Consider the following 56,950-nt stretch of genomic DNA (forward strand, 5'->3'; position numbering starts at 1 on the left):
CCTGTTTGTCTGAAGTAGTGGTGAAGCTTAGAACACCTTCGGCACGTGGACGTGGCCGAGACCCAGGTGGAACTGCGCGTTTGCCATGTCGATGAGCTTGTTGAGGCCAGTCGGGTCGGACAGGACGATAAGGCCGGTGGTCAGGACCGCAGCGAGGATGCCTGCGAAAGCGCCGAGGGCGTGTCCCTTAGAGCTGCCGGACGTCTTCGTGTTGTTGTTGGTGCCAGGATTCGTGTTGTTGTCGCCTGGTTTCTCGGTCTCGCCTGACTTTTCGGTCTCGCCTGGCTTCTCCTCGTCCTTCTTGTCGGACTCCTTGCCGGTGTCAGGGGTTTCCTGGGTGTTCTGATCCTTGGTGTCACCAGGGGTCTGCTCGGCGGTTGGAGCCGTGGTGTCCTTCGCTGGGGCGTTCTCCTCTGCGAACGCAGGGGCGACGGTCAACGAGATTGCGGTTGCGGCGGCAACGGCAACGGTGGAAATGCGCTTCATGAAATCTCCTGAAGTTGTTTGAAAGGATAGGAATTCGAGGCGAAACCACAGCAATGTCAATGAAATGCTACGGTCTCCACGAATTGTTGCTAGAAAATCTAGCAGATAATTGACGCTTTTAATAGTTAGAACGCCTGGACTGGCTACGGCAAAGTATCACCTAGACGTGGTGCAGCGGTATACACTTTGCTGTTATGAGTGAACAGGAACAGCCAGCTTTCCACGCGGTACACGCCGCGGACGTTCAAGCAGCGCAGTCGAAGATTTCTGCGGTGATTGAGCCGACCCCATTGCAGTACTGCCCCCGCTTGTCGCAGCAGTACGGTGCAGAGATTTTCCTCAAGCGGGAAGATTTGCAAGACGTTCGTTCCTACAAGATTCGCGGTGCGTATTACAGCATCTCACGGCTCAGTGACGAGGCGCGTGCAGCCGGCGTCGTTGCGGCGTCAGCGGGCAACCACGCTCAGGGTGTGGCCTACGCATGTCGGGCGTTGGGGATCCAGGGCAAGATTTTTGTGCCGAAGCCAACGCCGAAGCAGAAGCGAGACCGAATCCTGGTGCACGGTGGCGAAAACATCGAGTTGGTCGTCGTGGGGGATACGTTTGACGCCGCTGCGGAGGCCGCCCGCAAGGACGCTGCTGAGCGCGGTGCAACCATGGTTGAGCCTTTTGACGCCCGTGATACCGTCATCGGGCAGGGGACAGTTGCGGCGGAGATCGTGTCGCAGTTGTCAGTTATGGGCCGCGAGCTGGACACCATCTTCGTGCCAGTCGGCGGGGGAGGCTTGCTGGCTGGCGTGCTTTCCTACGTGTCCGACATGGTGCCTGGCACTGCGGTCGTAGGCGTTGAGCCCGAGGGTGCACCGTCGCTTGAGGCCGCCCTGGAGGCTGGTCACCCTGTGACGCTCAACGAAATTGAGTCCTTCGTGGATGGCGCGGCTGTGAAGCGCACCGGCGATTTCCCGTTCGCTGTTATTGAGGAAAACCTTGCTCGCACGCACCTGCTGCGTTGCAAAGAAGGCGCGGTGTGCACGTCGATGCTGGAGCTGTACCAAAACGAGGGCATCATCGCTGAGCCTGCGGGCGCGCTGTCTGTGGCGGCACTATCGCAGATGAAGCTGCAGCCGGGCAGCACGGTGGTGTGCATCATCTCTGGTGGCAACAACGACGTGTTGCGCTACGCAGAGGTCATGGAGCGTTCGCTTGTGCACCGCGGACTGAAGCACTACTTTTTGGTGAACTTCCCTCAGGAGCCAGGGCAGCTGCGCACGTTCCTTACCGACATCCTTGGGCCTAACGACGATATCGCCTTGTTCGAGTACCTGAAGAAGAACAACAAAGAAACCGGTGCCGCACTGGTTGGCCTGGAGCTTTCTTGCGCTAGCGACCTCGAGCCGTTGCTTGAGCGGATGGAGGCGTCGGTCATTGATTGTCGACGCCTCCTGCCAGGCACACCAGAGTATGACTTTATTGTGTCGGCATAACCAGGGCGAATGCCCACGGTTCTAAGCGGGTTTCGTCGGCGGAGACCTCGGCGCCACCGAAGGTGTACAGCAGTGTTCCGCCCACTGGGGCGACGGTGCCCTCCGACCCAAAGTTTGCCACCAGCACTGCCTGGTCACCCATGGTTAGCCACGCGTCGTCTGCGCCCTGAGCTGGGCCGTGATCTACGGTCAGCTGGCGAAGGTCGTCGCGTGCCATCGGGTATTGTCGGCGCAGCTCGATGAGTTTCTTGTACGCCGCGAGGATCTCGCGTTGCTCCTCGTCGAAGTTCCAGTCGAGCTTCGCGGAGGTAAACGTTTCCTCCGCGGCAGGATCCGGGACGGCTGAGGAGTCCCATCCCATGCGGGCGAACTCGTTCATGCGCCCCTGGCGGGTCATTTCCAGGAGCTGTGGATCGCTGTGCGAGACAAAGAATGGGAACGGCGTGCGTGCACCGAACTCTTCGCCCATGAAAAGCATCGGGCTGAATGGAGATAGGAGTACGACGGCCGCCTTGAGGACCTGCTTGCGCGCACTGAGATACTGCGACGGGCGGTCACCCTTCGCGCGGTTTCCGGTCTGGTCGTGGTCGGTGGTGTAGGTGACCATCTGCCACGGTGCGACGCGGTCAAGGTCGAGCGCCTTGCCGTGGGTACGCTGGCGGTACACGGAGTAGTCCTCGCGGAAGCGGTAACCGTTGCGCAGTGTATCCGCCAGGATTTCGAGCGTGCCATAGTCGGCGTAGTACCCGGCACGCTCGCCGGTGACCAGCGTGTGGATCCCGTGGTGGACGTCGTCAAGCCAGTGTGCGTCGAGCCCGTAGCCGCCGCGCTCCGGGGACTCGAGGAGCCGTGGGTTGTTTTGCTCCGATTCGGCGATGATGGTGCGGGGGATGCCGGTGGAAGCTTCAACTTCGTTGGCGACGTTCTTGATCTCCTCCATGATGGAGAAGGCCAGGCGATCGTCGTAGGTCTGCACCGCGTCGAGTCGCAGGCCGTCGACGTGGAACTCGTCGAGCCATTGGAGCACGGCGTCGAGTACATATGCGCGGACCTCATCCGAGTGGGCACCGGACAGGTTGATCACGTCACCCCAGTCGGTGTGCCCTGCGGTTGTGTACGGACCGAAGTTGCCGTTGTAGTTACCTTCGGGGCCGAAGTGGTTGTACACCACGTCGAGGATGACGGCGATACCGCGGGCGTGAGCAGCGTCGATAAGGGTCTTGAGGCCCTCGGGGCCGCCGTACGATTCCTGCACGGCGAACCAGTCCACGCCGTCGTAGCCCCAGTTGCGGGCACCCGCGAAGGGCTGCACCGGCAGCAACTCGATGGAGTTGACGCCAAGTTCGGCAAGGTAATCAAGCTTTTCGACGGCCCCCTCGAACGTCCCCTGTGGCGTGAAGGTGCCCACGTGGAGCTCGTAGAGGACTTGGTCGCGAAGTGCGATGCCTTCCCACGAATCATCCGTCCAATCGAACGTGCTGCTGGTCACCTCTGATGGGCCGTGGACGCCCTCGGGCTGGAAGCGCGAACGAGGGTCGGGTAGTGGCTGTGACCACTCGCCGTCACGAAGCAAGGAGAAGCTGTAGCGCGCACCAATTTCGGGTTGGGCGACTTCGCGCGGAACCACCCACCAGTCCCGGCGGGTCTCGTCACGCTGCATCTCGAGCGTGCGGGGCCCTTCGCTGTCGTGGAGGTGCAGGCGCGCGCCGTGCGCGTTCGGAGCCCACACCCCAAATTGTTGGGGCATCGGAGTGTGCTTGCTAGACATACCACCAACTGTATGGAAGTACCATAACCGTCGCAATGGATTTAGAGTGGAAGCACTATGCGCACATCGTACGAACTGCCCGCCGCCGGTGACATCACCACTCACGAGATCGAGATCAAACGATCCCGATTCATCACTTGGATTGGCCGCACCCAGTCTGAAGCCGAGGCGCGGGCCCTGATCCAGCAGGCCCGTGAGACCTACCCCGATGCACGTCACCATTGTTCCGCATATATTCTGAACGTCGACGACGCCCTGCCCGTCGAACGCTCATCCGACGATGGGGAGCCCTCCGGCACCGCAGGCAAACCGATGCTCGATATGCTGCACGGCTCCGAAATGCTTGACCTCACCGCTGTCGTGATCCGATATTTCGGTGGTATCAAGCTGGGTGCAGGAGGGCTGGTTCACGCCTACTCTGACTCGGTTGGGCAGACGCTTCCACTGGTACCGCGGGTGCTGCGTAGTACAAAGGAACTCGTGCGCGTCGATCTGCCGCACGCGGAGGCAGGTCGCATCGAGGCCGAGCTGCGCAACGCAGGCTTTGACATTGTCAACGTCGAGTACGGTGCCGCCGCCACGTACACGCTGGCGCACGACCCCGGACAACGCGAAGCACTCGACGCGCAACTCGCAGCGAGCACCCAGGGCCGCGCGGAGGCAGAAGAAGCAGGTCGCCAATGGATTGAATCTGCACGCTAAACTGTGTGCCATGACTATGCAGCCTCGTCCATCGAATCCGATTGAATCCCGCAAGCAGGCGGTACGCCGTTACTCCAAGAACGCAGTCGTGTGGGCCGGCGGTGGCCTCGGCGCTGGTGTAGCGCTCGGCCTGATTGCCGGTTCGTGGCAACTGTTTATCGTGTGCCTTGTCATTGGCGTGGTTGGCGGCTATATCAACTGGAGCAAGGTGCAAAAGATCGTAAACCATCACGACAACTACTAAACAAGCACGATGACTAGCCCAAATACCACCGCGACGAGGATCGACGTCTGGCTCTGGGCTGTCCGCATCTTTAAGACGCGCTCGTTGTCCGCAGAGGCGGTTCGCGCCGGACATGCCAAGCTCAATGGCAAAGCAGTCAAGCCCTCAGCACAGGTCGTGCCAGGGGATCGGCTCAAGGTGTGGAAGGACCATCGCTACCTTGACCTGGAAGTCACCCAGACGCTGCAGAAGCGCGCCGGAGCGAAAATCGCCACGACCTGCTATGTAGACCACTCCCCACCTCCTGTGACATCGGAGGTGTTTGGTGCGCTGCCCGTACGGGATCGTGGGGCAGGTCGGCCGACGAAGAAAGAGCGCAGGCAGCTCGACCGCCTGCGGGGGCGCAACAGCTTCTAGGCGTTCTCGCCCGAGTTTGTTTGCGGGGCGCCGCCCTCACGGAGTTGGGTGAGCCTGCGTGTAAGTTTGCGTTTGCGTAGTAATGGCCGGTTTCCGCTTTCCCACGTGCGGTTGATGTGCTCCTGCCCGTACTTGTTCAGCAGGAGGTCGTCGACAAGCCTGACTTGGCCTGGGGTGAACCGCGTCTGCAGCGTGTTCTGCACGGCTTCGATGTCTGCCGGGTTCGCTAACTCCGCGAGAGCAGAGACTGTTTCGATGCCGTCGGCGCTGAGTAGCTCGTGCAAGAATCTGTAATCGTCAACGCGGGACAGGGGAAACGACGCCCCAAGGATCACGGTGAGCACGCCGGGGAGCGTCTCTGGTGCCAATGCCGCTGCGGTATCGGGAGCACTCGGGCTCTGTTTTTGCGGGTTGGACAGCTCTGCGATTTGGTCGAACTGCTGATCCGCAAGTTCGATAAGCCCGGCTGCGAGCGTGAACGCGCGATCAATTTGTGGGTCCAGCTCGCCGTGAGAGCGCTTGTAGCGCACATCGTGCTCGAACTCCGCCCACGCGTGCTGCAGCACCGTCCGTACTTGCACCTCGAAGACTTGCCCGCGGTAGTGTTCGAGCTCCTCGTTATGCTCACCTACCTGGAGTACCAGGTGGTGCGAGCCGTATCCGAACGTGCCCGACACCCTCGTCTCCTGCGCCTTGTCCACGCTACGAAGCACGTCGAACTGATCCGCAAGCAAGCGAAGCACCGCTGGTATTTCGGTTGAATGCATCACGGTGATACGGGCCCCGATGAGGTCACGGATGTCGTTCCACGGGTCCGGGTACACAATCTTTCCACCACGACGCTTCTTAGCTTTTTCTTTCAGCGAAGGCCAGCTTTTGATACGCACATCGACGCGGTCAAAGTTGATACCGGCGTCGATCATGAGCTCGTGGAGCGCATGACGAAACTCCTCGGCAACCCCTTCGTGTTGCCGCAGCCACGCGAAGTAGGTGTTGCCGAGTTGCGCGATTGTGTCATTGTGCTTCGTGTTCATCGGCACAACAGTGTACCCACCGTTGCTATTCGACGGCCTCTCGACGCTCCAACAGCGCAGTAGGAAGGTACTCGAGCAGGACACCGACCGGGACAGTGCCGTGAAACTCTCTACCGGTGAACCGCTCGAACCAGGACCCCTGCGGCAACGTCAGTGTGGTGTCCTCCCAGCCACCCCGGCGCGCAAGTTCAAGGGGCTTTCGGGTTGCAACCGCAATCACACCAATCTCGGCCGTATCCCGGTGCTCACGAGCGAATCCGACAAAGTGCTGCTGGGATGGGCCGACCGCAAACACCGCGCGGTGCTTCCCCTCGGTAAACAAGGTCGGCGTGGACTTTCGTGCCGTAAGGCATTCACGGATAACCAGCTGCTTGGCGGCGTCGACAGACTCGGACAGGCCCGGCCAGGACCGGCCCGGCGAACCGTCTTGCTCGCAGCCCAAGAAGTCACCCAGATTGAACTGCGGTTGCTGCCGTGCATCGAGATACCGGTGCAGCGTTTGCGTGCGTGCGGTGTAGTCGATGAAGCTGCGGTTGTCCGGGTCTACGAGTGTGGGTTCGAAAAACTCCATGCCCTGATAGGTATCGGGGACACCTGCGCCAGCCAATTGGAGCACCTTGCGTCCCAGTGATACCGCGACGGCCCCCTCGTGGAGAGTCGCCACGAAGTCCGAAATCAGCGAAGTCGCAGGGCCTGCCAATACCGCATTCACCCAATCCAGTACCTGCTGCTCGTACCCTTCATCGGGGTCGAACCAGCTGGTATGAAGAGCGGCCTCGCGGATCGCCTTCAGCGCATAGTCACGCAACCGTTGCGAAAGCGTCTCTGTCACAACCCCATCCGCGGGCCAAATCCCCACGATGTTCTGCAGTAAGAAATGCGCCGTGGCGTGGTCTGGCGGAGGCAACAGCGCTGTCGTCGTGTTCACTAACTCCGCAAACGCGTTTGGTACTTCGGCGATCTCCAGCATCCGCGCGCGGGTATCTTCGGAGCGCTTCGTATCGTGGGTGCTCAGCGTCGTCATTGTTTGTGGCCACAGCTCAGCACGCTCTTGCTGCAACAAGTGGAACTCTGCCGCACCAACCCCGAAACGGCCAGGAGCGCCGCCTACTTCCTGCAGCGCCACCAACCGGTTCGCCCTATAGAACAACGTGTCCTCGACGCCCTTTGCCATGACTGCGCCACACACCTGCGCAAAGCGGGTGCTTGCCTCACCTTCAGCGAGCAGGGCAGCCGCGATGAGGTCGAGGGCGTCGCGCCGGGAAGGGAAGCGCTGCGCCATATCGGCAACGACCGTCGCGGTAATCCTGGACAGTGATCGGTAATCGGCGCGGTAGACGGGGATGGCTGCGACTAATGCAATAACGGTGTCAACGAGGGTTTCGTCAGAGACGGCAACGCCGGCCGTCGAAAAGTTATCGCGACGAATCGCGCGGGTAAGACGGCGAACCTCCGCCTGAAGCTCGTGTGTTGCCACCTCACGCTTGAGCTGTAGCGCCGCGGCATCAAGCGCCGCCTGATCCCACGTGGAGCCCGATTGGCGCAGTGCGAGCATACTGAGTGTGTCCTCGGCGGCTTGGTTGACGAAGATGCCGTCGAGTTCGCGAAGCGCGTCGTAGCCGGTGGTTCCGTTGACGCGGAGGCGCGGATCGAGTGGCTCATCGACCTCTAAGATCTTCTCGACGACCAGCCAGCGATCGGGACCAACAACATCACGAAGCCGTGACAAGTACCCGAAAGGATCCGTGAGTCCATCCGGGTGGTCGACGCGGACGCCGTCAATCAGATCCTCAGCCACAAGCTGGCGGATGATCGCATGCGTGTGTTCAAAGACCGCGGGGTCCTCTTGTCGGATGCCCGCAAGCCCGTTGACAGAGAAGAATCGGCGATAAGAAATGATGCCGTCGCGCCAAAACATCAGCTTGTAGGACTGACGCTCGTAGACCTCCTTCGGATCGTCGTCGAGGGAAGAGCAGGTGCCTGGCTTGAGTGGGAATACGTTGTCGTAGTAGGCCAGCACGATGCCGCTTTCGGGGTTGTCCTGATCTAAATAGCGCAGCGTGAGAGCATCTTCGTCGTGTTCCTTCCCGAAGATCGGCAGGCCGAGCTTCCCGCCCGCCCCGTTGTCAGCGTGCCAATCGATATCGAAGTAGCGCTCGTACTCAGAGTCGCGACCATGCTTGAGAACGTCCCACCACCAGCTATTGAGCTGCGGGGAAGCGACACCCAGGTGGTTCGGCACGATATCGATTATCACGCCAAGGTTGAGTTTTTTGGCTGCCTCCACGAAGCGCCGGAAGCCTGCTAGTCCACCCAGTTCCGGGTTGACCACAGTCGGGTCAGTGACGTCATAGTTGTGATTCGATGTCGGCAGTGCCTGCAAGATAGGAGAGAGGTACATATGGGAAATACCGAGTGACTCCAAATAGGGCAGACACTGCGCGGCCTGGTCGAAGCCGAACGCGCGACTCGACGGATCGGCTTGTGGGCCGCGCAGCTGGAGACGGTAGGTTGATGTAATTGGGGTTTGCAATACGTCCTCCTTGAAGTTACCAGCCACCCTAGTAGCTCAAGACGCACTTAGCTGCGGACGCGAGAATCACAAGAGAGGGGGAAGCCAACCGAATAGCGCATGACGTGCTCCGGATTGGCGAACGCCAGAACTTCCTCCAAGGTGGCGTCGAAGACGAAGAGTTCTTGCTGATCGCGGGAATAAAACAGCAGTTCGTTGTACGGCATGAGTACGCGATCAACGTGAGCATAGAGCGTCGAGAAGAGTTGTGGGTGAGCGAGCCAAGACGCCGCATACCCAGCAGAGCTTTGCACCTGAACTCCCTTCGGTGCTCCGAACCCTAGCGAATTTTCCGCTGGCAGGTAGTCCAAGATTACTCGGCCCTCGAGAAGATCGGTGCTCAGCATGCGCGCAGCTGAGTTCCACGCCTGGTGGACCGTCAAGCCCATCGCGCCAATGGACTGGTGCGTCAGGCCCTCCACCGAATCTGAGTCAAAGACGCACACCAACCCGGGCGCCAAACTGATGTAAGCGGTCGAAGCCCCGAAACCTGGCGTGAGCCACGCACGCGAAGAACTCGACGTGACTTCACAACGTCGGGCCAGACGGGGGAAAATGGGTACAAGCATTGAAGGGGCGCACGGAGCGGGCATATGAGTAGTCATATGTACTTAGACCGTTCAAACCCGCCGATGGTTCCCAAAAAGTTTTAAAACGGTGGCTGCTCGTTCAACCCCAAGGCGTCCAACAACTTGTCGGCCTTCCAGAGTGCTATGTCTTGGCCCTGCTCAATAAGCTGCCGAGCGCGTTTTTCCTTCGAGGTCATTGACCCCCATTCGCCAACAACGAGGATGGTGGTCTTCTTCGTCACGTTCTTGCCCACCTGGCCACCCTGAGCAGCAATGCCTTGCCACAGCGCACCCTTATCAAATGGAGAAAACTCACCGGTCAGCGTGACGTGCTGCCCAAACAATGGCGAGGAAGCATCAGCATCGAGCGCCGGTTCTGGCACCGTGTCCGGGGTTGCCACCGCTTGCCACGGAGCTGGCTTGCGACCCTTGCTCTGCTTCGGCGTGCTCTTTCTAGAGGGGCCCGCTTGGTTGCTTCCAGCAGGTGCAGGAACTGCAGCGGCAGCTGCCTGCATGCCTCCCTTGGCGATGCTTTCTGCTTGCAGTGCACGCCCCGCGCCGGATCGGTCCCTGAGCACTGGAGTCACCCGATGAGAATCGATCGAGCCCAAAGTGAAGCCAGCGTCATGGACAAACCCAACAAGTGAACCCTGGTAGTGCGCCCGACGGGCCAGGCCAACCATGATGCCCGCACAGGCTGCAGCATCCGCGCAGGCGTCGTGGTGCTGCTCCAGCGGCACGCCGAAGTGAGACGCCAAGGTGGGCAACTTGTGGTTCTCAACATCAAGGTCGCACGAGCGCGCCTGCGCCAACGAGCATGCGAAGAGCAACTGTGGCGCATCAATCCCGACTGCACCAGCAGCTTGAAACAGTGCAGTGCTATCAAAATGCGCATTGTGAGCCACAAGGGGGAGGGAACCAGCGAACTCGACAAGTTGCGCAATACAGTCAGCCACACTTGGTGCGTCTGCCACGTCCTCCCGACGAATCCCATGAATAGCGACGTTGTGGGGGTCAAACTCGGACCACTGCTCCGGAGGCATACACAACCAAGAAACGCGGTCAGTTTCTACACCATCAATGACTTTCACCGCACCGATCTGACAGATAGAACCCCACCTCTGGTTGGCGGTTTCCACATCAAACGCAACGAAATCAAAGCCAGGCAAACCGCTTGAACCGCCTCGCTGCGCGTCCTGCGTCGGGGCGTCGCCACGCTGCGCAGCAGAAATAGCATCCTCGAGCTCGCGCATCGCAGCGCCCGCGCCAGGCGCAAAAACAACGTTTACAACGATGTCGCTACACGTGATACTGACGGTGCCCGTGCTCCAGTCATCGCCTTCGGTCAAGTCAACCTTTGTGATTGCCTCTATCGGAATGCGCGTGGGCTCGCTGGAGCCAGCCAGCGCCGCCTCCAAGGGTGTTGGGGTGACGACCAGCTCCGTATTCGAAACACTCAACGTCGCACGGCTAGCAGTAATCACAGCGTATGGCTCCAATCAAAAATCCGGTAGGCGGGTAGCACACATACTACTCACCCACCGGACATGAAACTGACGGCGGTCAAGCCCCTGGAGTTAGGCGTCCTCGCGAACCGGGGCACCTACCTGCTTCAGCACAACTGTAGAGCGCGCCGGGACGACGGTGGTCTCCGAGGCGCCGATTGTCAGCGTACTCGCCGGGTAGCCAAGTTTCTCAGTTGTATCGATGAGCACCTCCCAGCTTGATCCGAACTCCTGTGGAGGAAGCGTGAATTCGATGTCTTCGTAGTGGGCGTTGAACATCAGAATGAATGAATCGTCTCGCACACGCTGACCGCGAGCATCCGGTTCTGCGATGGCGTCGCCATTGAAGTAAACCATCAGTGCCTTGCCAAACGCGAAGTCCCAGTCGGATTGCGTCATCAGCTCGCCGGACGGCACCAACCAGGCGATTTCGCGGTCGACAGCATCCGTGCCCAGCGCGCCGCCTTCCAAGAACCGGCACCTGCGGAAGACCGGGTGGGCCTTGCGGATAGCGATCAGACGCTTTGTGAATTCGTGCAGCTGTTCGCTGTCGTCGAGCTGTGTCCAATCCATCCACGCAATCTCGTTGTCCTGGCAATAGACGTTGTTGTTGCCACCCTGGGTACGGGCCAGCTCGTCTCCATGAGAGATCATGGGCGTGCCTTGGGAGAGCAGGAGCGTCGTCAAGAAGTTGCGACGCTGCTGGGCGCGCAACTGATTCACCTCGGGGTCATCCGTCGGGCCCTCGACGCCACAGTTCCAGGAGCGGTTGTGGCTTTCGCCGTCGCGGTTGTCCTCACCGTTGGCCTCGTTGTGCTTGTGGTTGTAGGAAACCAAGTCATTCAACGTGAAACCGTCGTGGGCCGTAATGAAGTTAATCGAGGCAGTAGGGCGACGTCCGTTGTGTTGGTACAAGTCAGAGGAGCCGGTCAGACGGGATGCGAACTCACCAAGCGTAGCGGGTTCACCGCGCCAGAAGTCGCGCATCGTGTCGCGGTACTTACCATTCCATTCGCTCCACAGCGCAGGGAAGTTGCCAACTTGGTAGCCTCCCTCACCGACATCCCATGGCTCGGCGATCAACTTGACCTGCGAGACTACCGGGTCCTGTTGGACCAGGTCGAAGAACGTTGCCAGACGATCGACGTCAGAGAACTCGCGTGCAAGGGTCGAAGCTAGATCGAAACGGAAACCATCGACGTGCATCTCAGTGACCCAGTAACGCAAAGAGTCCATGATGAGCTGCAGTGAGTGAGGGTCGCGCACATTGAATGAGTTTCCGGTGCCTGTGTAGTCCATGTAGTGAAACTTATCGTTGTTCACGAGTCGGTAATAGGCCTCATTGTCGATGCCGCGGAAAGCAATGGTGGGGCCGAGGTGGTTGCCTTCAGCAGTGTGGTTGTACACGACGTCAAGGATGACCTCCATGCCTGCTTCGTGGTACGCCCGCACCATGCCCTTGAACTCGGCGACGGCGTCGCTCGGCTGCGCAGCAGCTGCGTAGTTGTTCTCGGGGGCAAAGAAGCCAAAGGTGTTGTAACCCCAGTAGTTACGCAGACCAAGGTCGCGCAGACGCCCATCCTGCAAGAACTGGTGGACAGGCAGGAGCTCGACAGACGTCACACCCAGATCCTTGAGGTAATTGACCACTGCTGGGTGTGCCATGCCTGCGTAGGTGCCGCGGAGGTTTTCGGGTACGTCAGGGTGCGTCTGGGTCATGCCTTTGACGTGGCATTCGTAGATGACGGTTTCCTCATCCGGGATGCGTGGTGCGCGGTCATCGCCCCAGTCGAAGAACGGGTTGATGACGACAGAGAGCATCGTATGGCCCAGCGAGTCTTCTTCGTTGCGGCCCGTTCCGGGAGCGTCTGCGTTGATGTCATAGGAAAACAGCGAAGAATGCTGTGAGAACTCGCCGTCGAAAGCGCGCGCGTAGGGGTCGACGAGCAACTTGTTCGCGTCGCAGCGCTTGCCGTTCGCTGGATCCCACGGACCATGGACGCGGTAGCCGTAGCGCTGTCCAGGTGTAATTCCTGGAAGGTAGGCGTGCCACACGTGGTTGTCTACCTCTTCAAGTTCGATGCGAGTTTCGGCGCCTTCGTCGTCGATAAGGCAAAGTTCAACCTTCTCCGCAACTCCTGAAAAGAGCGTGAAGTTTGTTCCGGCACCGTCATAGGTAGAACCTAGCGGGTATGGGGAACCAGGCCACACGACGATATCGTTCGCGGGCTTTGGGGAAGTAGAGCTTTGAATCATAAGGAATCACCATAGTGCACCCCCGGGGGTTCCCGCATTGCGAAACCCTCACCAGCCTGGCAATCAGCGGCCCGCTTGCAGCCCGCGAATGATGAGATCGACGGAAAATGCGAACGAGTCGTCCCTCTCAATGGTCTGTGATTGTGGCAACGTTTCGCTTGCATTCGTAGCCGCTACCAGCTGGGATTCAGTTTGCTGGACGAGGGCACTGCCAAGGATTAGGTGTAGGAGAGCATCGGCGGTTGCGCTGAGCTGAGGTGTCGACGCCCCTTCGACTTCCATAGCCAATGATGTGATGAAAAAGCGCTGGAGTTGGGAGTGTATCGGAGACTCCGGATTGCCTACCGCTGTGACCGTCACCTCAGCACCATCTCGAATGCTGAGCAGGCAGTTACGGAGCATTCTGGCTGCTTCACTCGTGGATGTGGCTGGTGAGGAGGAGGTTGTGAGGGGCGCAACGATGTGCTCTGCCAGGCGAGCCACAAGGTCCTGTTTGCTTGCCACATGCCAATACAGCGCTGACGGTGCGACGTCGAGCTCCTTGGCGATCCTGCGCATTGACACATCGGCTAAGCCATATGACCTGAGTAAATCCATCGCAGTGATCGTGATCTGATCCACGGACAGGTGCATGTGTGCCTATGTTACCTGTCTCACGGTGGAGAGGGGGTGGGCGTTTACAACGAGTTCACAGAGAGTGTTCAGATACTTTGTACCGGAGCGTAATTGGGCCAGCAGAAACGAGTGGTTAAAATTGGCATCAACGATTTTTAACGTAACAGGCCGGGTACAACCGTTGTGCTGGTCGCTGTAAGGAGAGATACGTCGTGAGGATTTCCACCACTGGTTCCAAGGTTGCTGCAGCTGCCGTTGTTGCATTGGCAATGTCATTGACTGCGTGTGGCTCTGATGACGAGACCGCGGGCGGCGGACTGTCCACCGCTGCCAGCGCTCCGAATTCGGCGGCTTCCGAGAAAGGTAAGGTCGAGAATTCGGCGAAGGAAGAGCCGAAGAAGGACGAAAAGGGCGAGAAGAAGTCCGACGACAAAAAGCAGACGGAGGCACAAGGGGAGCCCGGCGCGATCCCAACGATTGCGAATCCGTTTGAGGACGGAGAGTTCGCTGTTCCAACCTTCGAGCCAATCGAGGGCGGTAAAGAAGGCACTGAAGAGCAGCGCAAGGAAATGGAGGAAGTGGTTCGCAAGGTGACGAACCCGGAGTCCTTCGAAAAGTGGACGCGCGTCATCTTGGATAACTCCTGTAAGAAGATCACCGAACCCGCACTGGAAGAGATGGAGCGCCAAGGCGTTTCCCTCGAGGTGATTGAGCAGGCTGCCCGTATGCAGGAAGAGGCCGGTCAGGCGATTGAGATCCCGAAGACCGAAATTTCCCTGAGCGACGTCCGCGTTGATGGCAACCATGCTTCGGCGACAGTGAAGTCGAATAACTCCGAGGGCGAAAAGACCCAGACCCAGCTCTTCACGCACGAAGACGGTCGCTGGAAGCTGTGCAACTAGCACAGCAGCTCGACTCCAGGCCGCGCGCCACGATCCACGCTGGCGCCGGCCTGCTTTTCGTTGGGCTTGTCAGCGGTGTAATCGGTGGGGCAGCGTGGGCGTGGTTGCGTCCCCCGATAGTGACCGTTGTGTCGGATGGATCGTTCATGATCGATGAAACGGAAACGATCCAGAATGCGCAGTTTGCTGGGCTGGGCTGGCTAGCGGTGGTGTTGTTGGTAGTCGGGTTGGTTGTCGGTGCTGCGGGTCGAGCGCGTCGAGGCGGGGGCCAGCTCGCATGGTTTGTCTGGCAGCTCATCGTTGCCGCGCTCGCCGGATACGTTGTATTGGCGGTTGGCGGAATGGTCTCGGGCTGGCTCACAGCTTTGCCTGAGCATGCAGACGGCTTCCAGGACGGTCAACGCTTAAGCGTGTTTCCGATAGTTGCCCCGGGAGTGGCGTTGTGCCTCGCTCCATTCGCCACAGGACTCGTCGCGTGGTCGAGGATGGTGATCCGCGCAGTCGACACCCCCGAAATAGTGTGAACTACCTTATTCCCTTGGTGAAAGCTCTGGGGTGACGCCTTTTTTGGCCTGAACAGCTTTTTCGCGCCTGTCGGAGAATACAATGGCTGCGGTACGTATTGTGCTCATTTGTTGAATCTGGGAGACACGAAAATGCTGAGAGTTACCGACCTCCGGGGGACAACCCCAACGACCGCCGAACTTCGCAGGGCACTGCCACGTGGTGGCGTTGATGTCCATGCCGTGCTTCCCGCAGTTACGCCGATCGTTGAAGAGGTTCGCGTAGGCGGTGCCGAAAAGGCACTCGAATACGGAGAGAAGTTCGACGGGATCCGTCCAGCATCCGTGCGGGTGCCGTCGGAGGTGATCAAAGAGGCCGTCGACAAGCTTGATCCTGCGCTGCGCTCCGCGCTTGAAGTCGCGATCGAGCGGATTCGCAAGGTACATGCTGAGCAGAAGCCGCAGCCACACACTACGACGCTTGCGAATGGCGCAACTGTCACCGAGACATTTATTCCTGTTTCGCGCGTGGGACTTTATGTTCCAGGTGGAAAGGCAGTGTACCCCTCGAGCGTGCTCATGAACGTGATTCCTGCGCAGGAGGCGGGGACGGACAGCATGGTGGTCTGCACTCCTCCTCAGGAGGAGTTCGGCGGCTGGCCGCACCCAACGACGCTCGCCGCGTGCGCGCTGCTCGGCGTCGATGAAGTGTGGGCAGTCGGTGGTGCCCAGGCGATTGCATTGCTGGCGTACGGCGATGATGCCCACGGCCTGGAACCAGTTGATATGGTGACCGGACCGGGGAACATCTACGTTGCTGCCGCGAAGCGCGTAGTCAACGGCACGGTGGGCATTGACGCGGAGGCCGGCCCAAGCGAGATCGCGGTTATCGCCGATGATAGCGCGAATGCGGAATACGTGGCGCTCGATCTGATTTCGCAGGCAGAGCACGACGAGCAAGCAGCTAGTGTGCTTATCACCGACTCAGAGGCCCTGGCGCAGGAAGTCGGCCAACTCGTTGAGCAGCGCTCGAAGGAAACGCTCAACGCTGAGCGCGCCTCTACTGCGCTGGGCGGTAAGCAGTCCGGCATCATCCTGGTCGATGATATTGAGAAGGCTGTCGCAGTCGCAGACGTTTACGCAGCAGAGCACCTGGAGGTGCACACGCGCGATGCTCGCGCGGTTGCGGAGCGAGTTCGAAACGCGGGCGCAATTTTCGTCGGGCCATACTCACCGGTCCCACTCGGTGACTATGCGGCTGGCTCGAACCACGTCTTGCCGACATCCGGGACGGCGCGCTTCAACCCCGGCCTGTCCACCCTGACGTTCCTGAAGCCTGTCAATCTCATCGAGTACGACAAGGCAGCGTTGGCGGATATCGCTGAGGACATCATGGTGCTGGCTGCGGAAGAGCAGCTTCCTGCACACGGTGAATCCATTAAGGCACGAGGAAACGGAGCTAAGTAAGTATGTTTACTGATCCTTCGACGATCGCGAAGGGCGTCACGCTCGAATCGCTACCACTTCGCGACGAGCTGCAAGGAAAGAACCCATACGGCGCCCCACAGTTGAAAGTGCCTGTCGCGCTGAACACCAACGAGAATCCGTACCCGCCCTCTGAGGCGTTGATTCAGGACCTGGTTGCCGAGGTTGAAGCAGCGGCACGGTCGCTCAACCGCTACCCAGAGCGCGACGCCGTGTTGCTTCGGGAAGACCTGGCCGCATACGTGTCGAAGCAGACGGGCGTCCAGGTCAGCAAAGACAACATTTGGGCCGCAAACGGTTCGAACGAGATTTTGCAGCAGCTGTTGCAAGCTTTCGGTGGCCCCGGACGCAGTGCCATGGGGTTCGTGCCTAGCTACTCGATGCACCCAATCCTTGCGGCGGGCACGCAAACCGAGTTTATCCCGATTGATCGCAACGAATCTTTCGATATCGATGTGCAGCAGGCCGTGCAGGCCGTCGAAAAGCACGCGCCGGACGTCATCTTTATCACTACGCCGAACAATCCAACTGGCGGTGAGACTGCACTCGAAGACATCGAAAAGATTGTTCAGGCTGCACCTGGCATCGTGATTATTGACGAGGCGTACGCTGAGTTTTCGGATTCCCCGTCCGCAACGACGCTGCTAGCAACGTATCCAGAGAAGCTCGTTGTGTCGCGCACGATGTCGAAGGCGTTCGATTTCGCAGGCGCGCGCCTAGGGTACTTCGTTGCAGCACCGGCGTTTATCGACGCCGTCATGCTGGTTCGCTTGCCGTACCACCTCTCGGTGCTCTCCCAGGTCGCTGCACGCGTGGCGCTGAAGCACGCCGGGGACACGCTCGCGACGGTTGACAAGTTGGCGCAGGAGCGCGTGCGCGTGCAAGCAGCGCTGGAAGAGATGGGCTACAAGGTTGTGCCGAGCTCGTCGAATTTCATCTTCTTCGGCCCGTTTGGCGACGCCACTTCGACCCATGCAGCGTGGCAGCAGTTCCTCGACTGTGGCGTACTCATTCGTGACGTTGGCGTCGCAGGTCACCTGCGAGTGACGGTTGGACTTGATAGCGAAAACGATGCCTTCCTAGAGGCAGCAAGAAAGGTACTTCATGGCGAATAGGGTAGGGACCGCACACAGGAAGACGTCTGAATCCGACATCGCTGTGTCCATCAATCTCGACGGCACAGGCGTGACTGACATTGACACCGGATTGCCGTTTTTCGATCACATGCTCACCGCATTCGGGGCGCACGGTGCTTTCGATCTCACGGTGAAGGCGAAAGGCGACACGGAGATCGATGCCCACCACACGGTGGAAGACACCGCCATCACGCTCGGGTGGGCCCTGCTGGATGCGATCGGGGACAAGCGTGGCATCCGCCGCTTTGGCTCGATGCTGTTGCCGATGGACGAAACGCTCGTTGAGGCAGTTGTAGACCTGTCTGGGCGTCCGTACTTTGTGATGAACGGTGAGCCGGAGCATATGGATTGGCAGGTCATCGGCGGGCACTACGCCACGGTGATAAATCGCCATTTCTTTGAGACGCTTGCGTATAACTCCCGAATGACCTTGCACGTGAATGTGCGCTATGGTCGCGATCCGCACCACATTACGGAAGCCGAATTCAAGGCTGTGGCCCGCAGTTTGCGAGCTGCAGTGGATGCAGACCCAAAGATTACGGGTGTGCCGTCGACAAAGGGTGCGTTATAGGTGGGAGGCATTCCAGCAAGTATGGGAGTGCTTGGCCTCTTCGTGTTGGCGGGTGTGCTCGCAGGCGGAGTGTGGTCAACGTACCAGCGTGGATTGAGGGTGCCGACTGCAGTGTTAGCCTTGGCTACTGCGCTGGCGCTCGCATTCGCGATCATGGCAATGATGGAGGTTATGTAGTTTGAAGTTCTTCCCACCAACACCGCTTACTGTTGAGGAAATCAACTCGGTCTCGAGCGTTTGGAAGGCACGCGGCATGAAGCCCGTTCTGCTCGCGGTGATGGCAGCGTTCGCCGCATGGGCGGTGCTGCTGCCGGTGATTCCTACGGCGGTGCTCGATGCAGGAGGAACCGAAACGCTGGCCGGGCTTACCACCGGTGTGTTCATGCTCGCTACAGTGCTTACACAGATGGCGACACCTGCGCTGCTGCGCAAGTTCGGGTTTGGCCTGATTATGGGGCTGTCTTCTTTGCTCTTGGGTGTTCCGGCGTTCGCCTACGCGTTGGGAATGGAAGCCGGAACAGTGCTGACTGTGAGCGCGATCCGCGGTGTTGGGTTTGGCGCGCTGACGGTAGCGGAGGCAGCCGTCGTCGCTGAGTTGGTACCGCGTCGCTTGCTGGGGCGGGCGACCGGCACGCTGGGCATCATGGTGGGCTTGTCTCAGATGGTCGGCTTGCCGACGGGCCTCGCCCTGGTCAACGTCATTGGGTATAACGCGGTGTATTACATTGCAGCGGGCGTAGGCCTCATTTCGTTGGTGGCATGCATGTTCATCCCAGCTGTGCCACAAGCGGACCGCGATGAGTTGAGCGTGGCGCACGTGCACGTACCGATGTGGCGGCTTGTGTTTGTTCCGGGCATGGCCTTGATGTTCGTCACCTCAGCGTATGGTGCAATTACTAATTTCCTTCCCGCGGCGATGCGCGATCTCGATCCGGCCAAGGGAGCGGCGCTTGGCGGTGTGATGCTGGGCGTGATGAACTTCGCTTCTATGTTGTCGCGGTACGCAGCGGGTCAGGTCATGGACCGCAAGGGATACCCAGGCAGCATTCTCATTCCGTGCCAGTTCATCGCTGCAGGTGGTGTCTTTCTCATCGCGCTCATTCTGCTTCTTGATCTGCCGGTGTGGTGGATGGCGTTGGCAGCGTTGATCTACGGTGTTGGATTCGGCGCGGTACAGAACGAGGCGCTCACCTTGATGTTCTATCGCTTGCCCCGTTCGAAGAGCTCTGAGGCCTCTGCGATTTGGAATATCGCATTCGACGGAGGAACAGGTCTGGGGTCGACGATGTACGGCATGTTGCTGACAATGATGATGTTTACTCCGATGTTTGGTCTTGCGGCGGCCGTGATCCTTATTGGCGTAGTTATTACGTTGCTGGATAGGCAGCTGGGCAAGCACCGTGTCGTCGAAGTTAATAACTTGTCCGTGCGGCTGAAAAATGTTCAGCCCCCGCGCCTTTATCGGCGGAACGGGCGCTAGAATTAGTCTTCATGACTGCTAACGACATGCCACAACCCCATGTTGCGCTGCTCGACTACGGGGCAGGAAATATCCGATCCGCTCAGCGTGCGCTAGAACAAGTTGGTGCGCGCGTCAGCGTTACTGCCGATCCGGCGATCGCGGTGGAGGCTGACGGCCTGTTAGTGCCGGGGGTTGGCGCGTTTGATGCATGCATGCGTGGGTTGCAGGCGATGCAAGGGGGGCGCATCATCGGACAGCGCCTTGCAGGTGGTCGTCCTGTGCTGGGTATCTGCGTTGGTATGCAAATCCTTTTTGAGCATGGAGTCGAGCATGGCATTGATACTGCTGGATTAGCAGAGTGGCCGGGGACCGTTGAAAAGCTCCAGGCTCCTGTGCTTCCACACATGGGGTGGAACACCGTCGACATAGTTGGCGGCTCGCGCATGTTCGATGGCATTAATGTAGACGAGCGCTTCTACTTCGTGCATTCGTACGGCGTTCGCGAATGGACGCTGAAAGCGGATGAGTTCATTGCGCCGCCACTTGTGCACTGGTCGGAGCACGGTGGAGATAAGTTTGTGGCTGCCGTCGAAAATGGTCCGCTCTGGGCGACGCAGTTCCACCCTGAGAAGTCTGGTGACGCAGGACTTCATCTCCTGGAAAACTGGGTGAAGACTCTGTAGCGAGCGCCGAACCTGGCTGAGTTAGATTGGATAAGATGAGCACCATGACTTTTACCTTGTTGCCTGCTGTTGATGTTGTTGAAGGTCAGGCCGTGCGGCTGGACCAGGGGGAAGCCGGGACGGAGAAGAGCTACGGGGATCCCCTGGAGGCTGCTCGCCGTTGGGAAGAGCAGGGGGCGCAGTGGCTGCACTTCGTGGATTTGGACGCTGCGTTTGGGCGTGGCTCGAACCATGAGTTGATGGCGGATATCACTGCGAAGCTGGGTATCGCTGTCGAGCTCACGGGTGGTATTCGTGACGACGCCACGTTGGAGCGAGCCCTTGCCACCGGAGCGAAGCGCGTCAATATTGGTACCGCGGCGCTACAGGATCCGGAGTGGACCTGTAAGGCAATTGAGCGCTACGGCGACAAGATCGCGATTGATATCGCGGTGCGTGAAACTGATGGTGAGTGGCGCACGAAGGGGAACGGCTGGACGTCCGACGGCGGTGATCTGTGGGAGGTTCTGGAGCGGTTCGATGCCGCTGGTTGCAGCCGTTTCGTGGTGACCGACGTGAGCAAGGACGGCACGCTAGCGGGGCCGAATGTTGCACTGTTGCGGGAGGTCGCCGCAGCGACGGACGCTCAGATTACTGCCTCGGGCGGAATCGCGACTCTCGACGACGTTGTAGAAGTGGCCCGGTATACCGATGAAGGGATCGACTCCGTCATTATCGGCAAGGCTCTCTACGAGAAGCGCTTCACGCTGAGTGAGGCGCTGGAGGCCGTCGCAAAGGTATCGAAGGGCGAGTAAACAGCGTGCGGGATCTGCAGGCATACCGAGCTATTGCGTTAGAGGCGGTCGATGAAGCCGCCGAGCTGTTTCGAACACATATCGGTGCAGCTCCAGCGCTCTTTAAGGGCGAAGGTGACTTTGCCACGGAAGCGGATCTCGCCATTGAAACGTTGCTGAGGAAACGCTTGACGGAAGCGACCGGTATCCCCGTGTTCGGGGAGGAACACGGCGGGGACCTCAACGCTGAGGCGTGCTGGGTGCTCGATCCTGTCGACGGCACCTCGAACTACTCGTGTGGCAACCCGATGTGCGCGATCTTGGTAGCGCTCCTTATCGACGGCCAACCGGTCGTCGCGGTGACCGACATGCCTTTGCTGGGGCACCGCATGCATGCGATCTCGGGTGAGCCCGTTGTGCTTGACGGCGACCCATTGCCTGCGCTCCCACAGGGCGTTGATCCTTCGACGACGGCCGCTCAGGTAGGCGTTGCAACCGTTGGTTCGGATGATCGCGCTGCGTTTCCAGCGGAAGGCCGCTTGGCCTTCGTCGGTGAATTGGCTGCCACCTCACTGCGACCACGCATGACTGGCTCAGTGGGCGTGGACTTGGCGTTTGTGGCGTCGGGTGTGTTCCAGGCCAGCGTGAGTTTCTCCCCGCACGTGTGGGATAACGCGGCCGGTGTCTTGTTCGGTCGCTGCGCGGGCGCGACGGTGACTGACGTGTACGGGCAGCCATGGGAGATGTCGTCGATGGGGGCTGTCATTGGTACGAATGCTGCCCATGCGACTGCGCTCGCGACGGTCCAACGGTGCTTTGAAAGCCCTGATAGGCAGAGTGCTTCGCGGTAGTATGTAGTTTCCGGAACGTATTTGCGGGCTGGAGTAGCGTGGCACAAAACATGTATGGAGGGTAATTACCTTGTCTGTTGCAATCCGTGTGATTCCTTGCCTCGACGTGGACGACGGGCGGGTGGTAAAAGGCGTAAATTTTGAAAACCTGCGGGACGCTGGTGATCCCGTAGAACTTGCTCAGCGGTATGGACTGGAAGGCGCTGATGAGCTTACGTTTTTGGACGTAACTGCGTCGCGTGAGGGCCGTGGAACGATGCTTGAGGTCGTCCGTAAGACCGCAGAGCAGGTATTTATCCCGCTGACCGTTGGCGGAGGCGTTCGAAGCGTCGAAGACGTCTCTGAGTTGCTGCGTGCTGGCGCGGACAAAGTCAGTGTGAATACAGCGGCGATTCACCGGCCAGAGCTACTGCGTGAGCTCAGCGAGAAGTTTGGAGCGCAGTGCATTGTCTTGTCTGTCGACGCGCGTCGCGTGCCGAATGGTGGGCTTCCGCAGCCGTCTGGGTTTGAAGTGACCACGCACGGTGGTACGCGTTCAGCTGGTCTCGACGCGGTGGAGTGGGCTCGCACTGGACAAGACCTGGGTGTGGGGGAAATCTTGCTGAACTCGATGGACGGAGATGGGACCAAGGAAGGGTTCGATCTCGAGCTGTTGGAGAAGGTTCGAGCAGCGGTAAGCATCCCGGTGATTGCTTCCGGTGGCGCTGGCAATGCTGCAGACTTCCCGCCAGCAGTAAAAGCGGGCGCAGACGCCGTACTTGCGGCGTCGATCTTCCACTTCGGCGAAGTGAGCATCGCGGAAGTAAAGGATGCGCTTCGGAATGAGGGCTTTGAGGTTCGCTGATGACTGAACTACGACCAGAAGATGCCGTATTGGATCCTGCAATTGCTGCTCGGCTGAAGAAGAACGACCGCGGCCTGGTTCCCGCCGTGGTGCAGGCTGCTGACACCGGTGAGGTCCTCATGATGGCTTGGATGGATGAGCGAGCGCTGGCGTACACGCTGGAAACGCGACGAGGGACGTACTTCTCTCGCTCCCGTAACGAATACTGGGTAAAAGGGCTCACCAGTGGCGCTGTGCAAGAGGTCCGCGAGGTGCGCCTCGACTGCGACGGCGACACCTTGCTGGTGAAGGTGATCCAGACGGATGGTGCCTGTCATACGGGGGACCGTACGTGCTTCGATGCAGATCTGCTGTTGGAGGATATCTAGGTGAATACGGCGAACCGCGTCGGCGCACTGCTGGTGGGCGTCGGTGGCGCGCTGGCGTGGGTGGGGTCCAGGATGGACTGGTTTACTGTCGAAGTTTTCGACGACCGCGCTGGAGCCAGTACCACTACCGTCGATGGTTCAATGTGGTCTACGGAGATCGCGGCAGTGGCGCTCATTCTGATCGTTGCAATGATTGCGATATTCGCGCTGCGGCGAGTTGGGCGTCGAATAGTAGGTGTGGTGGCCGCACTAGGCGCCGTGGGCGCCGGCGTATCGGGCTTGCGAACCTTATTAGCCGAGCCTGACTTGGAGCGTTTGCACACACTGCTGAGTGCCGGAAGCGGGGAGCAGGGAGGAGCAGCCAGTGACGGGGCGATTGCCGCGTGGGCGGAGATCACACAGGTGCAGCAGCATAGCGCTGGCATTTACCTGGTCATCTTGGGGGCGCTCCTGGGGCTTATTGGAGCGCTCACGGTTGTAATGCGGCCCGGTGTAGATTCCGCGAAGCTCAACAAGTATGAGACAGAGGCTGTGCGCCGTGAAAAGCTAGGTGAAGATCTCGAAGCTCGACCGGACTCTGGGCGCGTGATGTGGGACGCCTTGGACTCCGGAATTGACCCTACGGATGATGAGGCACGCCGATAAATATTCGGTATACCCCCGTGAAATTTCATGAACTAAATACGCGCGGGCTACGCTGGCAACTGCAACAATAGGCTTTCACCTCGGAGTCACGCGGGAGGCGAGTATGTGTGCCACGGATGTACACAGCGATCTCTTCGCTGCAGTGCAGCGGCAGGTCGCACGCCGTGAGTCCTTGGTGTCGTTTCAAGAGGTGAAGGATCGCTCGCGGGCGGCTGCATCTGCGCGCGACGCATACGCGGCCGTTGACTCAGACGGATGCGCAATTATTGCCCAGGTACAGTACAACCAGCACGGCGTCCGGACTACGCAGCAACGGATTCACCGAGCGGCACTTGCCGCAGTGGAGCTTGAGATGCAGGGGGCGCAGCTGCTCGCGTGTTCGGGTGCGCTGTTTGGCCGTGAGGTCGCGAACATTGAGATGGACGCAGCGAGGGCAGCAGTGCATATACCGGTGGTGAGCTTGGATACGATTGTTGATCCGTACCAAGTGCACGAGGCTCGCTGCTATGGAGCCGATGCGCTTGTGCTTCGTGCAGATATTCTTGAGCAGCCGCGACTGGAGGCGTTGCTAGATAGAGCGGAGACGCTTGGCATGTCGGCCTTCGTACAAGTCGGAGACGCTGAGGAGGCGGCACGTGCGCTTCGGGCGGGCGCATCCGTGCTGGCTGTTGTGCCACCGAAACGTCCATCGGGGGAGACTGATCACTTCGCACTGGGTGAGCTTGTTGCAGGCCTTCCGAGCAAGATCCGCGTGGTGATGATGGCGGATGTGTTGACTCCGCGTGATCTGTTTAACGTCGCTGCCGCAGGAGCAGACGCCATTTTGGCGAATGCCGAAGCGGCTATTCCTTCACTTGCTACCGCCGGGCGACACCCCGCGTGCGCTTCCCGCCGATAATCAGGCACACTAGGGGGCGTGCAAACTACGATTCTGGCAAACATTCCCTCGCCACCACAGGGTGTGTGGCACATTGGCTGGCTCCCGGTGAGGGCGTACGCGCTGTGCATCATCACCGGCATTCTGCTTGCAATGTGGGTGGGCACGCGACGCTATCGTGCGCGTGGTGGTGATCCCGACGTGATTTGGGACGCGGCAATTGTCGCTATCCCCATGGGCATCATTGGCGGTCGGCTCTACCACGTGCTGACGGATCATGATAAATACTTCGGCCCCGGCAAAGATCCACTGCAGGCGCTGAACATTACTGCGGGTGGTTTGGGCATCTGGGGCGCAGTCGCACTGGGCGCGGCGAGCGTGTGGTTGCTGCTGCGGTGGAAGAAGATTGCTGTTGGGCCTGTTGCCGATGCGCTGGCGCCAGGCATCGTGTTGGCCCAGGCCGTGGGACGCCTTGGGAACTGGTTCAATCAGGAACTCTATGGTGCTGAAACGACGGTACCGTGGGCGTTGGATATCTACTACCGCGTTGACGAGCAAGGGGCGTTCGCTCCGCTGACAGGGCGTTCTACCGGTGAGGTCATCGCGAGCGTTCACCCGACGTTCCTCTACGAGTTGGTGTGGAATCTGCTTGTGTTTGCTTTCCTGCTTTGGGCAGATAAGCACTTCAGGCTCGGACACGGCAGGGTATTTTGGCTATACGTTGCTGGCTACACGATGGGCCGATTTGCAATCGAGTTGATGCGTACTGACGTCGCAACACTAATTTTGGGGTTGCGTGTGAACACGTGGGTTTCAGGCCTGCTTTTTGTTGTTTCACTTGGGATTTTCTTCCTATTGCCACGTGGGAGAGAAGCCGAGAAAGAACTCGTTCACAACGATAATGATGATACGAATCGTGATTCGGGGTAGGGTGGTATCCGAAGTGGAAGATAGGCCACACGATACGGCAGTGGAGAATTCACACACTATCTGGCCTTGAAACCACCGGTAATTGTTGAATCGCTACTAGGTTGGATCTCGTGGATAGAAGAACAAAGATCGTATGTACGCTTGGCCCTGCTGTGGCCAGCAAAGAAGCAATCCTCGGACTTGTGCGCGACGGCATGGATGTCGCCCGCCTCAACTTCTCCCACGGCGACTATCCGGACCACGAGCAGAACTACCGCTGGGTCCGCGAAGCCACCGATGAAACGGGACACGCAGTTGGCATCCTCGCCGACCTTCAGGGTCCGAAAATCCGTCTTGGGCGCTTTGAAGAAGGCGCCACCGTCTGGGAGACGGGCGAAACGGTCCGCATCACAGTCGATGACGTGCCAGGCACGCACGATCGAGTCTCGACGACTTACAAGAACCTCGCCAAGGACGCGAAGCCGGGCGACCGCCTGCTCGTCGACGACGGCAAGGTCGGTCTGGTCTGTGTCGAAGTCGACGGCAACGACGTTGTCTGCCGCGTGACCGAAGGTGGCCCTGTTTCCAACAACAAGGGTGTTTCCCTGCCGGGGATGGACATCTCCGTCCCGGCGTTGTCCGAGAAGGACAAGGCGGACCTGCGGTTCGCACTCAAGATGGGTGTCGACGTCGTCGCGCTGTCCTTCGTGCGTTCTCCGGCAGATGTTGACCTGGTTCATGAGATCATGGACGAAGTTGGCCGTCGTGTCCCAGTCATCGCGAAGCTGGAGAAGCCAGAAGCAGTCGACGCCCTGGAGTCAATCATCCTGGCATTCGACGCCGTGATGGTTGCCCGTGGCGACCTCGGCGTTGAGATTCCGCTTGAGCTTGTTCCAGGTGTGCAGAAGCGCGTCATCCAGATCGCTCGTGAAAACGCGAAGCCGGTCATCGTCGCTACGCAGATGCTGGATTCGATGATTGATAACTCGCGTCCGACGCGTGCAGAGGCTTCCGACGTTGCGAACGCCGTGCTCGATGGTGCAGACGCCGTCATGCTCTCCGGTGAGACTTCCGTTGGCGTTGACCCGCACAACGTGGTCCGCACGATGAGCCGCATTGTCCGCTCCGCTGAGGCTATGGACAAGGTGCCGCCTCTGAACCACATCCCGCGTACCCGCCGTGGTGTGATCTCCTACTCGGCGAACGATGTGGCAAACCGTCTGCACGCACGCGCAATCGTGGCGTTCACCGCGACTGGCGACACCGCTCGACGCGTCGCGCGCCTGCGCCCAGACCTGCCGCTGCTCGTGTTTACTCCGAAGCAGGAGGTTCGCTCGCAGCTCGCACTGACCTGGGGCGTGGAGACCTTCCTGTGCCCGCCGGTGCACAGCACGGATGACATGATCGCCACCGTTGACAAGTACCTGCTGGCGATGGATGAGTACCAGGAGAATGACACCATGGTGATGGTTGCAGGTACCCCTCCAGGAGTTGCAGGCTCGACCAACACGGTCCACGTCCACCAGCTGGGCGAGGAGGCTTACTGGTCGAAGAAGAAGGAAGAGGAACAAGACTAAGTTCCAAATCGGAGAACACCCCGGGCAGCTGCTCCGGGGTGTTTTTCATCTCGGCTTGTAGCTCGCTACATACAAGGGGACATGCAAAAGGCCTGCCGCGAAGCAACAGCGGCAGGCCTTTTGTAGTAGGAGCTACAGGCTAGTTAATCGGCGTCGGCTCGATCTTCCAGACCTCGTTCGCGTAATCGCGGATCGTGCGGTCAGAGGAGAAGCGACCGGATTCGCAGATGTTGATCCAGCACTTGCGTGCCCATGCATCTGGGTCCTCGTAGTACTCCTTGGCCATGCGGTCGCGGGTTGCGCGGTAGTCCGCGAAGTCACCCAGCACGTAGTAGACGTCAGCTTCGTCGAAGCCGAAGCCCTCGAGCAGGGAAGCACGGATGTTGTGGAACGCGCCGGTGCCGCAGTCGTCCAGGGTGCCGTCGACCAGTGCGTTGAGCACACGGTGCAGGCCTGAGGTCTGCTCGGCGGTAGCCTTCGGGTCATAGGAGCGCTGCAGCTCAGGCAGATCCTCCTCGAGAGCGCCGAAGATGTAGGCGTTCTCTTCACCGACAGCGTCAACGATTTCCACGTTTGCGCCGTCCATCGTGCCCAAGGTCAGCGCACCGTTCATCATGAACTTCATGTTCGAGGTGCCCGACGCCTCCTTGCCGGCCGTCGAGATCTGCTCGGAAACATCCGTTGCCGGGATGATGTGCTCAGCAGGGGAGACGTTGTAGTTCTCCACGAAGACCACATGCAGGTACTTCGAAACGACTGGGTCGTTGTTCACCAGCTCGCCGATGGCGTTGATGAGCTTGATGATCCCCTTTGCCATCGTGTAACCAGGTGCAGCCTTCGCGCCGAAGATAAAGGTGCGCTTCGGTACGTCGGTCTCGCCGTCTTCCTTGATACGGAAGTACAAGTCGATGATGTACAGCGCGTTCATCAGCTGACGCTTGTACTCGTGCAGACGCTTGATCTGCGTATCGTAGACGGAGTCCGGGTCGATGACAGAACCCTGACGCTGCTCGATCCAACGAGCGAAGTCTTGCTTGTTAGCAGCCTTGATCTCCCGCAGTTCCTTGAGCACTGCAGGATCATCAGCGTACTTGCGCAGCTCCTTCAGCTTGGACAGGTCCGTGGTCCACTCATCAGAACCAGACAGGCGGTCGAGCAGGGATGCGAGACGCGGGTTGCACATACGCAGCCAGCGACGTGGGGTGACACCGTTGGTCTTGTTGTTGAAGCGCTCTGGATACATGGAGTACCAGTAGTTGAGTGTGTCGCGCTTCAGGATCTCGGTGTGCAGCGCAGCCACGCCGTTCACGGAGTACGAAGCGTAGCAGGCGATCCACGCCATGTGCACCTTGCCGTCGTGGACTGGGGAGTAGTGGTGTGCGTCCTCCGGGCCAATGCCACGGGACTCCATGTCGAGGCGGTAGCGGCGGTCAATCTCCAGGACAATTTCCCAGATACGCCAGAACAGCTGCTTGAAGATGGACTCGTCCCAAGTCTCCAGAGCCTCCTGGAGCACGGTGTGGTTCGTGTACGCGAAGGTCTGGGTGGTGACGTTCCACGCCTCATCCCAGCCCAGACCGTGCTCATCCATGAGCAGGCGCATGAGTTCCGGAACCGCCAGCACCGGGTGGGTGTCGTTGAGCTGCACTGAGTTGTACTCGTGGAACTTGCTCAGATCCTCGCCGTGGTGCTCGATGTAGTTGTCGATCATCTCCTGCAGCGAAGCAGAGACGAAGAAGTACTGCTGGCGGACGCGGAGCACCTTGCCAGCGTACGTGGTGTCGTTCGGGTAGAGCACGCGGGTGATGTCGTGGACAGCCTCGCGCTCCAGGATGGCGTCGGAGAAACGCTGCGAGTTGAACGCATCGTAGTCGAACTCGTGGATTGGGGATGCGTCCCACAGACGAAGGGTACCAACGTTATCGGTGCCGTAGCCGGTAATCGGCATGTCGAACGGTACTGCTCGAACCGTCATGTCGTCGAACTTCACGATGCGCTCCTGGGATGTGCGCTCAACAACGAATGGGTAGAACGACTCCTTCCAGGAATCCGGGTGCTCCTTCTGGAAGCCATCGACGAACTCCTGACGGAACAGGCCGTAGCGGTAGAGCAGACCGTAGCCGGTGACCGGGTAGTCCTGCGTCACTGCGGAGTCAAGGAAGCATGCAGCCAGACGGCCAAGGCCACCGTTGCCCAGCGCGGCGTCGTGCTCTGCCTCAAGAACATCGGTCAGGTTATGGCCGAGTTCAGCAGCAGCTGCCTCAGCTTCTTTCACCATGCCCAGGTTCGTAAGGTTGTTCAGCAGTGCGCGGCCCTGAAGGAACTCAGCGGAGAAGTACGCTTGCTGGCGTGTTGCCGAGTATGCCTTTTGGGTTGCATCCCATTTGTCAGCAATTTGCTCAACAACAGCGGCCGAGAGCCCGGTCCAGAACTTGTTGTTGGTGGATGCCTGCGGGTTGCGTCCAGAGAAACCACGAACATGGCCGACGACAGTGTCCTGCAGTGCCGGTACCGATGTTCCTACAGTGTTCTTCATAAAAACCTCAGATCTCTTGATGTATCGAATTGGAATGCGTCAAGCTCAATCGTAACGGCGTTACGGCTGAGCAAGATACGTCAGAACCGCCGTGAGTCCGGCGTTGGTAGCTGCCTTCACCGTTGGGGCGTAGTCCGGTAAGAAGGTCGGCATGTGGTTGACGGGGATATCTTCCGCAACCCTGTTTGCCGCGACGCCCTTCTCCCACTGCGCTTTCGGAGTACATCCGATCAGCCAGTAGAAGTACGGCACGTCGAACGCCAAAGGAATAACTGGAAAGTCCTCCGAAACTGTTTTCCGAGTGGCGTCAGCAGATGAATCCTTGAAGACGGCGTCGAAAGACTGGCGGACCTTGGCGTACACCTCGGCGTCATTGCTCATGAGCTCACCGTGAGCGAAATACTCGAACGTTGGCGCCTCAGTGGCTCCCGATGCTTGCACCTCTGCGCGAACTACCCGCTCGATGGAGGCATACATCTGCGCTTTCGTCTTATTTTGATAAAAGCGGCAGTTGAGTACGAGCTCCGCAGCGTCCGGAATAATGTTGTTCGTTGTTCCAGCGTGCAGGCTAGCAACGGTGACAACTGCAAAGTCAGAAGGATCAACTTCCCGGCCAACGAGCCCTTGCAAACGGGCGATGATCATCGCGGCCGTAAACGTTGGGTCGATGGCGTTGTGCGGCATCGAGCCGTGCGCACTGCGCCCCGGGATCGTAATCCTGATGGAGTCACATGCCGCGAACTGGGGACCCGCCTTTGACATCACGGTTCCCGCAGGTCCGGGCATTACATGTTGGCCAAAGCAGACATCCGGGCGCGGAATGCGCTCAAGAAGTCCGTCGTTGACCATCGCTTCTGCCCCTACCCCCAGCTCTTCTCCTGGCTGGAACAGCGCGATGAACGTTCCGCGCCATGTATGGCGGGTGTTGTCTATAAAGCTGCACATGCTGAGAAGCGCGGTGGTGTGCATGTCGTGGCCGCAAGCATGCATGGTGCCGACGCTAGTGCCGTCTTTAAGACGCACTTTCTTTTTTGAAGCGTATGGAACTTCGGTGGCTTCCGTAACTGGGAGTCCATCGAAGTCGGCACGGAACAGTACGGAAGGCCCGTCACCGTTGCGAAAGATCGCGCAGATTCCGTAGCCTCCGAGGGGTGCAACGACTTCGCAGTCGAACTGTGCGAGCTCGGCGAGGAGTCGCTCGTGCGTTTCCTCTTCTTGCATCGACAGCTCGGGCGTAGTGTGCATGAATTCGTAGAATGCACGCTGCCACGATTCGTCAACGACGTAACTGTTGAGAATATCGTTGATGTTGCTCATGTGCGTCCCTCTGTGCGTCACTGCGCACGTGCTTGCTTAACTACCATCACCATTAAGTAATACCAGTCTTTTGTGAGGAAGGTATAAACAACTTTTGATTAAAGGACTGGGTTATAGAGTAACGAGTTGCGTGACGGAGCACATTCAGTGGCGATACGCAGTGACTTTGTCACAGTTCCCGTGTCGCGTAGCCGGTAGAGTTTATTTACCATTTTGTCGCGAATATCAAACGGAGAAAGCGTATTGACGTAGATTTTGGTGCCGCCTTCGAAGCCAGCAAGCGTCGAAATGCGCCACTTAATGTTCACTCGCCAAGGCATAGGTAGATCCAGATCCACAGGCCTGTAGTGCCACTCCTCGTTACACGCAACGTCAGGTCCCATCGCTGCATGGATAGCGTGCACGAGGTCGGACATTCCGCGTACCTCCGCCTCCGACTGTTCCCAGGGGGCACAGGTCGCGGACTTGGAGTAGATAGACACGGTGGGGTAGCGGTGCCCAATGCCTGCAATAGCGATGGCGTAATCGTTCTCCGCGATGACGAGGTTGTGATAGAACGCGTAATTCAGGCCCCATTCGTTGTACATGTTGATGTTCTGTCGTAGCTTGGCGATTTCCATATCTGCTTGCACGCCACGCGCGTCGACAGTGACGAGCTGTTTGTGCAGGTGGTCAAAGGAGGCACCAGCCGGTGCAAGCCAGTTTTGAAAAACCACGACATACGGAGAGTAGGGATTCTTGACGACGAGGTCGTGGAGGGAATCGACGGTGAACCTGAAGAAGGCATCGTGTTCGTCTTCGGTCAGGGTGCCTGAGCTTGCCAGTTGGGTATCGTCGGTGGCGCCGTCGACGAAGTGGTGTCGAGAAATAATGACGTCGTGGCCACCACCGAAGTACGCGGGCGCGATCTCGAGAAGCGATGCTTCGTCGCGGTCGGGGTTCTCCCCGGAGGCTTTGAGGCGGGTGCGCACGATGTCCAGTACGTGTGCTTTGCCAGCAGGGTTTGCCAGGTAGCGGTCCATGTGTTCCTGCTGCGACTTCGACATGGTGTAGCCGTAGTTTTTTGCCCAGTAGTCGTAGGAGACGATTTCGAAGAGGTTAGGGACGCGCCGGAACTCGGCAGTGGTGGTGTCGAGCTCTTCGGGCATGGAATTGCGCCGGATTTCCCAGCCGTCAGGAGTTCGCACCATGCGCGATTTCTCGGGCGGGGTGCGCAGCTGGTGGGCGTCGCAGAAGTTGCAGTGCTCGTGGAAGTCTGACTCGCTCAATGGGTGCGGGGTGCCGGTCGGGCGGGAAAGGGGCCGGTTTCCGCGGCCTGGGACTGTCCAGACTTCGGTACCAGAAAATGGGTTGACCTGCTTGATCGTTCCGTCGGCCATGGTGGTCAGGGCGTCGCGATACGAATGCACTGGAAAAGTCATACCTGCTAGGGTACTCCCCGGTGTATTAGCCTGTTCGTCATGGCGATCATTCAGTTCCACGTGCTTGCCCCAGACGCGTCGGCAACGCAGTTGGCGGAGGCATACCAGCGGGCGCTTGATATTTTGGTGCGGCGCGAAAAGCTCACAACGGGAAGCGTCGTGCACACCCCGCACGTGGCGTTGCCAGGGGACGTCGTTTCGGAACTGGAGTCAACCTACCTGCAGGATAGGCAGGTGTCCGCCGAGGAGGACGGTGCTGCGATCCAGCGTTACGACATTGAAGTTGAGGGCGCGAGGAGCCTCAACAGTCTGGCGATGGGCCTGTCGCGGATCCTGGCTCCCCGGGTGCAGCTTCCGGCAGACCCCGTGGCGCTCGAGCAGCAAGACCAGTTTGAGTCGCCGGCGCTTTATCCCTGGGCTGTCGAGGTATTCAGGTAGCGAATAGCGGCTTCGCGTCCCGCGCGGCGGAGCTGTTCGCTGGTGTCCGCGATATTTTCTAGGGGCACCGCGATGGTTCCTCCCGCGGGCTCAGCGTCGAAGCTGCCCGCGACGATGGCGCAGACGGCACCTGCATCAGCGGCAAGGTCGCTTACCGTGCTGGCAACCTTGCCAGCGGCGGTTTGGGCGTCATAGCGTCCCTCGCCGGTGATGACGAGTCCGGACTGTGCGATAAGATCTGCGAGCCCGCTGGCGTTCGCGATGACGGGCGCACCGGGGGAGATGGAGACGTGGCTGGCATCGCCGTGCAGGAGCGTTGATAACCAGGTGATGCCGATCGCGATTCCGCCCGCAGCCCCGAAGGCCGGGGTAGTGGGGTCGAGACCTGCTACTTCGCACAGCCTGGCCAGCCCGCGGTCGAGCTTGGCCACGTCTTCTTCGGAAGCGCCCTTCTGAGGTCCAAATACAGCGGCGGAGCCTTCCGGTCCCGTGGCGGGCGAATCCACATCGGTGAGTAGTACCCAGTCGAGCGCGCCTGCGGGAATGTTGACCTTTGCGGTATCGAGGTTCGCGAGGCGCTCGAGGTCGCCGCCGCCAGGCTTGAGTTGATAGCCCTCAGCGTCGACGGGGTTCGCGCCAAGGGCTACGAGAATGCCGGTGCCGCCATCGGTGGTTGCCGAGCCGCCCAAGCCGAGCACGATCCGTGTTGCGCCACGGGTTTGTGCGTCGGCGATGAGCACTCCGGTGCCGTAGGTATCGCCGGTCAACGGAACTGGTGAATCTGCGACGGCGGGTAGCCCAGAGGCGGCAGCGACGTCGATAAACGCTGTGGTTGAAGCGGCATCATAGGTGTAGGTAGCCTCCGTGAGGCGCCCCGCGGCGTCCGTGGTGGGCAGGGTGATGCGCTCGCCCTTGAACAGTTCGGAGGTGCCTTCGCCGCCGTCGGCCATTGGGGCGAGTTTGATGGTTGCGTCCTTTAATATCTCGCGGACGCCTTCTCCGATCCACGTTGCGGCCTGCTCAGCCGACGCCGTGCCTTTGAATGCGTCTGGGGCGATGGTGACTGTGGTTGGGGTACGCAATGCTTCATCCATGAGGGCAAAGTGTAGTGCATACCTTCCGTTGTGTTGCACACTCAGCGCAGTGGTTCTCGGGTACGATGACCGACATGTATCGCGTTTTTGAAGCACTTGATGAACTCGTCCAAATCGTCGAGCAGGCCTACGGCGTGCCAATATCAAGCTCTTGCCTCGTGCCGCGCAACGAAGTGCTTGCGCTGTTAGACGATATTCGTGACGCAATCCCGAATGAGATGGACGACGCTCAAGATGTCCTCGACCGGCAGGACGCTATCTTGCATGGTGCACAGGAACGCGCGGACGATTTGGTGGCTCAAGCCAATGCAGACGCGAAGCACATTATGGATGAGGCAAACGAGCAGTCTCAAGAAATGATTGACGACGCCCAGTCCCACGCGACCATGCTGGTGACCAACGCTGAAGAGGACTCCCGCGATATGGTCAGCCGCGCACGCGAAGACGCGGAAGCCACCGTGGCGCGAGCACAGGAAGAAGCTCAGCGCCTGGTTGAAAACGGTCAGAAAGAATACCAGCGCTCAATTGATGAGGGCTTGGCGCAGCAGGAACACCTTGTTTCCGAGGCAGAGGTCATGCGTCGCGCAGACGAGGAGGCGCACCGCCTGGTCGAGCAGGCACACGCGGAGTCCTCGCGTCTGCGCGGGGAGTGCGACGAGTTTGTGGATTCCAAGCTTGCGGAGTTTGAGGAGTCACTTTCCGCAGTGCTTCGCACAGTATCTAAGGACCGTTCTGCGCTCCGGCGTGGCGCCGGCGTCTCAGGCGGCAGCCAACGCGCGGAGCGTTACGACTACGGCGAGCATTAGGAACGCACAAGAGAAAACCAGGTAGCACTTCCGGAAGAAAACCGATGTAGAGTTTGGGTTGCTATGGCTAAAAATCCTTTCATTATTCAAGTAGCTGACGCTCTGCACGGCGACGGCATGCCGGTAGTTGTCCACAACGTGGGCCCAGCTCCTTCCCGCATCGGGCCGGAGATGATCGCAATTCCGGAAGGCCAGGAGGTGGCCGTCGACGCTACCGTGACCCCGCTCGGTTCTGGCGTGATGGTCGACGCCACCGTGACCGCGGTACTGGAAGGGCAGTGCGTACGCTGCCTGCGCACCCTGCAGCCGACGGAAACGCTGCGTGTCTCCCAGGTGTTTTCTAACGGCGACGACTTCATCCAGGGTGATGAAGAAGTAGAGGAAGACGCAGGATCCGGGGATGAGATCATGCGCATCGTGGAAGAAACGGTTGATCTCGAGCAGGCCTTCGTCGACGAAGCTGGCCTCACACTGCCGTTTAACCCGACCTGCCAGCCTGCATGCCCCGAAGACAGCGACGTTCCGGCACCAGACGGCATCAGCGGCGAAGCAACCGACGCGGTGGATCCGCGCTGGGCTGGATTGGAGAAGTTCCTATGAGCCGGCGTTCAAAGAAGAATCGCGTCAGCGGCGAAGAAGCGTGGAACAGCGCGTTCTCCGAAGTAGACCATGCGCCTCTGCTCGAGTGGCTGGGTGTGGATCTGGACGACGAACTGTTGCGACTCGCCTTGACACATCGCTCCTTTGCCAACGAGCACGACTACCTGCCAAATAACGAGCGGCTTGAGTTTCTCGGAGACGCAGTGCTCGGTCTGACCGTAGCCACGAAGCTCTTCGAGATCTACCCTTCGAGCTCCGAGTCGGTGCTCTCCCCGATGCGGGCCTCAATTGTGTCACGCTACGGGTTGGCGGATGTCGCCCGTGGCATCGAGCTTGGTAAGTACGTGCTGCTTGGAAAAGGCGAGTTGCATACCGGTGGCAGGGACAAAGAGTCCATCCTCGCCGACACGACGGAGGCGCTCTTTGGCGCGATCTATCGGCAGCACGGATTCGAAGCAGCCCGCGACGTAATTCTTAAGCTCTTCCACGAGAAGCTCCACAACGCGACGGCACACGGCCACAGGCAAGACTGGAAGACTGTGCTGCAGGAACGCCTCGCGGAACGTGGCATCCCAATGGTCGAGTACGAAACGACGTCTGAAGGCCCCGAGCACGACCTCGAATTTACGTCGTACGCGATCATTCTTGGTGAAAACCGCGGACGTGGAGTGGCGCACAACAAAAAGCTCGCCGAGCAAGAAGCAGCCAGGGAAGCAGTGGCGTTCCTTCAGAAGCACCCGGAAGCGCTCGTTCTTGAGCAGCAGACCCACGACAAGGCGTAGCTGATGCCCGAACTGCCGGAAGTTGAGGTCGTGCGTCGTGGCCTGAACGAGCACATTGTTGGCAGGACATTCGACAGCATCGAGGTCGCGCACCCCAGGGCGGTCAGGGATAACACCGTCGATTTGGCAACAACTCTTCCCGGGCTCCGCGTCACGGGCACCGGTCGCCGTGGCAAGTACCTCTGGCTGACGCTGTCCGACGGAGCCTGCCTCCTGGTGCACCTTAGAATGAGCGGACAGATGCTGGTCGGCGCGCCGGGCAGCGTAGATAGCCCGCATGCGCGAATTCGCGCCAGAATGGGCGACGTTGAGCTGGTATTCGTTGACCAGCGGACATTCGGTTCGTGGCAGTACTGCGAGCTTGTCGATGGCATCCCAGAACGTGCAAGCCACATCGCGATGGATCCCTTCGAGGCGGGTTTCGATGTTGACGAAACTGCGGCGTTGATGCGTAAAAAGCGATCGGCCGTCAAAACGGTGCTGCTCAATCAAGCCGTGGTGAGCGGTATTGGCTCCATCTACGCTGACGAGGCAATGTGGGCCGCGCGAGTCGCGCCGTGGCAACGGGCAGATACACTCGCTCAGGAGAGTGCGGTCGAGCTTCTCGACGCATCACGTGACGTCATGGAGCGTGCACTCGCCCAAGGCGGAACGAGCTTCGACTCCTTGTACGTGAACGTCAATGGTGCCTCGGGGTATTTTGCCCGCTCGCTGAATGCCTACGGGCGCGCGGGTGAACCTTGCGCCCGCTGCGGGGACGCCATTGTGAAGACGGTCGTGAACCAGCGGTCGAGTTATTACTGCCCAACATGCCAGGATCCTGAGCAAAATCGCGAATAATCCTGTCATTGCGACTAGGATTCTCCGCATGGAAAAAGCAACCGAGTTCATTGACGGAACTCTCAACGGCATCATCTGGGACATTGTCCCGTGGCTCCTGCTTGCTGCGGGTGTCTACTTCGGGCTACGTACCTTGTTCGTACAGGTCCGACTGCTTCCGGAAATGTTCAAGGCGGTCACTGAGACCCCGAAGGGCAAAGACCGCGACGGGCGCGATTTGGACGAAGAATACGGCGGTATTTCTGCGTTCAAGGCGTTTACCATTTCCGCTGCTTCCCGCGTGGGCACGGGCAACATCGCTGGTGTCGCTCTCGCGATCTCGGTTGGCGGGCCTGGCGCAGTGTTCTGGATGTGGATGATCGCCATTGTGGGTGGCGCTACCGCGTTCGTTGAGTCCACGCTCGCACAGCTGTGGAAGACGAAAGACGAAAGCGGCAACTACCACGGTGGTCCCGCCTACTACATGACGCGCGGACTCGGGTGGCGCCCGCTCGCCGTGATCTTCGCTGTCGCGCTCTCGTTCACCTATGGCTTTGTGTACAACGCAATTCAGACGAACTCCATCGTTGAGGCCGTCGGCGGTTCTGTTGGCTCCGACTCGATGACGCTGAAGCTGATTGTGGCAGTGATCCTTGCTGCCCTGACTTCTGCCATCATCTTCGGCGGTGTGACCCGTATCGCGAACTTCACGCAGGTCGTCGTTCCTTTCATGGCGGTCGCCTACATCCTGGTTGGCCTGCTGGTAGTCATTCTGAACATTCAGGAAGTTCCAGGGATGATCGCGCTGATCGTCGGCCACGCCCTGGGGCTGAAGCAGGTTGGTGGTGCGACGCTGGGTATGGCGTTTGTCTGGGGTATGCGCCGTGGTCTGTTCTCGAACGAGGCCGGCCAGGGGTCCGCTCCGAACGCAGCGGCTACTGCGACGGTATCGCACCCGGTGAAGCAGGGACTGGTGCAGACGCTCGGCGTGTACTTCGACACCCTCGTTGTGTGCTCGATTACGGCGTTCGTCGTGCTGCTCGGCCCTGAGATCAACTACGGCTTGGATGATGTACAGGGTGCATCGTTGACGCAGTCCGCCTTGGCGGCAACGGTGGGTGCGTGGGGCACGCACTTCATCACGTTCATTCTCTTCTTCCTGGCGTTCTCGTCAGTGATCGGTAACTACTACCTTGCGCAGGCGAATATTGAGTACCTCTCGGACTCGAAGACGGTGCTGAACGTTTTCCGCTGCGGTGTCATCGTCTTTGTGTTCTTCGGAGCGTTCGGCTCGATTCCGCTGGTGTGGTCGCTTGGCGACACGATGGCGGGCACGATGGCCATCATCAACATCATCGCGATCGTCCCGCTTGCGGGTGTCGCCATCAAGCTGCTCAAGAACTACAACGAGCAGCGCGTCCAGGGCATCGACCCGGTGTTCCACCGCGACATGATGCCTGAGGTCAAGAACGTAGAGTTCTGGGACGGCTCCGACCCGGTCACGCGCCGCAGCCTGGAGGACCGCATCACGGCTTCCGAGGCCCGCGCCGTAGGTGAAGACAACGAGCAGGGCGGTTTGAAGTAGCCGATGGCCACCATTCGTATGACCGCGTTTGTGCACGGGCACGTTCAAGGCGTCGGGTTCCGCTGGTGGACCCGCTGCCGGGCCTTGGAGCTCGGCCTACAGGGGTATGCGAAGAATCTTGTCGACGGCCGCGTTGAAGTAGTCGCGGAAGGCGACGAAGGGGACGTCGATACGCTGAAGCGACTACTGGAAGAACAGCCTTCCTCAACGCAACGACCGGGCCACGTGGACATAGTAGTCGCGCAGTACGGTGAGCCTCGTGGGGCGGAAGGCTTCCACGAACGGTAAACTCACCACAATGCATTTGAAATCGTTGACGCTGAAGGGCTTTAAGTCTTTCGCTTCTTCGACGACGATGAAGTTCGAGCCCGGCATCTGCGCTGTTGTCGGACCGAACGGCTCAGGTAAATCGAACGTCGTCGACGCGCTTGCCTGGGTGATGGGGGAGCAGGGTGCGAAGAATCTACGCGGTGGGAAGATGCAGGATGTCATCTTCGCGGGAGCGGGGGATCGCAAGCCACTGGGGCGCGCAGAGGTAACACTCACCTTCGACAACAGCGATAAGCACCTTCCAGTGGACTTCACGGAGGTTGCGATCACGCGACGTATGTTCCGTGATGGAGCCTCCGAGTACGAAATTAACGGCTCGAAAGCCCGGCTGATGGACATTCAGGAGCTGTTGTCGGACTCCGGTATTGGCCGCGAGATGCACATCATCGTCGGGCAGGGCAAGCTGTCTGAGATTTTGGAATCGCGCCCAGAAGAGCGCCGTGCGTTCATCGAGGAAGCCGCCGGCGTGCTGAAGCACCGACGTCGTAAAGAGAAGGCACAGCGCAAGCTGCAGTCGATGCAAGGCAACGTCGACAGGTTGCAGGATCTGACAGATGAGCTTGGCAAGCAGCTCAAGCCGCTGGAGCGCCAGGCCGAAGCCGCGAAGCGCGCCGCGACTGTGCAAGCCACGCTTCGCGACGCCCGGCTCCGCCTCGCCGGCCACCAGATGGTCACGCTGCAAGCAGCGCATGCGCAAAGTGACGAGAGTGCGAAGCTGCTCGAAGAACAGGTCGAGACCGTGACCGCGTCGCTCGAGAGCGCTGAGGAACAGTACGCGCAGCTCGAGGAAGAACAACGGGAGGTACAGCCGCGTGCCCAGGAGTCACAGGAAACTTGGTTTGCACTGTCATCTCTCGAGGAACGGGCGAACGCGACGTTGCGCATCGCACAGGAACGCGCGCACAACCTGAACACGCAGACTGAGTACCACGGGCAAGACCCAGAGGAGCTGCTCGCTCGGGCGGCAGCAGCGGACGAAGAATATGAGGTGGCCATTGAGGCTGCCGAGGAAGCCGCGGAGCGACTTGAGGTTGTTCGGGAAGACGTTGCCGAATACCAGGCTGCGTTCGATGAAGCTGAACGCGAACACGTGGCGCAGATTCAGGCGGTAGCGGATCGCCGTGAGGGCGTTGTGCGGCTGGTGGCGCAAGAGGAGGCGCACCAGCAGGCCGTGCTCGGAGGTGAGCAAGAGGCAACCCGGCTTGAAGAGCAGCTTTCACTCAGCAGCGAGCGGGCCCACAGTGCCCGCGGCGAAGCCGAGGAGGTAGCTGAGAAGATCGCTGAGCTCGAAGCCCGGCGAGGGCCACTCGTCCATGAGTACGAGCAAGCAAGCTCAGAGCTCACTGCCGCCGAGCAGCGCTTTCAGGAGCTACAGACGCAGCAGCGCGAGCATGAGCGGGCGGTGTTTACGCTGCAGTCGAAGATAGAGACGCTGCAGCACCAAATGCCAACACGTACCGCGGAGGAGATGCTCGGGGGCTATCCCGCGCTTGCATCACTGGTGAAGGCTCCTGCTGACCTGGCAGGAGCGCTGGCTGCCGCGCTTGGTGGCTTCAGTGAGGCATTGGTGGGCGAGCGCGACTTGGACGTTGTGGAGCAGCTGCAATCCGCAGATCGTGCCAGCATCGTTGAGGCAGTCGGCGGCGCGCTGTGGCGTGTTGAAACCGACGGGTGCTATGACTGGCTCCTCGACCACCTCGACGTCGACGTTTCGGTCGCGGGCCCCGTGGCGCGCCTGTTGGCAGACGTTGTTGTAGTGGAGACGCCGCAGGAGGGCGTGGACGTCGTGAAGGCAGACCCACGACTGCGTGCTGTGACGCGAGAGGGGGCACTATTCGGCGAAGGCTGGATGTCGGTAGGCATCGCGAGTGCGTCTACGGTCGAGGTGAGCGCGCAGGTTGAAGCCGCACAGCGAGACCTACGCACCGCAGAGCACGCGTTGGCGGAGCTCTCGGGCACGTTTGAGGGAGCGCAGCTCGCAGCCGAGGACGCGCGGGTGAATGTTGCGGCGGCGAAGGCAGCGTTGCGCGAGCACGACACGGTGGTTGCGTCGTGGCAGCGTGAGCATCAGCGCTTGGCTGCGCAATCGGACACGGCCGAGCAAGAGCGCGTCCGTGCCGCGCAGCAGCTTGAGGAGGCAGAGCAGCGGCTCGCTCAGCGCCGTGAGCAACTGCTGGAAACCCAGGAGCGTCTTTCTCGCATCGACGACACTCCTGCTGCGGAAGGCCCTTCGCCCGAGGCCCGTGATGCTGCATCCCAGCAACTGACGCAGGCGAAGGCGATCGAACTGGAAGCGGTTCTCGCTGCTCGTGAGACGCAACAGCGCGCTCAGGCGATTGCGGGGAAGGGCGATGCGTTGCGGCGCCAGGCGGAAAACGAGCGCCAGGCAAAAGCGCGTCATGACGCAGCCGTTGCACGTCGGCGGTCCCAGGCCCTGCTCGCCGGAGCCGTGAAGGAACATACGGAGGTTCTGATCTCGCGAGTCCAGGATGCATTACAGCGAGCCACCGCGCAGCGCGATGAGCTGCAGCGCACGCTTGCTGCGCTGCAGGGCAGGATTCAACAAGAGCGATCGCAGGTCAGCGCTGCTCGTCAGCAGCTGAATCGGTTGAGTGACCGCGCGCACGCCGCAGACATTGCAAGGTCGCAGGCGAAGGTGCGTCTTGAGGAAGCTCAGCAGAAGATCGTCGAGTCGCTCGGTATTTCGGTCGATGACTTGCTCGCGAACTTCGCGCCGGGAGAAGACTTTGACGAGTCCACTGAGACCCAGCGACTGCGCCAGGCCGAAAAAGACTTGCGCTCTTTGGGGAAGGTGAACCCGCTGGCTCTCGAAGAGTTTAAGGCGCTTGAGGAACGCTATACGTTCCTCTCTACCCAGCTTGCCGATGTGATTCAGGCTCGAAAGGACTTGCTCGACGTCATCGAGGATGTCGACGCCCACATCCTGCAGCTCTTCACGGATGCATGGCACGACGTGGAGGAGGAGTTTCCACGTGTGTTCCATACGCTGTTTCCCGGTGGGGAAGCCCGCCTGATACTCACGGAACCAGATGACATGCTGCTCACCGGCATCGAGATCGAGGCGCGCCCACCGGGCAAGCGCGTCAAGCGGCTGTCACTGCTTTCAGGTGGGGAGAAGTCGCTGACTGCTCTGGCGTTTCTGGTGGCGATTTTCCGAGCGCGCCCGAGCCCGTTCTACGTGCTGGACGAGGTGGAGGCAGCGCTCGATGACGTGAATCTGCGCCGATTGATCGCGCTGCTCGAGGAGCTGCGGCAGGACTCGCAGCTCATTGTGATCACGCACCAGAAGCCGACCATGAATGTGGCGAACGTGCTCTACGGTGTCACCATGCGCGGTGATGGTGTAACGAGGGTGCTCTCACAAAGAATGCGCCCGGCGGGGTCAGCTCCTGACTCCGATCCGGACGCATAAATAGGGGTGCGGGGCTTAGTTCTTTACAACAAGCTCCAGTGTTCCCTCAGGACCAACTGCGAAGAGTTTATCCTGGCCGAGCACCTTCAGGCTCGTGGTCTGCTTCAGCAAGTCGCTGGTGGTGTTTTCCCAGATGGTGTCCTCAGACGGGCATGCCTTCCTCGTCGTCGGCGTCTTGAACGTGGAGACCGCACCAGTTGCTTCGTCAATGGTGAAGCCGACGCCGTAGCCGTTGCATGGACCGCCTACAAGCACGTAGCCCTTATCTTCCTTGACAAATTGGACAGTAGCGCCGTCATACAACGGCAGCGGTGCCCAGGTGGTGTTCAGTGCGGTGGTGAGCGCCTCACCAGTCGCTGGCACTGCCTCCTTCGGCGCGTCGGTGCCAACGCTCGGCACGTCTACCTTTGAGCTGCCAAGCTGGCCACTTGAGGCAATGATGCCAAGTCCGACGGCCAGCGAAATCAGTGTTGTGAGGACTGGCAGGATCCATTGGGCAACGTCTTGTGGCAGATTCTTCAAAAATGGGGGAGTATTCATAAACCTTATTCAACCACGTTGTTGGCATAAATGGGGTATTCCACACAGTTTTTGGGCGCCTTTGGCACTATGGAAGTCATGACTACGTACTCGTTATGGATTGCAATCGCAGCTGTGGTGCTCGTGATTCTCATTGTGGGCATCATCATTGTTGGCAATAAACGGAAATCGGCAAAGTCTGTTTCCTTTGAAAAGACCGAGGAGCCGAAAGAACTTACCCAGCAGGAGAAGTCTGGAAACTACCAGGCAAAGGGGGGTTTTAATTTCGCTCAAGCAGGAGTGAAGGAAAAGGAACCTATCCCGCGTGTCGACGCCCCCTCCGATCCGAAGCCCGCTCAGGCTGTGCCAATGCCGGAGCCTGAGCCGCTTGTAGACGAGGGGTCGACGTCTGAGCCTGCGCCTGAGCCGGTGGTTGTACCGGAACCGCAGGCCGACCCTGAACCTGCAGTAGAACCGAAACCTGAGGTTGAGAAGGAGCCGGAACCGACACTGGTCGCGGAAGAGCCAAAGGCGCCCGCGCCTGCAGAACCCGCCTCCGACGAAGCAGACGTCGAACACCAAGACATCGAAGAAGCACAAGAGGCAGCGGACGCAGCCGCAGCAACGGTCGACGGGGCGGAACGTGCCCTGGAAGACGGCGCCGAACCGACCGAGGACGCAATTGTCAGCGAACCAGTCTCCTCCGAGCCTGTCGAGGCAATCGCGCCAGCCGCAGGCCGGATGGGCAAGCTGCGCGGGCGCCTGTCGCGCTCGCAGAACGCGATTGGCCAAGGGTTGCTTGGCATTCTTACCGCGGGCGACCTCGACGAGGACGCGTGGGAAGAGATCGAAGACACCCTCATCATGGCGGATATCGGTGCGGATCTGACCATGCGCATTACCGATGCACTGCGTCAGAAGATTGCCGAGCGAGGCGTGACATCTGAGGCTGAAGCACGCGCAATGCTGCGGGAAACCCTGATCGAAGCCGCGAAGCCAGAGCTCGATCGTTCGATTCACGCAATGCCGAACGAAGGCAAGCCCGCTGTGATCCTGGTAGTCGGCGTCAACGGCACGGGTAAGACCACCACGACGGGCAAGCTTGCACGCGTACTCGTAGCGATGGGCCACTCGGTGGTACTTGGCGCTGCGGATACATTCCGCGCTGCTGCGGCAGACCAGCTGGAGACGTGGGGGCGTCGGGTCGGTGCCTCTACGGTCCGCGGAGCAGAAGGCGCAGACCCTGCCTCTGTCGCATTCGACGCCGTGGCGACCGGCGTGCAAGAGGGTGCGGATGTCGTGCTTGTCGACACAGCGGGCCGTCTGCACACCTCGACTGGCTTGATGGATCAGCTGGGTAAGGTGAAACGGGTCGTCGAAAAGAAATCCACTGTTGATGAGGTGCTCCTGGTACTGGATGCAACGGTTGGACAAAACGGCATTGCGCAAGCGCGAGTGTTCCGAGAGGTCGTTGATATCACCGGTGTGGTGCTGACGAAGCTGGACGGTACCGCGAAGGGCGGCATTGTGTTCCAGGTACAAGAGGAACTGGGTGTGCCGGTCAAACTTGTGGGTCTTGGCGAAGGCGCCGATGACCTCGCGCCGTTTGAAGTAGAGAGCTTTGTGGATGCTCTGCTGGGATAGCCTGGCGTGATGTGAACAGTTGGGCGGAAAGGCGCTAGGCTAGGTGCGTTCTGTCTCATTACCGAAGAATGAATTAGTTAAGGGAGCAACGCACTGTGTTCGAGTCACTGTCTGACCGCTTACAATCAGCGCTTGGAGGCTTGCGCGGCAAAGGCAAGCTCACCGAGGCTGACATTAACGCCACAGCACGTGAGATTCGGATCGCGCTGCTGGAGGCTGACGTCTCGCTGACTGTCGTACGCGCCTTCATTAAGCGCGTGAAAGAGCGCGCTTTGGGCTCTGACGTTTCAGAGGCGCTGAACCCGGCACAGCAAGTGGTCAAGATTGTTGACCAGGAGCTGACCGCCATTTTGGGCGGAGAGACTCGACGCCTCAACTTTGCAAAGACACCGCCGACCGTCATCATGCTGGCAGGTCTACAGGGTGCTGGTAAGACCACCCTGGCAGGTAAGCTGTCCCGCCACCTTGCAAAACAAGGGCACACACCGCTGCTGGTGGCCTGTGACCTCCAGCGCCCGGGCGCGGTGCAACAGCTCCAGATTGTGGGTGAGCGCGCCGAGGTTGCAACGTTCGCGCCGGATCCTGGCACGTCCATCGACTCGTTTGAGCACGAGATGGGCACTTCCCACGGCGACCCTGTCGCGGTGGCGCAGGCTGGTATTGAGCACGCGAAGCAGAACAAGCACGACGTGGTGATCATCGATACCGCGGGCCGTTTGGGTATTGACGAAACGCTGATGACGCAGGCCCGCAACATCCGTGATGCAGTCCAGCCTGATGAAGTCCTGTTTGTGATCGATGCGATGATTGGTCAGGACGCGGTCACGACTGCGCAGGCCTTCGCAGACGGCGTGGACTTTACCGGCGTTGTGCTGACGAAGCTCGACGGTGACGCCCGCGGTGGTGCAGCTCTGTCCATTCGCGAAGTCACCGGCAAGCCGATCCTGTTCGCGTCCACCGGTGAGAAGCTCGACGACTTTGATGTCTTCCACCCGGAGCGCATGTCGAGTCGCATCCTCGGTATGGGCGACCTGCTCTCACTCATTGAGCACGCAGAGACCGTCTTCGACCAGAAGGAAGCTGAGGAGGCCGCGAGCCGACTTGGCACTGGGGAGCTCACGCTTGAAGACTTCCTGAACCAGATGCTGATGATCCGCCGCATGGGCCCGATCGGCAATCTGTTCAAGATGATGCCTGGCGGCAAGCAGATGAACCAGATGGCGGACATGGTTGATGAGAAGCAGCTGGACCGCATCCAGGCAGTCATCCGCGGTATGACTCCTGAGGAACGCGCGAACCCGAAGATTCTCAATGCGTCGCGCAGGAAGCGCATCGCTGCTGGTTCAGGCGTGAAAGTCTCTGACGTTAACCAGCTCGTTGAACGCTTTTTCGAGGCGAAGAAGATGATGGGCGCGATGGCCAACCAGTTCGGCCTACCAGGAATGCCGGGCATGGGTGGCGGACGCTCCGCGACAAAGAAGAAGCCCAAGGGACGCAGGGGCAAGAACGGGAAACGCAAGCCCGCGAAGCGCCGTGGTGGAGGCCCGAAGATGCCGGGCATGCCACAGATGCCGGGAATGCCTGGCATGGAGGATCTGCAGAAGATGCAGGAACAACTTCCTCCAGGTATGGAGGGGCTTGACCTCAACAATCTTGACTTCGGCGCAGCGATGAAGCGCATGGGCAAGAAGAAGTAGTCAGCAAAACACTGAAGGGCCGGTACGGGCATCCGTACCGGCCCTTTGCTATCGTGCTCGCACGCTACTGCGTAGCGGGTGCGTCCATCTCCAAGCTCGGTGTGGGATCCGTGGCGGGCCCCGGGAGCAGGCCTGGCTCTTCGAAGATCGGCATCAGCTCAGCCCACAGAAGCGGAGCGAGCGTTGCTGCGTAGGCGTTCGAGATGTGGTTCTGGTCGCGGTAGATGTACACGTTGCCACGCTGTGGCGGGCAAAACTTGTCGTCGCAGAACCAGTCAGCGGTATCGATGGACCACTGGTGATTCTCGGGCAAGAGGTACGAGGTTGCTGGGTCCTCGGGCCCGTAGATTGTGCTGCGCAGTGCTGAGCAGTCGCGTTCGGAGGCGCCAGCAACGATGCAGAGGTTCGGGTCCATAGGATCGCCTTCTGGGGTGAACATCCATGGGTTATCGCGCAAACCAACGAACGGGATGCCGTAGTAGGCGAAGTTCTGCCACAGGTTCGCGTAGGCGTCGGGGACCTTGTCCGTGGAAAACGCTGCACCGCCCGCGTGGCCCTCGGGGCGTGTGGAGTTTGAAATCACCAGGTCCGGGTTCATCTCGACGATGTTCTGGAACGCAAGCTCCGACCATTGAGCACATACATCGCTGACGAACTCGTCTCTGTCGGCACCGCCGATGACAATCGGGCACTCCTGCCGGACGTACGGAACGACCCGGAAGTGGTGCTCTTTCCCGAGCTTGTCGAGGGGCACGACGTACGGCTCGATGTGGGACCCGCCGGTCATCACTACAGTGACGTCGGACTCGAGGTCGCCGTACTGGCAGTCGGGACGAGGCATGTCCGTTGCCGGTTGGGGGATCATGATCATGCACTCGTCTACGCCGATAGGTGGGTAGATGCCCGCAATCAGGGCGGGATCGGGCTGCGGCTTGACGTCTGGAACTTCAGCACCAGCAATGGCGAGGGCGCCCGGGTAAAGGTCCTCCGGAAGATCGCGGTCTGCGTCCTCGATGCGCTGATTCCAAAGCGGTTGGATTGCAAAAATAGTGGCAACGAGCACGGTAACCAGCACGCCGCCGCCTGCGCGGCCAATGCCGGTGCGGGTGCGCAGCGTCGAGCGGGCGTCGATAACCGGTGTATCGGTCGATTGCGGACGCTTGCGGTGTTGACGCAGCGGGTCTTCTACCAGCAGGTGTGTGACGTGTGCGAGTCCGAGCGAAACCGCGATGACGAGGGTGCCAACCCACCACGGAGGAGTCCCGAACCCTCCAGCGAGGGTGACAATGATGAGTAACGGCCAGTGCCAAAGATAGAGGGAATAGGCGATGCTGCCTAGCCACGTCATCGGCTTCGACGCCAGAATGTTTGAGACCGAGTTCTGGTTGCCACTCATGACAATCAGCGCGGCGCCAGTGAGTGGCAGCAGCGTGACAGGGCCGGGGAACGCGAGTGAAGTGGTGACGACGATGCCGGTAATCGAAATCATCACAACGCCAAGGCCCGCAGTCCACGCGGCTGTGCGCTGTGGCAGGAAACGGTTGGTTGGCACGAAGGCAAGCAACCCACCGAGCGCGAGCTCCCACGCACGGGAGAAGGTGGAGTAGTAGTTCTGGCCCGTACCGACGAAGCCGAAGCGTGCAGCGTATGCGAACGAAGCAACGGTGATAATGGCGAGCAGCGTGATCGCGCCTCGCTTGGCAACGACAGCCGGGACTTTGCACTTCCAGATCAAGAAGGCCAGCAGCGTCCCCAACAAAATCGCGAAAACGTAGAACTGGCCCTGCACACTCATTGACCACAGGTGTTGCAGCGGAGACGTGTCCTGGCTTGCCGCCGCATAATCCGCATCTTGGGCGATCAGCTCCCAGTTTTGGTAGTACAGCATGGAGGCGGTGAACTGCTTGGAGAGTTCCACGCCCATGAGTTCGGGGGCGAGCAGCATCACGCCAAGCATGGTTGCGAGGACAGTGAGCGCAAGTGCTGGAACGAGGCGTCGAATAGTGCGCCACAGTGGCCACCAGGGGTTGAGGCTTGGGTTTGGGCGCATTGCGTAGCGGATCTGGCCGCCAAGGAAGAAGTATCCAGACAGCAGCAAGAAGACGTCGACGCCGCCTGAGACTCGACCAACGTAGACGTGGAACAAGACGACTAGTGCGATAGCAAAGCCTCGAAGCCCGTCAAGGTCGACGCGGTATGCGGTTGAGCGCTTCGTGCTCGGTGCAGGCATGCTGAAAAACCTCGTGTACTCTCAGATTGTTTCGCGCCCTCATTACGCTTCATGCTATTTTTCGGCGGGCAACTGAAAAGACGATACCCGCAACAGGCAGGCAAATGGTAACTATCTGCCTAGATAACAAGTCCTGTTTGGGAATTGGTTCGCTATGGGGTAACCTCTTTCAGGTTGATTATCTGTGTATGCAGGTTTTGAACAGGACCAAACTGCGTTCGCGTTGGACCCGTCACGTGCAGAGATGCGCGATGTCGCCCAACCAGTCACGCGCAGGGTAAAGAAGAAGGGTTGAACCGGCCCGCCTATCGTGTTGGCGGGTGTCTGTACTGCCCGGTGACCGTAAAGGAAGAAATTTCATGGCTGTAAAGATTAAGCTGCAGCGCGTCGGTAAGATCCGTAACGCGCAGTACCGTGTTGTTATCGCTGACGCGAAGGCTCGTCGTGATGGCAAGGTTGTCGAGAACATCGGCATCTACCACCCGAAGCAGGAGCCTTCCCTCATCAAGATCGACTCCGAGCGTGCTCAGTACTGGCTCGGCGTTGGTGCGCAGCCGACCGAGCCTGTGCTCGCTCTGCTGAAGATCACCGGCGACTGGCAGAAGCACAAGGGCCTCGACGGTGCTGAGGGCACCCTCAAGGTTGCTGAGGAGAAGCCATCCAAGCTTGACCTGTTCAACAAGGCTCTCGAGGAGGCCAACAACGGCCCGACCGCTGAGGCGATCACCGAGAAGCGCAAGAAGGCGAAGGAAGAGGCTGAGGCCAAGGCTGCCGCAGAGGCTGAGGCAGCTGCAGCTGCTGAGGCTGCGGAGTCCGCTGAAGAGGAGTCCCCAGCTGAGGAGTCCGAGGACTAATCCGAACCTCGCAACGGCACGTTCCCGATCCGTGTGGTCGGAGGGCGTGCCGTTTTTGTTTGCGAAGTGGGCGTCGAAAAGTAGGGTAATTGAGCATGGAGCTACTGATTGGTCGGGTCGTGAAGACTCACGGTATTAAGGGCGAAGTCGCGGTGGAAGTGCACACGGACCAGCCCGAGGTCCGCTTCGCAGTGGGCAGCAAGCTGCGCGGCACGCAAACGGGGAAGGAAATTGAACTCACCGTTGCGACGGCCCGCCCGCACAAAGGACGCCTGTTGCTCAGCTTCGAAGAGGTGCCGGACCGTACCGCCGCTGAGGGGCTGCGAGGGCTGAAGTTCTTCGCGGCGCCGCTTGAACGCGGGGAGGACGCGGACCCGGATGAGTTCTACGATCACGAATTGATTGGACTGAATGTGCGTCTTGAAGGGGAGGAGATCGGGCAGGTCACAGGTGTGATGCATACGCCGGGGCGCCAGATTCTGGAGGTTGAGTACGACGGCCGTGAGGTCCTCGTGCCGTTCGTGAGCGATATTGTGCCCGAAGTAGATCTGGAGAAGGGCTTCCTGTCCATCACCCCGCCAGAGGGTTTGCTCGATGTCTAGGCACACCTTGAGGCTCGACATTGTCACCATTTTCCCCGAATACCTTGAGCCGCTGCGCCACGCGTTGTTGGGCAAGGCGATTGAGCAGGGGATTGTGAGCGTCCGCGTGCATGATCTTCGACAGTGGGGGCTTGGTGTACATAAGTCTGTCGACGCCCCTCCGCTCGGCGGCGGGCCTGGTATGGTGATGCGCCCGGATGTGTGGGGTGAGGCGCTTGATGCCGTGGCAGCTGGCAACGAAGGTGAAGGGTTGCGTTCCGCCGCACCGCACCGCAATGACAAGGCCCGCCACGATGAGGTTCACGCCGTCGCGCCGCGGCCGTATGAAGTTAGTGATGTCCGCGAAGGCGAGTCTGCTGAGCAACCACTGCTGGTTGTGCCTACTCCGGCGGGATCTCCGTTTACGCAGCAGGATGCGCAGGCGTGGTCGCGCGAGTCCCACATCGTGTTTGCTTGTGGCCGCTACGAGGGTATTGACCAGCGAGTCTTTGTTGACGCCCAGCAGCGGTACCGGGTGCGCGAGGTCTCTATTGGCGATTACGTGCTGATCGGCGGGGAGGTGGCTACGTTGGTGATCGCGGAGGCAGTCACCCGCCTGATCCCCGGGGTGCTGGGCAATACGCAGAGCCACGAGGACGATAGCTTTTCTGACGGGCTGCTCGAGGGCCCCAGCTATACGAAGCCACGAACGTGGCGCGGGATCGGCGCCCCTGACGTGCTCTTTTCGGGTGATCACGCCAAGGTGGAGCGCTACCGACGTGATGCATCGCTGCTGCGCACGCAGCAAGTCCGCCCGGAGCTATTGGACGCCGCCGAGCTCGATGAGGATGACGAGTTTGCGCTGTACGGCCGCGACGTCGTGACGGCAATGCAGGTGCTCGTCGACGAGAAGCGCTGGCCGAAGGCGCGCAAGTCTTTGGCCCGTGCGTTGCGCAAGGCTGGTTACCGCGAGCCCAAAATCTCACTGGAGCCGATCGGCCCGCACTGCGAGGATGAGTCGATTCTTGAGACCGATTACCTGTTGAAGGAGGGGCATCCGCCTCTTGAGTCTTTGTGCAGGCTCGAGGTGCGCGGCCGCACCGTGCTCGAGCTGGACGCTGCGACGCAAGCGGTGGTTGCAGGCCTGCCCAGAGGTACCTACTGGTACGGATCGACCCGCCTCGTGGATGGGAACGCATAAGCATTAGAATGTCCGGAATGACGTTCATTGCTGAGACCATTGCATCGGAACTCCAGGTAGCGCCACGCCACGTTGAGGCTGCGCTGCAACTGTTGGCAGAGGGGAATACGGTCCCATTCATTTCTCGCTACCGGAAGGAAGCTACCGGTGGCTTGGATGACACACAGCTGCGTCACATTGAGCAGCGCAATGCGTATTTGATCGAGCTTGAGGAGCGCAAGGCTTCGGTCATTGAGGCGATCGAGGAGCAGGGCAAACTCACTGATGAGCTCAAGGCGCTCATCATGGGTGCGGATACGAAGGCGCGCGTCGAGGATCTCTACCTGCCGTATAAGAAGCGCAGGAAGACCAAGGCGGATATCGCGCGTGAGGCCGGTCTCGAGCCGCTCGTTGACTCGCTTATTGACGCCCCTTCGGCCGACGCCGAGACAGAGGCGGCACGCTATATCTGTGAAGGGTTCGCCGACACGAAAGCGGTGCTGGACGGTGCCCGCGCGATCTTAGTTGACAGGATCGCCACCGATGCGGATCTCGTCGGCGAGGTCCGCGACAAGGTGTACGAGTCCGGAACGATGCGTTCGAGCGTCGTCGAAGGCAAGGAGAACGAGGGTGCGAAGTTCCGCGACTATTTCGACTTCAGCGAGCCATTCGCCTCGTTGCCGTCGCACCGCATTTTAGCGCTGCTGCGAGGCGAGCAGGAAGGCGTGCTTTCGCTGGATTTGGACGCCGGAGATGACGCGGCGTACGAGGGGATGATCGCGAACCGTTTCGACCTTAACTGTGAAAAGAGCCCGTGGTTGGCGAAGGCCGTGCGGTGGGCATGGAAGACAAAGCTGCAGGTCTCTTCTAACTTGGATACGCGGATGCGTCTGAAGGAGCGCGCGGATGAGGCGGCTCTGGACGTCTTCAGTACGAATCTTCGCGATGTGCTGCTGGCCGCTCCTGCCGGTCAACGCGCGACCCTGGCGCTGGATCCGGGTTACAGGAACGGTGTAAAAACAGCGACCGTAGATGGCACGGGGAAGGTGCTCGCAACCGCGATCGTCTTCCCACACCAACCGCAGAACCAATGGCAGCAGGCGGTGCAGGTGCTCGCGACCACCGTGGCGGAACACGGCGTGGAGCTCATCGCGATTGGTAACGGCACGGCGTCGCGGGAGACGGAGAAGCTTGCACGTGAGGTCGCGGACATGATCGCAGCAGCGGGCGGGCGCAGGCCTGTTCCGGTGGTGGTGTCGGAATCGGGTGCGTCGGTGTACTCGGCTTCTGAGATCGCGGCTCAGGAGTTTCCGGACATGGATGTGTCACTGCGTTCCGCGGTCTCGATTGGGCGGCGCCTCCAGGACCCGCTTGCGGAGCTGGTCAAGGTCGACCCGAAGTCAATTGGCGTGGGGCAGTACCAGCACGATGTGAATCAGGCGGCGCTCGCGCAGTCGTTGGACGCCGTGGTGGAGGACGCGGTGAACTCAGTCGGGGTGGACGTCAATACGGCGTCGGTACCGCTGCTGGAACGAGTCGCTGGCGTGACGCCGACGATCGCGAAGAACATCGTTGCCTACCGCGATGAACATGGTGTGTTTGCTTCGCGCAAGGAGCTGAAGAAGGTGCCGCGACTTGGGCCGAAGGCCTTCGAGCAGTCGGCCGGCTTCCTACGCATCCAAGGTGGAGAGAATCCGCTTGATGGCTCCGCTGTGCACCCGGAGGCCTACCCCGTTGTGGAGCGCATCGCTCAGCAATCTGGGGTGGACACTGCGGCACTCGTTGGTAACAGCAGAGTGCTGTCGGGTCTTCGTCCGCAGGACTTTGCCGACGACACCTTCGGCGTCCCAACCATCACGGATATCTTTGCCGAGTTGGAAAAGCCGGGCCGGGATCCGCGTCCGGAGTTTAAGACGGCCACTTTTAAAGAAGGCGTACACAAGGTGTCTGACCTCCAGCCGGGCATGATTCTGGAAGGGACGGTCACCAACGTCGCCGCGTTCGGCGCGTTTGTGGACGTCGGCGTGCACCAGGATGGCCTCGTGCACGTGTCTGCGATGAGCCATTCTTTTGTGAAGGACCCGCACGAGGTCGTGCGCTCGGGTGAAGTGGTGAAGGTGAAGGTCCTCGAGGTGGACGTGCAGCGCCAGCGAATTAGCCTCACGCTGCGCCTGGATGATGAGCCGGGGAGCGAACAGAAGCGTGAGTCTTCACGCGGGAAGAAGCCGCAGCAGAAGCCGAGCCGTCAGGGTGGGAAGCGCCAGCGAGGTCGCGCTGGAGGTGCGCCGCAGGGCGGTTCGATGGCGGATGCACTCAAGCGTGCCGGATTTGGGAAGTGACGTGCTCGCATGTAAAATCGTGCGGGTTATTGTAAGCGACATGAACCAGCCGAGCGTCCACCTGTGGAAAAAGCCGCTAGGGTCCTCTGTCCAGAAACGAAAAGGATTGCTTCAATGAGCAACGGCATTATTGATCTTGTAGACGCAGGCCAGCTGCGCGACGATATCCCTGACTTCCGTCCGGGCGATACCCTCGACGTACACGTCAAGGTTATCGAGGGTTCGGTCACCCGTACCCAGGTCTTCACTGGCTTCGTCGTTCGTCGTCAGGGTGACGGCATCCGTGAGACGTTCACGGTCCGCAAGGTTTCCTTCGGTATCGGTGTTGAGCGTACCTTCCCAGTACACTCCCCGAACCTGGAGAAGATTGAGGTCGTCCGCAAGGGTGACGTACGTCGCGCGAAGCTGTACTACATGCGCGACCTGCGCGGCAAGGCTGCCCGCATCAAGGAGCGCCGCTAGGCGCATACCCGCTTCTTGCACAGCACCCCGCACACTTACGCTTCGTAAGGTGCGGGGTGTTTTGTTGCGCTGCTAGAGTGTTGCGGGTGAACGAAAAGAGCGCATCCGAAGAAAAATCCATGCCGTGGTACATCGAAATCCCGATGGTTGTTGTACTCACCTTGGTGTTCATCTTCATTATTCAGACATTCATTGGCCGCCTCTATGTGATTCCTTCTGCGTCGATGGAGCCGACGTTGCATGGGCAGGACGGCAAGGGTGATCGCATCTTCGTGGAGAAGGTGTCCTACTACTTCTCTGATCCGGAGCCGGGTGACGTTGTCGTGTTTAAGGGGACTGACTCGTGGAATACCGGCTTCGTCACTAACCGCTCCGACAACCCGGCCATTGCCGGTCTGCAGGAGGTGTCCTCCTGGGTGGGGCTGGTGCCGAAGGATGAGAACACGTTGGTCAAGCGCATCATCGCGAAGGGGGGCCAGACGGTGTCCTGCCAGGAGGGGGATCCGGCGGTGATGGTGGATGGCAAGCCAATCGACCAGTCGTACACGCTGCAGCCGAACTACTACCCGGTGGATCCTGAGACTGGGTCCGACGCTTGCGGTGGTAATTATTTCGGCCCGGTAACTGTCCCTGAGGGGAACTACTTCATGATGGGTGATAACCGCACGAATTCCGCTGATTCGCGCTACCACCTTGGTGATGAGTACCAGGGCACGATCCCGGAGGAGAACCTTCGCGGAAAAGTTCTTGCGATTGTGTTCCCACTCCAGCGTTTTGGTGGCGTCGACGACCCGGCGATCCAGCAGTAGCCCTACGCTTGGTGTGTGAGCTGTGGTGCGTCGTTTGAAGCAGCTTCGGACGTATGAGGTGGCGCTCGAAAAAGCAGGGCTCGGACCAGTCGTCGGGGTTGACGAGGCCGGCCGGGGCGCCTGCTTCGGGCCACTGACAGTCGCCGCGTGCGTGCTACCAGCGCAGCCGATACGGCAACTTGAGGGGTTGTCGGATTCCAAGCAGTTGACGGCGAAGCGTCGAGAAGCACTCTTTGACATCATCTGCCAGCACGCGCTCGCGTACTCGATCGTGCACGTGCCCGCCAGCGAGATTGATCACCGCGGAGTGCAGCATGCCAACATTGACGGGGCCCGGCGCGCAGTTGCGCAGCTAGAGACGGAGGCGCGGTACGCGCTTGTCGACGCCTTCCATATCGCGGGTTTGCCCGTACCACAACTGCCGATTATCGGCGGTGACGCGAGTGCCCGGTGCATCGCCGCCGCCAGTGTGCTAGCTAAAGTGAGCCGCGACCGTCTCCTCGATGGCTACGCGGAGCAGTACCCGGGGTATGGCTTGGAGCGCCACAAGGGGTATGGCACGAAGGCGCACATGGATGCGGTGCGCCGCCACGGGGCGACGCCGCAACATCGTTATAGTTATGCCAACGTGAGAACTGCCGTTGAGATTTACGAAGGGGGCACCGCATGAGTGCTGAGGATCTGGACAATTACGAGGCTGACGTCGAGCTGTCGCTGTATCGCGAGTATCGAGACGTCGCGAGCCAGTTCTCGTTTGTTGTGGAGACGGAGCGTCGTTTCTACCTTGCGAATGCTGTCGAGTTGATCCCGCACAAAGACGGCAACGATGTGTACTACGAGGTCCGTATGTCGGATTGTTGGGTGTGGGACATGTACCGCGCGGTGCGTTTTGTGCGCTACGTCCGCGTAATTACGTACAAGGATGTCAATATCGAGGAGCTAGACAAGCCGGACATCACGTTCCCTAATTCGTAGTCTGCGTTTCGACGTCCCCTCCGCCCCTCCCGCGTGTTGCCTGTAAGGAACCGCGGGAGGGGTTTTTGCGTCTAAACACTTACGCCTCTGGTGCGCCTGGAGGTGTGTGCAAACGAACAAGGATGTGAAGAAGGGAACGAAGTTATGCAGAAACCGTGCATGGACCAGTACCAGCTTGGCCGTCTAGGGGAAGATGCCGTACTGGAGGAGTATTTAGCGTTGGGCTACACGTGCCTTGGCAGGCGGGTGCGATTACGGCATGGCGAAATTGACCTGATTATGCAGGACTCTTACGGCACCGTGGTGTTCGTAGAGGTGAAAACTCGTCGTTTACCGGGGTTTGGTTCGGTTGAGGCGGTGCACGCGAAGAAGATGATGGCAATGCGTAACGCGGCTGCTGAGTGGTTGCGCAGCGCTGAGGGGTTCTACGAAGTCCGGTTCGACGTCGTGGAGGCGATGTATCACGAGGGCGGCTTCGAGTTTGAGTTCATCATGGGGGTCGAAGATGCCGCTTGCTAGTACGTTGAGTGCCACGGTTGAGGGCATTCGGGCGCGCATCGTACGCGTGGAGGCCAACGTCGGGCCAGGGTTACCAGGAATGCATATTGTTGGGCTCGCCGATGCTGCCGTGAAAGAATCCCGCGAGCGAATCCGTACCGCCTGCCGTAATAGTTCACTGCCGTGGCCGAAGACGAAGGCGATGGTGTCGCTGTCGCCGGCGCACCTGCCGAAGGCTGGTTCGCAGTTTGACTTGCCGATTGCGTTGGCGGTGATGGGGAGCCTAGATCCACGCGCTCAACAGGCACTATCGCGAACATTTTTTGTAGGAGAGTTGGCGCTGGATGGCAGCTTGCGGCCTGTACCGGAAGTGCTGCCGATGCTGCTGGCGGCCCAGGAGCTGCTTGTTCAGGAGGGTGGAATTGACCGCATTGTGGTTCCGCGCGCGAACGAGCACCAGGCACAGCTCGTGTCACGCGGAGACATCGTGCTGGCGGACTCGCTGGCGCAGGTGTGGGCGTGGCTGGTCGGGGAAGAGGTGCTTGAAGTAGCTTCTGTGGGTGCGCCAAGCATTGAGCAAGGACGACAGCCGGACTTCGCAGACATCGCAGGGCAAGGCCCCGAGCGAAGGATTATGGAAGTCGCCGCGGCCGGTGCGCATCACATGCTAATGATCGGACCACCCGGCTCAGGCAAGTCCATGCTTGCAGAGCGTCTCCCATCCATCCTCCCCGCAATGGACGTCGAAGAAATGGTCACGTCCACAGCGATTCACGCAGCTGCC

General features: G+C 59.8%; 54 protein-coding genes (1 of these 54 running past the window's edge). 40 read left to right on the forward strand and 14 right to left on the reverse strand.

The genetic code is table 11. From position 1 onward, the window contains the following. Window positions 1-27: 27 nt before the first annotated feature. Entirely contained in the window at window positions 28-486 is a 459-nt protein-coding gene (locus BJP06_RS00570) for a hypothetical protein (RefSeq protein ID WP_070362236.1), read from the reverse strand. A gap of 194 nt (window positions 487-680) precedes the next feature. Between BJP06_RS00570 and ilvA the strand changes: the two genes are divergently transcribed. After that, complete coding sequence (ilvA, locus tag BJP06_RS00575) at window positions 681-1,970, forward strand: threonine ammonia-lyase IlvA (protein WP_071572476.1); 1,290 nt, start codon at window positions 681-683, stop codon at window positions 1,968-1,970. On the opposite strand, the gene treZ is transcribed toward ilvA, so the two are convergent. Continuing rightward, on the reverse strand, window positions 1,954-3,738 hold the full coding sequence (treZ, locus tag BJP06_RS00580) for a malto-oligosyltrehalose trehalohydrolase (RefSeq protein ID WP_083433143.1): 1,785 nt from the start codon (window positions 3,736-3,738) through the stop codon (window positions 1,954-1,956). The two genes, ilvA and treZ, sit on opposite strands and share 17 nt — an antisense overlap. Before the next feature lie 57 nt (window positions 3,739-3,795). Here treZ and BJP06_RS00585 point away from each other — a divergent pair, with 57 nt between their 5' ends. Genes BJP06_RS00585 through BJP06_RS00595 form a run of 3 tightly spaced genes read left to right on the forward strand, consistent with a single transcriptional unit; the run spans window position 3,796 to window position 5,080 of the window. After that, window positions 3,796-4,440: a YigZ family protein gene (locus BJP06_RS00585; protein ID WP_070478815.1), complete on the forward strand. Its 645-nt coding sequence runs from the start codon at window positions 3,796-3,798 to the stop codon at window positions 4,438-4,440. A 10-nt stretch (window positions 4,441-4,450) separates the two neighbouring features. After that, a complete protein-coding gene (locus BJP06_RS00590; RefSeq protein ID WP_070362240.1) occupies window positions 4,451-4,684 on the forward strand; it encodes a hypothetical protein in 234 nt (77 codons plus the stop codon). A 9-nt stretch (window positions 4,685-4,693) separates the two neighbouring features. After that, window positions 4,694-5,080 (forward strand): RNA-binding S4 domain-containing protein, encoded by a 387-nt coding sequence (locus tag BJP06_RS00595; RefSeq protein ID WP_071572478.1) that lies wholly within the window; start codon window positions 4,694-4,696, stop codon window positions 5,078-5,080. On the opposite strand, the gene BJP06_RS00600 is transcribed toward BJP06_RS00595, so the two are convergent. The 6 genes from BJP06_RS00600 to BJP06_RS00625 all read right to left on the reverse strand — a co-directional run bounded on the left by BJP06_RS00600 (window position 5,077) and on the right by BJP06_RS00625 (window position 13,649). After that, a complete protein-coding gene (locus tag BJP06_RS00600; protein ID WP_070362242.1) occupies window positions 5,077-6,114 on the reverse strand; it encodes a GTP pyrophosphokinase family protein in 1,038 nt (345 codons plus the stop codon). The genes BJP06_RS00595 and BJP06_RS00600 overlap by 4 nt on opposite strands. A gap of 25 nt (window positions 6,115-6,139) precedes the next feature. Next, complete coding sequence (gene treY / locus BJP06_RS00605; RefSeq protein WP_071572479.1) at window positions 6,140-8,647, reverse strand: malto-oligosyltrehalose synthase; 2,508 nt, start codon at window positions 8,645-8,647, stop codon at window positions 6,140-6,142. Between the two features lie 47 nt (window positions 8,648-8,694). Beyond that, on the reverse strand, window positions 8,695-9,108 hold the full coding sequence (locus tag BJP06_RS00610) for a hypothetical protein (protein ID WP_143110509.1): 414 nt from the start codon (window positions 9,106-9,108) through the stop codon (window positions 8,695-8,697). A gap of 227 nt (window positions 9,109-9,335) precedes the next feature. After that, the gene (locus tag BJP06_RS00615; protein ID WP_071572481.1) at window positions 9,336-10,739 is read right to left on the reverse strand and encodes an exonuclease domain-containing protein; all 1,404 of its coding nucleotides are present in this window, start codon (window positions 10,737-10,739) and stop codon (window positions 9,336-9,338) included. Between the two features lie 93 nt (window positions 10,740-10,832). After that, window positions 10,833-13,016: a glycogen debranching protein GlgX gene (gene glgX / locus BJP06_RS00620; RefSeq protein ID WP_071572482.1), complete on the reverse strand. Its 2,184-nt coding sequence runs from the start codon at window positions 13,014-13,016 to the stop codon at window positions 10,833-10,835. 63 nt (window positions 13,017-13,079) lie between these two features. Beyond that, window positions 13,080-13,649, reverse strand: coding sequence for a TetR family transcriptional regulator (locus BJP06_RS00625; protein WP_071572483.1), 570 nt, complete (start codon window positions 13,647-13,649; stop codon window positions 13,080-13,082). 194 nt (window positions 13,650-13,843) lie between these two features. On the opposite strand from BJP06_RS00625, the gene BJP06_RS00630 reads away from it, so the two are divergent. From BJP06_RS00630 to pyk, 16 genes are all read left to right on the forward strand, one after another. After that, entirely contained in the window at window positions 13,844-14,533 is a 690-nt protein-coding gene (locus tag BJP06_RS00630; protein WP_071572484.1) for a hypothetical protein, read from the forward strand. Continuing rightward, window positions 14,524-15,057: a hypothetical protein gene (locus BJP06_RS00635; protein WP_071572485.1), complete on the forward strand. Its 534-nt coding sequence runs from the start codon at window positions 14,524-14,526 to the stop codon at window positions 15,055-15,057. The genes BJP06_RS00630 and BJP06_RS00635 overlap by 10 nt, the downstream gene beginning before the upstream one ends. Window positions 15,058-15,189: 132 nt before the next feature. After that, window positions 15,190-16,503: a histidinol dehydrogenase gene (gene hisD / locus BJP06_RS00640; RefSeq protein WP_071572486.1), complete on the forward strand. Its 1,314-nt coding sequence runs from the start codon at window positions 15,190-15,192 to the stop codon at window positions 16,501-16,503. Window positions 16,504-16,505: 2 nt separating this feature from the next. Next, the gene (locus tag BJP06_RS00645; protein WP_071572487.1) at window positions 16,506-17,636 is read left to right on the forward strand and encodes a histidinol-phosphate transaminase; all 1,131 of its coding nucleotides are present in this window, start codon (window positions 16,506-16,508) and stop codon (window positions 17,634-17,636) included. Beyond that, window positions 17,626-18,228 carry an imidazoleglycerol-phosphate dehydratase HisB gene (gene hisB / locus BJP06_RS00650; protein ID WP_070362250.1) on the forward strand — a complete coding sequence of 201 codons (603 nt, stop codon included), beginning with the start codon at window positions 17,626-17,628 and terminating at the stop codon, window positions 18,226-18,228. The genes BJP06_RS00645 and hisB overlap by 11 nt, the downstream gene beginning before the upstream one ends. Then, window positions 18,229-18,405: a hypothetical protein gene (locus BJP06_RS12005; protein ID WP_168156151.1), complete on the forward strand. Its 177-nt coding sequence runs from the start codon at window positions 18,229-18,231 to the stop codon at window positions 18,403-18,405. 76 nt (window positions 18,406-18,481) lie between these two features. Beyond that, window positions 18,482-19,708, forward strand: a complete 1,227-nt coding sequence (locus BJP06_RS00655) for an MFS transporter (RefSeq protein WP_083290931.1) — start codon at window positions 18,482-18,484, stop codon at window positions 19,706-19,708. A gap of 11 nt (window positions 19,709-19,719) precedes the next feature. Then, complete coding sequence (gene hisH / locus BJP06_RS00660) at window positions 19,720-20,373, forward strand: imidazole glycerol phosphate synthase subunit HisH (protein ID WP_083290915.1); 654 nt, start codon at window positions 19,720-19,722, stop codon at window positions 20,371-20,373. 44 nt (window positions 20,374-20,417) lie between these two features. Further along, entirely contained in the window at window positions 20,418-21,167 is a 750-nt protein-coding gene (gene priA / locus BJP06_RS00665) for a bifunctional 1-(5-phosphoribosyl)-5-((5-phosphoribosylamino)methylideneamino)imidazole-4-carboxamide isomerase/phosphoribosylanthranilate isomerase PriA (RefSeq protein WP_071572488.1), read from the forward strand. 5 nt (window positions 21,168-21,172) lie between these two features. Further along, on the forward strand, window positions 21,173-21,997 hold the full coding sequence (locus tag BJP06_RS00670) for an inositol monophosphatase (RefSeq protein ID WP_071572489.1): 825 nt from the start codon (window positions 21,173-21,175) through the stop codon (window positions 21,995-21,997). Window positions 21,998-22,067: 70 nt separating this feature from the next. Next, window positions 22,068-22,841 carry an imidazole glycerol phosphate synthase subunit HisF gene (hisF, locus tag BJP06_RS00675; RefSeq protein ID WP_071572490.1) on the forward strand — a complete coding sequence of 258 codons (774 nt, stop codon included), beginning with the start codon at window positions 22,068-22,070 and terminating at the stop codon, window positions 22,839-22,841. Beyond that, complete coding sequence (gene hisI / locus BJP06_RS00680) at window positions 22,841-23,209, forward strand: phosphoribosyl-AMP cyclohydrolase (protein WP_070362254.1); 369 nt, start codon at window positions 22,841-22,843, stop codon at window positions 23,207-23,209. Before hisF ends, hisI begins: the two co-directional genes overlap by 1 nt. Further along, window positions 23,210-23,854 (forward strand): TIGR02234 family membrane protein, encoded by a 645-nt coding sequence (locus BJP06_RS00685; RefSeq protein WP_070362255.1) that lies wholly within the window; start codon window positions 23,210-23,212, stop codon window positions 23,852-23,854. 103 nt (window positions 23,855-23,957) lie between these two features. Next, window positions 23,958-24,752, forward strand: coding sequence for a hypothetical protein (locus BJP06_RS00690; protein ID WP_070362256.1), 795 nt, complete (start codon window positions 23,958-23,960; stop codon window positions 24,750-24,752). A gap of 18 nt (window positions 24,753-24,770) precedes the next feature. After that, window positions 24,771-25,661: a prolipoprotein diacylglyceryl transferase gene (lgt, locus tag BJP06_RS00695; protein WP_071572491.1), complete on the forward strand. Its 891-nt coding sequence runs from the start codon at window positions 24,771-24,773 to the stop codon at window positions 25,659-25,661. Between the two features lie 110 nt (window positions 25,662-25,771). Continuing rightward, window positions 25,772-27,217, forward strand: coding sequence for a pyruvate kinase (gene pyk, locus BJP06_RS00700; protein WP_070478976.1), 1,446 nt, complete (start codon window positions 25,772-25,774; stop codon window positions 27,215-27,217). Between the two features lie 139 nt (window positions 27,218-27,356). On the opposite strand, the gene BJP06_RS00705 is transcribed toward pyk, so the two are convergent. The 3 genes from BJP06_RS00705 to BJP06_RS00715 all read right to left on the reverse strand — a co-directional run bounded on the left by BJP06_RS00705 (window position 27,357) and on the right by BJP06_RS00715 (window position 32,491). After that, the gene (locus BJP06_RS00705) at window positions 27,357-29,753 is read right to left on the reverse strand and encodes a glycogen/starch/alpha-glucan phosphorylase (protein ID WP_071572492.1); all 2,397 of its coding nucleotides are present in this window, start codon (window positions 29,751-29,753) and stop codon (window positions 27,357-27,359) included. A gap of 60 nt (window positions 29,754-29,813) precedes the next feature. Next, the gene (locus BJP06_RS00710) at window positions 29,814-31,070 is read right to left on the reverse strand and encodes an amidohydrolase (protein WP_071572493.1); all 1,257 of its coding nucleotides are present in this window, start codon (window positions 31,068-31,070) and stop codon (window positions 29,814-29,816) included. A 98-nt stretch (window positions 31,071-31,168) separates the two neighbouring features. Continuing rightward, window positions 31,169-32,491, reverse strand: coding sequence for a DUF4921 family protein (locus BJP06_RS00715; protein WP_177224245.1), 1,323 nt, complete (start codon window positions 32,489-32,491; stop codon window positions 31,169-31,171). 39 nt (window positions 32,492-32,530) lie between these two features. Here BJP06_RS00715 and BJP06_RS00720 point away from each other — a divergent pair, with 39 nt between their 5' ends. Next, window positions 32,531-32,929, forward strand: coding sequence for a hypothetical protein (locus BJP06_RS00720; RefSeq protein ID WP_071572494.1), 399 nt, complete (start codon window positions 32,531-32,533; stop codon window positions 32,927-32,929). On the opposite strand, the gene BJP06_RS00725 is transcribed toward BJP06_RS00720, so the two are convergent. Continuing rightward, complete coding sequence (locus tag BJP06_RS00725) at window positions 32,899-34,023, reverse strand: glycerate kinase (RefSeq protein ID WP_177224246.1); 1,125 nt, start codon at window positions 34,021-34,023, stop codon at window positions 32,899-32,901. The genes BJP06_RS00720 and BJP06_RS00725 overlap by 31 nt on opposite strands. Before the next feature lie 74 nt (window positions 34,024-34,097). Between BJP06_RS00725 and BJP06_RS00730 the strand changes: the two genes are divergently transcribed. The 7 genes from BJP06_RS00730 (at window position 34,098) to smc (ending at window position 42,378) form a co-directional block, all read left to right on the forward strand. Continuing rightward, entirely contained in the window at window positions 34,098-34,829 is a 732-nt protein-coding gene (locus BJP06_RS00730; protein WP_070363481.1) for a DivIVA domain-containing protein, read from the forward strand. A 63-nt stretch (window positions 34,830-34,892) separates the two neighbouring features. Next, window positions 34,893-35,429, forward strand: coding sequence for a DUF177 domain-containing protein (locus BJP06_RS00735; protein WP_070362261.1), 537 nt, complete (start codon window positions 34,893-34,895; stop codon window positions 35,427-35,429). Further along, window positions 35,426-36,211 carry a ribonuclease III gene (gene rnc / locus BJP06_RS00740; RefSeq protein ID WP_071572495.1) on the forward strand — a complete coding sequence of 262 codons (786 nt, stop codon included), beginning with the start codon at window positions 35,426-35,428 and terminating at the stop codon, window positions 36,209-36,211. Before BJP06_RS00735 ends, rnc begins: the two co-directional genes overlap by 4 nt. Before the next feature lie 3 nt (window positions 36,212-36,214). Next, complete coding sequence (gene mutM, locus BJP06_RS00745) at window positions 36,215-37,051, forward strand: bifunctional DNA-formamidopyrimidine glycosylase/DNA-(apurinic or apyrimidinic site) lyase (protein ID WP_071572496.1); 837 nt, start codon at window positions 36,215-36,217, stop codon at window positions 37,049-37,051. A 28-nt stretch (window positions 37,052-37,079) separates the two neighbouring features. Next, window positions 37,080-38,615: a sodium:alanine symporter family protein gene (locus BJP06_RS00750; RefSeq protein WP_070362264.1), complete on the forward strand. Its 1,536-nt coding sequence runs from the start codon at window positions 37,080-37,082 to the stop codon at window positions 38,613-38,615. Between the two features lie 3 nt (window positions 38,616-38,618). Next, window positions 38,619-38,903 (forward strand): acylphosphatase, encoded by a 285-nt coding sequence (locus BJP06_RS00755; RefSeq protein ID WP_071572497.1) that lies wholly within the window; start codon window positions 38,619-38,621, stop codon window positions 38,901-38,903. A gap of 10 nt (window positions 38,904-38,913) precedes the next feature. Continuing rightward, the gene (gene smc / locus BJP06_RS00760; protein ID WP_071572498.1) at window positions 38,914-42,378 is read left to right on the forward strand and encodes a chromosome segregation protein SMC; all 3,465 of its coding nucleotides are present in this window, start codon (window positions 38,914-38,916) and stop codon (window positions 42,376-42,378) included. A 15-nt stretch (window positions 42,379-42,393) separates the two neighbouring features. Here smc and BJP06_RS00765 read toward each other — a convergent pair whose 3' ends face one another. Beyond that, complete coding sequence (locus BJP06_RS00765; RefSeq protein ID WP_070362267.1) at window positions 42,394-42,918, reverse strand: META domain-containing protein; 525 nt, start codon at window positions 42,916-42,918, stop codon at window positions 42,394-42,396. Between the two features lie 69 nt (window positions 42,919-42,987). On the opposite strand from BJP06_RS00765, the gene ftsY reads away from it, so the two are divergent. Both ftsY and ffh read left to right on the forward strand, forming a co-directional pair. After that, complete coding sequence (gene ftsY / locus BJP06_RS00770; RefSeq protein WP_369822155.1) at window positions 42,988-44,541, forward strand: signal recognition particle-docking protein FtsY; 1,554 nt, start codon at window positions 42,988-42,990, stop codon at window positions 44,539-44,541. A 95-nt stretch (window positions 44,542-44,636) separates the two neighbouring features. Continuing rightward, window positions 44,637-46,238, forward strand: coding sequence for a signal recognition particle protein (ffh, locus tag BJP06_RS00775; protein WP_071572501.1), 1,602 nt, complete (start codon window positions 44,637-44,639; stop codon window positions 46,236-46,238). 64 nt (window positions 46,239-46,302) lie between these two features. Here ffh and BJP06_RS00780 read toward each other — a convergent pair whose 3' ends face one another. After that, window positions 46,303-48,468, reverse strand: a complete 2,166-nt coding sequence (locus BJP06_RS00780; RefSeq protein WP_071572502.1) for an acyltransferase family protein — start codon at window positions 48,466-48,468, stop codon at window positions 46,303-46,305. 359 nt (window positions 48,469-48,827) lie between these two features. On the opposite strand from BJP06_RS00780, the gene rpsP reads away from it, so the two are divergent. The 10 genes from rpsP to BJP06_RS00830 form a co-directional block, all read left to right on the forward strand. Beyond that, on the forward strand, window positions 48,828-49,322 hold the full coding sequence (gene rpsP, locus BJP06_RS00785; protein ID WP_070362270.1) for a 30S ribosomal protein S16: 495 nt from the start codon (window positions 48,828-48,830) through the stop codon (window positions 49,320-49,322). Between the two features lie 89 nt (window positions 49,323-49,411). Beyond that, window positions 49,412-49,924, forward strand: coding sequence for a ribosome maturation factor RimM (gene rimM, locus BJP06_RS00790; protein ID WP_369822156.1), 513 nt, complete (start codon window positions 49,412-49,414; stop codon window positions 49,922-49,924). Continuing rightward, window positions 49,917-51,104, forward strand: a complete 1,188-nt coding sequence (trmD, locus tag BJP06_RS00795; RefSeq protein WP_071572504.1) for a tRNA (guanosine(37)-N1)-methyltransferase TrmD — start codon at window positions 49,917-49,919, stop codon at window positions 51,102-51,104. Before rimM ends, trmD begins: the two co-directional genes overlap by 8 nt. Window positions 51,105-51,121: 17 nt before the next feature. Further along, the gene (locus tag BJP06_RS00800; RefSeq protein ID WP_071572505.1) at window positions 51,122-53,422 is read left to right on the forward strand and encodes a Tex family protein; all 2,301 of its coding nucleotides are present in this window, start codon (window positions 51,122-51,124) and stop codon (window positions 53,420-53,422) included. 114 nt (window positions 53,423-53,536) lie between these two features. Next, window positions 53,537-53,884: a 50S ribosomal protein L19 gene (rplS, locus tag BJP06_RS00805; RefSeq protein WP_070362274.1), complete on the forward strand. Its 348-nt coding sequence runs from the start codon at window positions 53,537-53,539 to the stop codon at window positions 53,882-53,884. Window positions 53,885-54,003: 119 nt separating this feature from the next. Continuing rightward, entirely contained in the window at window positions 54,004-54,693 is a 690-nt protein-coding gene (gene lepB, locus BJP06_RS00810; protein WP_083433161.1) for a signal peptidase I, read from the forward strand. A gap of 25 nt (window positions 54,694-54,718) precedes the next feature. After that, window positions 54,719-55,363, forward strand: coding sequence for a ribonuclease HII (locus BJP06_RS00815; RefSeq protein ID WP_071572658.1), 645 nt, complete (start codon window positions 54,719-54,721; stop codon window positions 55,361-55,363). Next, window positions 55,360-55,668 (forward strand): DUF2469 domain-containing protein, encoded by a 309-nt coding sequence (locus BJP06_RS00820; protein WP_070362276.1) that lies wholly within the window; start codon window positions 55,360-55,362, stop codon window positions 55,666-55,668. Before BJP06_RS00815 ends, BJP06_RS00820 begins: the two co-directional genes overlap by 4 nt. A 144-nt stretch (window positions 55,669-55,812) precedes the next feature. Then, on the forward strand, window positions 55,813-56,187 hold the full coding sequence (locus tag BJP06_RS00825; RefSeq protein ID WP_071572507.1) for a YraN family protein: 375 nt from the start codon (window positions 55,813-55,815) through the stop codon (window positions 56,185-56,187). Then, window positions 56,174-56,950 carry the 5' end (the start) of a YifB family Mg chelatase-like AAA ATPase gene (locus BJP06_RS00830; protein ID WP_071572508.1) on the forward strand. Its footprint extends 780 nt past the window's final position, so 777 of the gene's 1,557 nt are visible here — the first part of the coding sequence; its start codon is at window positions 56,174-56,176; the stop codon falls past the right edge of the window. Before BJP06_RS00825 ends, BJP06_RS00830 begins: the two co-directional genes overlap by 14 nt.

The sequence above is a fragment of the Corynebacterium sp. NML120713 genome (assembly GCF_001875735.1).
Taxonomy (GTDB): domain Bacteria; phylum Actinomycetota; class Actinomycetes; order Mycobacteriales; family Mycobacteriaceae; genus Corynebacterium; species Corynebacterium pseudogenitalium.

What these genes read in the sequence shown, in the direction of transcription:
- BJP06_RS00570 (WP_070362236.1), bottom strand. Translation starts at nt 486, where the DNA reads ATGAAGCGCATTTCCACCGTTGCCGTTGCCGCCGCAACCGCAATCTCG.
- ilvA (WP_071572476.1), top strand. Translation starts at nt 681, where the DNA reads ATGAGTGAACAGGAACAGCCAGCTTTCCACGCGGTACACGCCGCGGAC.
- treZ (WP_083433143.1), bottom strand. Translation starts at nt 3,738, where the DNA reads ATGTCTAGCAAGCACACTCCGATGCCCCAACAATTTGGGGTGTGGGCT.
- BJP06_RS00585 (WP_070478815.1), top strand. Translation starts at nt 3,796, where the DNA reads ATGCGCACATCGTACGAACTGCCCGCCGCCGGTGACATCACCACTCAC.
- BJP06_RS00590 (WP_070362240.1), top strand. Translation starts at nt 4,451, where the DNA reads ATGACTATGCAGCCTCGTCCATCGAATCCGATTGAATCCCGCAAGCAG.
- BJP06_RS00595 (WP_071572478.1), top strand. Translation starts at nt 4,694, where the DNA reads ATGACTAGCCCAAATACCACCGCGACGAGGATCGACGTCTGGCTCTGG.
- BJP06_RS00600 (WP_070362242.1), bottom strand. Translation starts at nt 6,114, where the DNA reads ATGAACACGAAGCACAATGACACAATCGCGCAACTCGGCAACACCTAC.
- glgX (WP_071572482.1), bottom strand. Translation starts at nt 13,016, where the DNA reads ATGATTCAAAGCTCTACTTCCCCAAAGCCCGCGAACGATATCGTCGTG.
- BJP06_RS00625 (WP_071572483.1), bottom strand. Translation starts at nt 13,649, where the DNA reads ATGCACCTGTCCGTGGATCAGATCACGATCACTGCGATGGATTTACTC.
- hisD (WP_071572486.1), top strand. Translation starts at nt 15,190, where the DNA reads ATGCTGAGAGTTACCGACCTCCGGGGGACAACCCCAACGACCGCCGAA.
- BJP06_RS00645 (WP_071572487.1), top strand. Translation starts at nt 16,506, where the DNA reads ATGTTTACTGATCCTTCGACGATCGCGAAGGGCGTCACGCTCGAATCG.
- hisB (WP_070362250.1), top strand. Translation starts at nt 17,626, where the DNA reads ATGGCGAATAGGGTAGGGACCGCACACAGGAAGACGTCTGAATCCGAC.
- BJP06_RS00655 (WP_083290931.1), top strand. Translation starts at nt 18,482, where the DNA reads ATGAAGCCCGTTCTGCTCGCGGTGATGGCAGCGTTCGCCGCATGGGCG.
- hisH (WP_083290915.1), top strand. Translation starts at nt 19,720, where the DNA reads ATGACTGCTAACGACATGCCACAACCCCATGTTGCGCTGCTCGACTAC.
- priA (WP_071572488.1), top strand. Translation starts at nt 20,418, where the DNA reads ATGACTTTTACCTTGTTGCCTGCTGTTGATGTTGTTGAAGGTCAGGCC.
- hisI (WP_070362254.1), top strand. Translation starts at nt 22,841, where the DNA reads ATGACTGAACTACGACCAGAAGATGCCGTATTGGATCCTGCAATTGCT.
- BJP06_RS00690 (WP_070362256.1), top strand. Translation starts at nt 23,958, where the DNA reads ATGTGTGCCACGGATGTACACAGCGATCTCTTCGCTGCAGTGCAGCGG.
- BJP06_RS00705 (WP_071572492.1), bottom strand. Translation starts at nt 29,753, where the DNA reads ATGAAGAACACTGTAGGAACATCGGTACCGGCACTGCAGGACACTGTC.
- BJP06_RS00710 (WP_071572493.1), bottom strand. Translation starts at nt 31,070, where the DNA reads ATGAGCAACATCAACGATATTCTCAACAGTTACGTCGTTGACGAATCG.
- BJP06_RS00715 (WP_177224245.1), bottom strand. Translation starts at nt 32,491, where the DNA reads ATGACTTTTCCAGTGCATTCGTATCGCGACGCCCTGACCACCATGGCC.
- BJP06_RS00720 (WP_071572494.1), top strand. Translation starts at nt 32,531, where the DNA reads ATGGCGATCATTCAGTTCCACGTGCTTGCCCCAGACGCGTCGGCAACG.
- BJP06_RS00725 (WP_177224246.1), bottom strand. Translation starts at nt 34,023, where the DNA reads ATGGATGAAGCATTGCGTACCCCAACCACAGTCACCATCGCCCCAGAC.
- BJP06_RS00730 (WP_070363481.1), top strand. Translation starts at nt 34,098, where the DNA reads ATGTATCGCGTTTTTGAAGCACTTGATGAACTCGTCCAAATCGTCGAG.
- BJP06_RS00735 (WP_070362261.1), top strand. Translation starts at nt 34,893, where the DNA reads ATGGCTAAAAATCCTTTCATTATTCAAGTAGCTGACGCTCTGCACGGC.
- rnc (WP_071572495.1), top strand. Translation starts at nt 35,426, where the DNA reads ATGAGCCGGCGTTCAAAGAAGAATCGCGTCAGCGGCGAAGAAGCGTGG.
- mutM (WP_071572496.1), top strand. Translation starts at nt 36,215, where the DNA reads ATGCCCGAACTGCCGGAAGTTGAGGTCGTGCGTCGTGGCCTGAACGAG.
- BJP06_RS00750 (WP_070362264.1), top strand. Translation starts at nt 37,080, where the DNA reads ATGGAAAAAGCAACCGAGTTCATTGACGGAACTCTCAACGGCATCATC.
- BJP06_RS00755 (WP_071572497.1), top strand. Translation starts at nt 38,619, where the DNA reads ATGGCCACCATTCGTATGACCGCGTTTGTGCACGGGCACGTTCAAGGC.
- smc (WP_071572498.1), top strand. Translation starts at nt 38,914, where the DNA reads ATGCATTTGAAATCGTTGACGCTGAAGGGCTTTAAGTCTTTCGCTTCT.
- BJP06_RS00765 (WP_070362267.1), bottom strand. Translation starts at nt 42,918, where the DNA reads ATGAATACTCCCCCATTTTTGAAGAATCTGCCACAAGACGTTGCCCAA.
- ftsY (WP_369822155.1), top strand. Translation starts at nt 42,988, where the DNA reads ATGGAAGTCATGACTACGTACTCGTTATGGATTGCAATCGCAGCTGTG.
- BJP06_RS00780 (WP_071572502.1), bottom strand. Translation starts at nt 48,468, where the DNA reads ATGCCTGCACCGAGCACGAAGCGCTCAACCGCATACCGCGTCGACCTT.
- rpsP (WP_070362270.1), top strand. Translation starts at nt 48,828, where the DNA reads ATGGCTGTAAAGATTAAGCTGCAGCGCGTCGGTAAGATCCGTAACGCG.
- trmD (WP_071572504.1), top strand. Translation starts at nt 49,917, where the DNA reads ATGTCTAGGCACACCTTGAGGCTCGACATTGTCACCATTTTCCCCGAA.
- BJP06_RS00800 (WP_071572505.1), top strand. Translation starts at nt 51,122, where the DNA reads ATGACGTTCATTGCTGAGACCATTGCATCGGAACTCCAGGTAGCGCCA.
- rplS (WP_070362274.1), top strand. Translation starts at nt 53,537, where the DNA reads ATGAGCAACGGCATTATTGATCTTGTAGACGCAGGCCAGCTGCGCGAC.
- lepB (WP_083433161.1), top strand. Translation starts at nt 54,004, where the DNA reads ATGCCGTGGTACATCGAAATCCCGATGGTTGTTGTACTCACCTTGGTG.
- BJP06_RS00820 (WP_070362276.1), top strand. Translation starts at nt 55,360, where the DNA reads ATGAGTGCTGAGGATCTGGACAATTACGAGGCTGACGTCGAGCTGTCG.
- BJP06_RS00825 (WP_071572507.1), top strand. Translation starts at nt 55,813, where the DNA reads ATGCAGAAACCGTGCATGGACCAGTACCAGCTTGGCCGTCTAGGGGAA.